Origin of the sequence: Ideonella sp. (genome assembly GCF_036277275.1) — a bacterium.
Lineage (GTDB): Bacteria > Pseudomonadota > Gammaproteobacteria > Burkholderiales > Burkholderiaceae_C > Ideonella.
The window spans coordinates 1-45,746 of the sequence record NZ_DASUNH010000126.1 but is presented as its reverse complement, the minus strand read 5'-3'; the positions used below and the strand labels follow the sequence as shown (position 1 = coordinate 45,746).

Here is a 45,746-nt window from a genome sequence, read left to right as displayed (position 1 = left end):
GGCGGTTGCGCTGCTGCCATCGGTGGCGATCACGCGAACGCTGATCGCGCCCACGTCGCCGTTGGCCGGCGTGCCGCTGAAGCTGCGCGTGGCCGCATCGAAGCTCAACCAGCTCGGCAGCGCCGAGCCGTCGGCCAGCGTCGCTTCGTAGCTGAGCGTGTCGCCCGCGTCGACGTCGCTGAAGGTGTTCGACGGCACCGTGAAGCTGAAGGCGCTGTCTTCGGTGGCCGACTGCGCGGTGATGCCGCTGCTGGCCGGCGCGTCGTTGGTGTTGACCACCGTCAGCGTGAAGTCGCTGGACACGCTCGCGCTGCTGCCATCGGTGGCCGTCACGCGCACACTGATCGCGCCCACGTCGCCGTTGGCCGGCGTGCCGCTGAAGCTGCGCGTTGCCGAGTCGAAGTTCAGCCAGCTCGGCAACGCCGAGCCGTCGGCCAGCGTCGCGCTGTAGCTGAGCGTGTCGCCTGCGTCGACATCGCTGAAGGTGTTCGACGGCACGGTGAAGTTGAAGGCGGCGTCTTCGCTGGCCGCCTGCGCCGTCAACGCGTTGGCCACGGTGGGGGCGGCGTTCAGCGCGGTCACCACCACGTCGTTGCCACCGCCGCCCGCGTAGCCCAGCTGCAGGTCGCGGCCATCGGCGGCGGTCAAGGTGTCGCCCTCGGCGAGGCCGTCGAAGGTCTGTTCGACCGCGTCGCTGCCGTCGTTGCTGACCAGTGTGTAGGCTTCGCCGGCGGTCGCGGCATAACTGCCCAGGTCGAGCGTCAAGGTGCCGCCGTTCAGGTTGACGGTGCCTTCGACCACGACCTGGTCGTAGCCGCTGCCCGCGGTGCTGCCGCGCACCTCGGCCAGCAGCTCGGCCCCTGCGCTGAGGGTCAGCCCGTTGTGAAGCGTGAGCGTGCCGGTGCTGCCGGCGCCCAGGCCGGGTGCCAGCGTGCCGCCGGACTGCACATACACCTCGCCGTTGGCGCCGGTGGTGCCGATGCTGCCGGTGCCGGCCAACGTGGCGCCGCTGGCCACCACCACGTCGGCCGTGCCGTTCAAGGCGCCGGTGACCTGGAGCGTGCCGGCCTGCACTTGCGTGCTGCCGGTGTAGGACCCGGTGCCCGTGAGCGTGAGCACGGCGCTGCCGGTCTTGGTCAAGGTGCCGTCGCCCGACAGATCACCTGACAGCGTGGCGGCGGCCGCATCGGCCACCACGGTGCCGCCGCTGCCCACCAGGACCAGCGCGTTGTCGATCGTGGTGGCGGCCGTCAGCGTCAGCGTGCCGCCGTTCAGCGTCACTGCGCCCGAACCGAGGTTGGCATCGCCGGCCACCTTGAGCACGCCGTCGCGCACGTTGGTGGTGCCGCTGAAGCCGGTCGAATTGCCGCTGTTGGACAGGGTCAGCGCCCCGCTGCCCTGCACGGTCAGCGCGGCGCTGCCGCTGAGTGCGCCGCTCAGCATCACTGCGGCACCCGCATCGATGGTGCCGCCGCTGCCGACGAGGGTGATGGCGTTGTCGATCGCGCCAGCGCCGGTCACGCTCAGCGTGCCGCCGTTCAGCGTGACCGTGCCGGCGCCCAGGTTGGCGTCGCCGGCCACGGCCAGCGTGCCGCCACGCACCTGCGTCGTGCCGGTGTGGGCGGTGGCGTTGCCACTGTTGCCGAGCACCAGCGTGCCGCCACCCTGCTTCATCAAGGAACCGCCGCCGCTGAGCGCGCCGCTCAGCGTGACCAGGCCGCCGGCCACGGTGATCGACGCGTCGTTCACCAGGGCCACGGCGTTGTTGATCGTCGTCGCGGCGGTGACCGAGAGGTGGCCGCCGTTCAGCGTCAACGTGCCCGCGCCGAGCTGGGCATCGTCGGCCACGGCCAGCGTGCCGCCGCGCACCGTGGTGGCGCCGCTGAAGCCGCTGGCATTGGTGGTGTTGGTCAGCGTGAGTGTGCCGCCGCCCCGCTTGTCGAGCAGGCCGGTGCCGGTGAGCGCGCCGCTCAGGGTCAGGGCATCGGCGTTGTTGAGCACCGCGCCACCGCTGCCGACCACGATGTTGTTGTCGATCGTGCCCGCCGCGCTGACCTCCAGCGTCCCGCCGTTCAGCGTCAGTGCGCCGCTGCCGAGGTTGGCATCCCCGGCGACAGCCAACGTGCCCGCACTGACCGCGGTGGTGCCGCTGAAGCCGCTGGCGTTGGCGCTGCTGCTCAGCGTCAGCGTGCCGCTGCCGGTCTTGCTCAGTGCGCCGCTGCCGGACAGCGCGCCGGACAGCGCAGCCGCCGCATCGGCCTGCACGGTGGCGCCGCTGGCGCCGATCGTGATGCTGTTGTCGATGGTCGTGGCGCCGGTCAGCACCAGCGTGCCGCCATTGAGCGTGAGCGCGCCGCTGCCGAGGTTGGCATCGGACGCCACGCTCAGTGCGCCTGCCGTCACGGCCAGGGTGCCGGTGTGGGTCTGCATGCCCGTCAGGGTCAGCGTGCCGCTGCCGAGCTTGGTCAGCCCGCCGCTGCCGGACAGCACGCCGGACAGCGTGACGGCCGCATCGGCCTGCACCGTCGCCGCGCCATTCACCGCAACGTTGTTGTCGATGGTGCCCGCGCCGGTGATGGCCAGCGTGCCGCCGTTGAGGCTCACGGTGCCGCTGCCGAGGTTGGCATCGCCCGCCACGCGCAGCGTGCCTGCAGCGAGCGTGGTGGTGCCGGTGTAGGTGTTGCTGCCGCCGAGCTCGAGGGCAGTGCCGCCGCCGGAGGCGTAGGCGTTCACCGTCAGGTTGCGCGCGCCGCCGCTTTCGCTGATCACGCCGCTGAAGGTGATGGTGCCGCTGCCCGAGGTCGGGGCGCCGGTGCGCAGCATGGCGTTGCCCAGCAGCACGATGTCGTTGGCGAAGGTGCGGCTGTCGCCGGCGACGGCGAGCGTGGCGCCGGCGGCCAGGTTGATCTGGCCGCTGCCCAGCGTGCCGCTACCGACGGCGGCCACCAGGCCGGAGCCGGTCGAGGACACGGTGAGATCGCCGGTGAGGCCGCTGGCCTGGCTCAGGTAGATCTGGCTGTCGCTGGCCTCGAGGCCGAGCGCGCCGCTGCCGCTCATCGCGCCGTTGAAGCTCAGCACCACCCCGGCGCTGCTGTTGGTGGCGTCGATGCTGGACGAACCGTTCACCTGGACCTGCTGCGCGAGCGTGAACGTGCTGCTGGCGCCGATGGCCAGCGTGCCGCCGGCAAGCTCGATCGTGCCGCCGCCGATCTGGCCGGCCGCGCTGACCGCCACCGTGCCGCCGGTCACGCCGAGGCTCCAGCTGCTGGCGCTGTTCCCGGTGTTGGCCAGGCTGAGCGTGCCGGCCCCGCTCTTGTTGAAGTCGCCGGTGCCGCTGATCAGGCCCGAAAGCGTGGCCGTCAGGCCGCTGCCGATGGCGACGGTGCCGCTGCCGGCGCCGACCACGAGGCCGTTGTCGATGGTGGTGGCACCGGTGAGGCTCAGCGTGCCGCCGTTCAGCGTGAGGGTGCCGCTGCCGAGCTGCGCATCGCCGGCCACCGCGAGCGTGCCGCCGCTCACCGTGGTACCGCCGCTGTGGGCACTGGTGCCCGACAAGGTCAGCTGGCCACTGCCGGTCTTGGTGAGTTCGCCGCTGCCCGACACGGTGCCAGCGGCCGTCCAGTCGGCCGAGCCGCCGAGCGCGCCGCCGGGGTTGCCCACCGCGATCGCGTTGTCGATCACGGTGGCACTGGTCACGTCGAGCGTGCCGCCGTCGAGCGTCAAGGTGCCGGTGCCCAGCATGCTGTCGCTGGCCACGGACAGCGTGCCGCCGCTGACTGTGGTGCCGCCGTTGTGCCAGTTGACGTTGTCGGTACTGTCCAGCACCAGGGTGCCTGCGCCGGCCTTGGTCAGCAGGCTGCCGCCGTTGAGCGTGGTCGTCAGCGTGGCGGTGTCACCGCTGTCGTTGGTGATGACGAAACTGCCGCCCAGGCGCAGTTGCTGGCCGGTCACGGTCAGGCCGTTGGCCTGGCCGAGATCCAGCGCGTCGCCGCTGCCGGCGTTGACACTGCTGCCCAGCGTGATGGTGCTGTCGTCGGCGAGCACCACGTAGATCGTGTCGGCACCGCCTTGTGCATTGCCGCGCGCCAGCGCTTCGCGCAGGCTGAAGCCGTCGGCCGCGTCGCCGCCCGCATCGTCGTTGCTCTGGTCGACGTAGATCGAGGCGCAGGTGAGCGTGACGTCGCTGTCGATGCTGGCCCCCATGCTGTCGCTCAGCGCGAGGCGCAAGGTGGCGTTGCCGTAGGGCGTGTCATTGCGGTAGCTGACGTGGCGCATCACGTCTTGCACCAGCGCGGTGGTGGCCGCGGTGCCGCTGCCGGTGAAGTTGATCGTCAGCACGCCGCCGGTGCTGGTGAAGGTGGCGAAGGTCAGCCCGCCCGACTGCAGGTTGCCGCCGCTGACGGTGAACCCGGCGCCGGTGAGGTCGAAGCCGAGCACGTCGTTGGCGCTCGGGTCCGCCGAGCCGGCGGTCACGCGCTGCACCGTCAGGCTGCCGCCGTCCCAGTCGGCCAGGTCGTCTTCGGCGTCGCTGACCACGGCGTCGCCGCCGGCGTCGAGCAGCACCGTGCTGCCAGGCGTGTACGCCGTGGTGTCGCCGTCGAGGCCGGTCACGACCGGCGCGCTGTTGCTCGGCGCAGTCAGCGTGAAGTCGTTGCCGTCGCCGCCCACGTAGCTGGCCGTCAGCACCGTGCCGTTGCCGGTGGCGGTGAGCGTGCCGCCCTCGGGCAGGCCGTCGAAGGTGTTGCCGATGGCGTCACCGCCGTCGTTGTCGATCAGCGTGTGGCTGTCGGCCAGGCCCGGCGTGTAGCCGTGGGTGACGGCCAGCAGCGGCAGGTTGCTGCCGGCGCCCAGCGTGACGCTGCCGTTGACCACCACCTGGTCGTAGTCGGTGCCGGCGGTGGTGCCATTGATGTCGGCCTGCAGGATGGCCCCGGTGTCCATGCTCAGGTTGGCGTTGAGGGTCAGCGTGCCGGCCCCGCCGCTGCCCGGCGCGAGGATGCCGCCGCTGGCGACCGTCACGCTGCTGGCGGTGATGGTGCCGGTGCCGGCCAGCGTGGCGCCGGCGCTGACAGCCACCGCGTTGGTGGCGGCCAGCGAGCCGGTCAGCACCAGCGTGCCGGCCTGGATGTTCGTGTCGCCGCTGTGGGCGCTGGTGCCCGACAGCGTCAGCGTGGCGCTGCCGGTCTTGACGAGATCGCCGCCGCCGCTGATGGAGCCTTCCAGCGTGGCCGCCGCGTTCGCCTGCACGGTGCCGTGGCTGACCCCCAGGCCGATGGCGTTGTCCACCGTGGTGGCGCCGGTCAGGGTCAGCGTGCCGCCATTGAGCGTGACGGTGCCGGTGGTCAGGTTGCCGTCGGACGCGATCGACAGCGCCCCGCCGCCATTTACCAGCAAGGCCGCGCTGCTGCCGCTGTTGTCGCCGCTCAGCGTCCAGGTGCCGGTGCCGGTCTTCTGCACGTCGCCGCTGCCGGTCAGCGCGCCGGAAAACGTGGTCGAGGAGTTGGCGGCGCCCACGCTGAGGATGTTGGCGCCAAAGGCCGCGGTGCCCGCGCCGCTCAACGAGCCGAGCGACAGATGCGCGACGCTCGAAGACAGCGTGGCGCCCGAGGCCACGGTGACCGCGCTGTTGCTGCCGACGGTGCCGCCGCCGCCGATGGCGAGCGTGCCGGCCGAGACGCTCGTCGAGCCGGTGTAGGTGTTGGCGCCGGAAAGGGTGAACGTGCCGCTGCCGGTCTTGGAGATGCCGCTCGAGCCGCTCGACGAGATGACGCCGGAAAACGTCGTACTGGTGTTGTCGCCACCCAGCGTCAGGCGGTACCCCAGCACCACGTTGCCACTGCCGGACAGCGAGCCGATGGTTTCATTGCCCCCCGCGAGCGTCAGCGTCGTGCCCGCACCGAGCACGAGGGCCGCGGTGTCGCCGATCGCGCTGCCGCCGGACACGGTCAAGCCACCGGCCGAGACGGTGATGGCGCCGCTGTAGGTGTTGCTGCCGCTCAAGGTGAGCGTGCTAGCGCCCGTCTTGGCGAGCGCGCCGGTGCCGCTGACGGTGCCGCTCAACGTGGCGTTGGCGCTCGCGCTCAAGGTGGACGAAGCCAGCACGCTGACGGCGTTGTCGATCGTCGTCACGCCGGCCAGGGCCAGCGTGCCGCCTGCCAGCGTCAGCGTGCCGGTGGAAAGGTTGTCGTCGGCGCTCACGCTCAGCGTGCCGGCGGTGACGGTCATGTCGCCGCTCAGGCCGGCCTCATTGCTGGTGTTCGACAGCGCCAGCGTGCCGGCGTCGGTCTTGTTCAGGGCGGCGCTGCCGTTCAGAGCGCCGCTGATCGTCAGCGTGGCGCCGCTGGCGGCGCTGATGTCGGCGTCGCCCGCGAGCGTGATGTTGCCGCTCAGCGTGCTGCTGCCGCTGACCAGGTGCAGCGCCCCGTATTCGACGGAGCTGACCGATTTGCCGGTGCCGGTGATGCTGAACGCCTCGTCGACGGCCAGGCCGCCGGCGATGCGCGCGGTGGCGCCGCTGGCCACCGTGGTGGCGCCGCCGGTCGTGCCCAACGCGTTGGCATGGGAGACCAGCAGCGTGCCGGCCGAGACGGTGGTGGCGCCGGTGTAGGCGTTGTTGCCGCTGAGTTCCAGGATGGCGGCGGTCGTCTTGGTCAGGCTGCCGCTGCCGGAGATCACGCCGGACAGCGTGACCTGCGTCGCGCCCCCGCCGCCGGAGATCTCGAAGGTGCCCCCGCTCGCGCCGAGCGTGATGGCGTTGTCGACGGTGAAGCTGCCGCTGCCGACGGCATTGGCGAGCTTGCCGCCGTCGAGCGTCAACGTGCCCGACGACAGGTGGTCGTCGCTGCCCACCCGCAGCGTGCCGCCGGTGACGGTGATGTCGCCCGACATGCCACCTTCGTTGCTGGTGCTCGACAGCGCCAGCGTGCCGGCGCCGGCCTTGCTCAACGAGCCGCTGCCGGCCAGCGCACTGGCCATGCTGACGGTACCGCTGGCATTGGTGAAGCCCAGCGTGGTGGCGGCGCCGAGCGTGATGGTGCTGCCGCTGAAGGTCAGGCCGTTGGCCGAATCGGCATTCAGCGTCAGGCTCTCGGCGATCGACAGGTTGCCGGCCAGCGTCATGCTGGTGTTGAACGCGCTGGAGAGGATCAGCGTCTGGCTGCCGGTGGCGTCGGCCGCGGCGATGCCCACCGCCTCGCTGAAGCTCACGCCGTCGGCGGCGTCGATGCTGGCGGTGTCGGTGGTGTTGGTGACGTAGATGGTGTCGCTGGTCACGGTCACGTCGGCGGTGGCGCTCGAATAGCCGTCGTCCAGCGTGAAGCGGATGCCGGCGTCGCCGGCCGGCGTGTCGCTGCGGTAGGTCACGCGCTGCATCACGTCCTGCACCAGCGCGGTGGTGGCCGCTGTGCCGCTGCTGGTGAAGGTGATGGTCAGCACGCCGCCAGTGTTGGTGTAGGTGGCGAAGGTCAGGCCGCCCGACTGCAGGTTGGCGCCGCTGACGGTGAAGAGCGCGCCCGAGGTGTTGAAGCCCAGGACATCGGCCGAGACCGCGGTACCGGGCCGGCTGACGGTCATCGTGGCGCTGGCCCAGTCGCCGTTGCCGCTGTTGAGCGCGCTGAATTCGCTGTCGGCGACCGTGCCGTTGTCGCCGAGGTCGAGCACCACGGTGCTGCCGACGCCGGCCCAGGCGACGCTGTCGCCCCCGACGTTGCCGATGGTCGGCGCGGCGTCGATCACGATGGCCTTGTTGGCGCCGAGCGAGCCGGCGGCGCCGGGGCTGGCCAGCGTCAACGTGGCATCGTTGCCCGAGCTGTCGCGGATGCTGCCGCCGTTGAGCGTCAGCGCGCTGGTGCTCAGGTAGTCGAGGTCGGCGCTGGTGTCACCGGCCTGCACGGTGTAGCTGAAGGTCAGCGTGTTGCTGCCCGAGCCGCTGCTGTAGTTGACCACCCGGTCGGTGCTGCCGGTTTCCAGCGTCAGCTGCGGCGTGCCGCTCACCGTGACGGTGTCGTCGAAGGTGACGGTGATGTCGATCGTCTGGCCGGCGACGTAGTGGTCGTTGGTATCGGGCGAGCTGACCGAGGTGACCGCGGGCGCCTGCGTGTCGATCGCGTAGTTGCTGGAGTCGGCGGTGCCGGTGCCGGCGTTCGACGTGGCCACGCTGGTCACGCCGCTCATGTCGACCGTGATGACGTTGGTGGCATCGGTGACGGACGCGTTCGGCGTGAAGGTAGCCGTCCAGGTGATGCCACCATCGCTGGAGCCGAGGCCGGTGATCGCGCCGTTGGGCACGGTCAGGTCAGCCGTGGTGAAGCCGGTGACGGCCTCGGAGAAGACGAAGGTGACCGGCGAGGTTTCGCCGACCTTGAGGTTGCTGTCGGTGAAGGTGGCCGAGCTCAGCGTGGGGGCCGCGCTGACCGGGTTGTCGAACACGAAATCGTTGAAGCCACCCCAGATGTGGCCACCGCTGGCGCCGCCGCTGGCGGTGATCCTGACTTCGTCGATGTTGCCGAAATCGGCCGACAGGTTGACGGTCTTCACGTAGTCGCCGGACTGCGAGACCGTGAACTGCTGGTCGCTCCCGACTTGCACACCGTTGTCGTAGGCCTTCACCGTCCATGTGGCGCCGACCGCGTTGAAATCGGCGAAGAAGAAGCTGGTGAACTTGAAGTTCTCGCCGGCGGAACTCTTGATGATGAGTTCATCCGCCGCGCCACTGAAGCTGCCTTCGGCCAGCACCGGGTACGCCGTGACGTTGGGCACGAAGTTGTACGCCACGACCGTCGATACCGCGTTGTGCGCCGCATCGGCGAAGTAGATGTCGTATTCGATGCCGGCGATGTCACTCGAGCCGCCTTCACCGTCGGTGAACACCGTGCCGTAGTCGGTGAAGTCCGATTGCCCGCTGGAACTGACCGTGCCGGCCACATTGACCAGGATGTCGCGGTAGGCTCCGGGCGCGAGGGTGTCGGTTTCGATCTGGCCGACCGCACTTTCCAGCACCCAGTCGCCGCCCTTGTCAGCAGCGCCGGTGAGGTTGGTCGACGCCGCGACATCGGCGCCGGTCTCGGCGGCCAGGTGGCGGATGAAGCTCACGCCTTCGGCGCCGGCCGTCACGTTGCAGCCGTACAGCAGCAGGTCGCCGCCGGCCGACAGCGCGCCGCCCAGGGTCGCGAGGTCAGCGGCACGTGCCGCCTGCGACGCGGCATCGAGCTTGAGCGAGCCCAACCACACTTCGCCGTCCGAGCCGTGGCTCATGATGTGAATCGCGTCGAGATCGCTGCGGCCTTGCAGCGCCGCCAGCATCTGGCTCAGGCCGTCCTGCCGGGGGTCGAGCAGCACCACTTCGGCGCCGGCCGTCACACCGTCACGCAGCGTCTGCCAGCCGATGATGGCGGTGTCGATGAAGACGATCTCCTGGCGGTCGGGCGGCGCCGGCGGGCAGGCCGCCGCGGCGGGTGCGATGTCCAGGCCCGTCCCGGCCGCCGTCACCGTCTTGTCGGGCCTGGCAACCGCCGCCGGGGCTGACCACCGGGCCGCGGCTTCCGCCAGCACTGCGCCGTGGCTGGTGTCGGCCCCTGCCGCCGTGTCGGCGTGCGCGGCGGCCGCCGCCTCCACCACAGTGGTCACGGCCGCCGCATCGAACATCAGCCGCGGTTCCAGCACCAGCGGTCGCAGCGACGAGCGTTGCGCACCGGCGGCCGGGGCCGGACCCCGCCCGGCCGCGCGGCGGCTGCCCGAGACCCGCTTGCCGCAGGACTGCGCCACTTCGGCGACGGCCACGAAGGTGCGGGTGACTTCGTTCCAGATGCTGCGGTAGACGTGGTTCATCTCAAGCGGCTCCCAACCGTAGCCTCGGGGCCCGGTGTCTTTTGTTGGCGCTGAAAAGCGCAAGACCGCGGCATGCCTGAAGCGCCGCGGTCCATGTTCACGAGGGTGGTGGTGTCAACGCGCCGGCGGTGCGACCAGCACCCGCCCGCTCATGCCGGCCACGAGATCGGGAAATCGGCCACGGATGGCGCCGACGAACTTGACGGACTGACTCACCGGATCGACCTTGGCCGCCGTGCGCACGATGGTCGCCGGGTAGCTGCGGCCGGTTTCGTCGATGCGGATCTCGAACGCCGAGTTGACCTTCAGGAACGCCATCCATCTCGACGGCGCGATGAACTCCAGCTCCAGCGTGCTGTCGTCGATGATCTCCAGCAGCGGCTGGCCGGGCTGCACGTACTGCTGTTCGCGCACGCGCTGCTCGGATACGCGGCCCGCGAACGGCGCGGCCACGTGGCACTTACCCAGCATCACGGTGTTGAACGACACGTCGGCGCGGGCCTTCGCGGCTTCCGTCTGGGCCAGTTCCAGCTCCAGCTTGCCGGCCGAGTTCAGCTCGGAAAGCCGGGTGGTGGACTTCAGCGTCGCGTCGGCCGCGTCCTGCATCGCCTTGGCCTTCTGCAGCTGGGACTGCTGCAGCGAGCAGTCGAACTGCACCAGCGTCTGGCCGGCCTTGAAGTAGCCGCCCTCCGGAACGGGCAGCGACCGGATCTTCGCGCCCACTTCGGCAGCCAGCGTGGTGTAGCGCTTCGGAGTCAGCTGCGCGCGGATCTCGCGCTCGGCCGCAACGCTCGCCCCAACGGGGTTGACCTGCATCGGGGCGACGGCCACCTGCACGGGCTTGGGCTCGGCCGCTGGCGCCACGGCGGGCAGCAGCAGGCTCAGCAACAGGCTGGCGGCAGCAACGATCGAGCGCGGCATCGCGCGGCATGGGGACATGAGGAACCTCTTGGTCGACGACGCGGCGCGTCGGTGGCGGCGGATGGCGGCGTTGGGGCTTCAGGCCGGCGGCCCGGTCCGCACGTCGGTGGCCCGCGGCGTCGTGGCCTTGGCGGTGGCCGGTGCCGGGGTCGCTTGCGCCCCCGCGTGCGGCGGCGTGGCCGGCCCGTCGGCATCGGGCGCCTTCGGCACCGTGCCAGCCTCCCAGGCCTGCAATGCCGCGGTGACGCGGGCGGCCAGTTCGTCGATCGGCAGGCTGTCGGCCCCCGCGAGCGCCGGCTCCAGCCCCAGCGAGGCCTGCAGCTTGGACGCCGCGGCCTGGGCGTTCGACAGCGTCTGGTAGCGGCGCAGCTGCGACAAGATGGCGGTGGTCTGCTGCGCCACGCGCTCGAGCTGGGTCTGGCGCGCGGCCGCTTCCTGGTTGGCCACGTGCTGCGCGATGCGGGCATCGACCTGCGCGATGCTGTCGGCGCGTTCGTACTGGCGCATGGCGTTGGCGTACTGCAACCGTGCCACGTGCAACTGCGACAACACCGCCATCTGCGTGCTCATGCGCTTCTGGTCGGCCAGCTTCACGCCGGCCTCGGCCATCTGCTTCTGCAACGGCACCTGCAGCAGGCCCAGCAGGTTCAGCGACAGCTGCAGACCGATCTCGTTCCAGGACTGGTTGATCAGGTAACGGTCGTCGGAGTTGCGCACTGCATAGTTGAACGACAGGCCGGGGAACATGCGCAGCATCGTGCGGCGCGTTTCCAGCCGCGCGATGCGGGCGTTGTAGACGCTCTCGCGCAGCTCGGCGTTCTGCGCCAGCGCCTGCTCCTCGAGTTGCTCGACCGGCATCTGCAACCAGGCCGTGTTCAGCGCGGTGCTCGGCTCCACCACGGTCAGCGCCACATCGCGCGGCGCGTTGATCAACTGCGCGAGCTCGATGCGCGCCGTCGACAGCTCCTGGTCGACGAGTTCCAGCAGGCGCAGGTTCTCGAGCAACTGGCGCTGGTAGCGCAGCGGCTCCAGCGGCGAGCGCAGGCCTTCGGCCTCGATCTTCCGCGCATCGGCGAGTGCGGCCTCACCCAGCTGCGTCGCCTGCTTCAGTTCGCCGGCCAGCTTCTGCGCCGCGGCGACGCGCCAGAAGGCGGTCCGCACGTCCTGCACCAGCAGGTGCAGCGCGCGCCGGCTGCGCTCGGTGGCGATCAGGTAGCGGTCGGCGCTCTGCTTGGCGGCGTAGTAGCTCTGCCCGAAGTCGAGCAGGCTCCAGGAGAACGTCAGGTCGGTGGTGGTGGCCTCGCGGCTGGACGAGATGGTCTGGCCACCGATCACGTTGCCCGTCGACAGATCCCGGCTCAGCGTGAGCAGGTCGTTGCTGCGGTCGCGGTAGCCGGCCGAGGCCACCAGCCGGGGCAGCATGTCGTAGCGCGCCGCGCCCATGCCGTCGAAGGCCAGCGCCTCTTCCATGCGGCGCACGCGGCGGTCGGCGTTGTACTTGATCGCCCGGGCGATCGCATCTTCCACCCGCAGCGGGCCGGTCAGCGGCACCACGTCGCGCTGCAGCGCGAGCCGGTCCGCGCTGGCGATCCCGGTCACCTCCTTGGGTGTCACCGGCTGCGGCTTGAGTGAAGAGCATGCCGCCACGGACAGGCTTGCGGCGACGAGGGCCAAGAGCTTGAAGCACGAACGCATTTGTTTGAATCCCTGTAAGTGGGGCCCGCACGAGGGACCTGCTACGCAGACCGCACCATCGACCTATGTTGATCGACATCCAAGCCCACGTTGAAGTAAACAACGGTACAAAGGCCGCCTTCGCGCTGCTTTCCGAATGCCTGCGGCGGCTTGCGTCCTGGCCCGCAGAAGGCGACGATCATTCCTCAGCGGCCCCAAACTGGCGATGACGTCTCCCATGCTCGCTCTTTTGCCTCAGCAGATTGCCCCCCCGACCCCGGCCCAGGCCGAACTGACCGAACGCTGGTTGACCCCGCTGGGCGACGCGCTGCAGGCCTACTGCCGCACGCTGCGTGCAGAAACCGACACGGTGCTCGCGCCACAGCTGCCCAGCGCCGCCGGCAAGCCCTATCCCTACGGCCGCTGCGAAGAGATCACCCAGCACCTGTATGGCCGCCTGCAGGAGCGGCTGCGCCAGCCAGCCCACCCGGTGGAACTGGCGCTGCAAGGGTTCGCGGCGGCGGGGGGCCTGCTGCGGTCGGTCTGGGGCGTGCTGCGCGAGCAGTACTTCCAGAACGCGCTGCAGATGGGCACGCTGTACGTGGACGTCTCCAACGACACCGTGGTCGTCACCAAGCCGCCGGTGGAGATCCTGCCGATGGAGGCGTCAGGGCTGGTGGCCGTGCGCGACCTGGCGCACTTTCGTCAGACCGCCGAGCGCTACTGGGCCGCGACGCTGTACGCCAACCACTTGGTGCCGTCGCTGGCGCCGCTGCTGCCGCTGGTGTCGGTCAGCCCGGGGCGGCTGCGGCCGGGGCTGCAGTCGGCCTGCGACTACATGATCGAGCTGATGCGGCGCGATGATTTCCAGCAGGCCGAGGCCTGGCTGCGCGACGGCCCGCCCCCGCCGCCTGACCTGCGCCTGGCGCGGCTGCCGGCCGACCTGCGACCGTGGACCACCGACCCGCGCCAGGAGGCGGTGCTGGCCTGCCAGCGCGCCCGCGCCGCCGGTGCCTCGATCGACCCGCACTGGCGCCATGCGCGCGTCAGCGACTACCTGCGCCTGCTGCGCGACCCCGCCGCCCAGACGCTCGGCTGATCCGCACGAACTCACCCTGAGGCCTCCGCCCTGACCGCGAACCCCGTACAGTTGCCAGCTCTCGTCAGACCCGGTTCTTTCGTTTGCAGGAGGCGTTCATGGGGTTCAAGGTGGGCATCGTCGGTGCGACCGGCATGGTGGGTGAAGCGGTCCGGCGCATCCTGGTCGAGCGCCGATTCCCCGCCGATGCAGTGCGCTTCTTTGCCTCGGCCCGATCGGCCGGCCACCAACTGCCGTGGAAGGGCGGCATGGTGACCGTGGAGGATGCGGCCACCGCCGACGCGCACGGGCTGGACGTCGTGATCTTCTCGGCCGGCGCCGCGACCTCGCGCGAGCTGGCACCGAAGTTCGCGGCGTCCGGCGCGGTGGTGATCGACAACTCGTCGGCCTGGCGCATGGACCCCGACGTGCCGCTGGTGGTGAGCGAAGTCAACCCGCAGGCGATCGGCACGCGGCCCAAGGGGATCATCGCCAATCCGAACTGCACGACGATGGCGGCGATGCCGGTGCTGAAGCCGCTCGATGTCGAGGCGGGCCTGGTGCGCCTGGTCGCGTCGACCTACCAGGCCGTGTCCGGCGGCGGGCAGCGCGGTGTGGATGCGCTGGCCGCCGAGGTCGACGCGGTGGCCGGGCGTTCGCAAGCGCTGGCTGTGGATGGCGCCGCGCTCGACTTCCCGGCGCCCCGCAAGTTCGCCCGCACCGTCGCCTTCAACGTGCTGCCGTTTGCCGGCGCCTACGACGGCGACGAGGGCTGGACCGATGAAGAACTCAAGTTCACCAACGAAAGCCGCAAGATCCTCGGGCTGCCGCAGTTGAAGGTGGCAGGCACGTGCGTGCGGGTGCCGGTGTACACCGGTCATTCGCTGTCGCTGAATGCCGAGTTCTCGCGCCCGTTGAGCGTGGAACGCGCCAAGCAACTGCTGGCCACGGCACCTGGCGTCGTGCTGGACGACATTCCGACCCCGCTGCAGGCCGCGGGCCGTGACGCGAGCTACGTCGGCCGCATCCGCCGCGACCCCACCGTGGCTCATGGCCTGGTGCTGTTCGTGTCCAACGACAACCTGCGCAAAGGTGCCGCGCTCAACGCGGTGCAGATCGCCGAGCTGGTGGCGCAGGAATTGCGCTGAGCGGAGGCACGCACCTTGTCGACGGTGATGATCGAGACCGATGGCTGGCTGCCGCCGTGGCAGCAGACCTGGGCGCTGCTAGATGCCGAACCGGCGGCGAGCGAACTGGGCGCGGTGCTGGCGGCCTGGAGCGAGCCGCAGCGCCACTACCACGACCTGCGCCACCTGCGCGATTGCCTGAATCGGTGGTCGGCTTGGCAACACCAGGCCAAGCACCCCGGCGAGGTGGCGCTGGCCGTCTGGTACCACGACGCGGTCTACCTGCCGCAGGCCACCGACAACGAGCGCCAGAGTGCCGACTGGGCGGTGCGGGCCATGGCCGAGGCCGGGCTCGGCGGCCCGGTGGCCGAACGGGTGCACACCTTGATCATGGCCACCTGCCACGACGCGCCCGCTGCCACGCCCGACGCGCGACTGCTGATCGACATCGACCTGGCGGTGCTCGGTGCGCCTGCACCGCGCTTCGCAGCCTACGACGCCGACGTGCGGCAGGAGTACGCCTGGGTGCCCGAGGCGCTGTACCGGCGCAAGCGCGCCGAGGTGTTGCAGCACTTCTTGCAGCGCCCGCGGCTCTACGTCACCGAGGCGGCCTTCAACGAACTGGAAGCACAGGCCCGGCGCAACCTGGCCGCGGCGCTGGCTGCGCTCGGCGGCTGAACTCGACTGCTGCAAGTCGGCGCCGATGCCTGATGCGGGCTACGACCGGTCCCAGGGATCCCCGACCCACAGCGCGATCGCGCTGAAGTTGTCCTGGTTCGGCACGTTCTGCGCCTCGATGCAACCGCGCATCAGTTGCAGCCAGTGCTGCGGCGTGTCGGCGTTGTTCAGGGTCTCGATGAGCTGCGCTTCGCTCAGGCTGTCCCACCAGCCGTCGCTGCACAGCAGGTAGGCATCCCCCTCTTCGACCGTCTCGGGGCCGCTCACGGTATGCGGCGCGAGTTCTTCGTCCAGGCCCAAGGCCGCGACGAGCTGGTTCTTGTGCGGGTGCTTGCGCGCCTGGGCCAGCGTCAGCAGGCCGGCGTCGAGCAGGTCTTGCACCACGCTGTCATCGCGCGTCACGAAGTCGACACGGCCGCCGCGCAGGCGATACAGGCGCGAGTCGCCCACGTGCGACCACAGCGCCTGCTGGCGCGTCGGGTCGACCCACAGCAGCACGGCGGTGGTCAGCATGCGCTCGGTGAGCGGCACGTCGCCCTGCCCTTGCCGGACTTCGGTGTTGGCGATGCGCAGCGCATCGGCCAACGCCTCGGGTGACCACAGGCTCACACGCTCGATCGATTGCGCCTCCAGCGCCTGCACGGCACGCGCCGAGGCCACGGCGCCGGCGCGATGCCCGCCGGCACCGTCGGCCAGCACGGCGTACCAAGCCAGGCCGGCGCGGCCGCAACGCACGTCGTCCTCGTTGGAGCGGCGGGCGCCGATCTCGCTGCAGCTGGCCAGGCTGATGCGAGGCAGCGCGACGGTGCGGGCATCAAGCAGCACTCTTTTCGCGCTCCAAACGTTCAAGCTGCTGCTCGTAGGCCGATAGGAAGGCCTTGCCGAACAGGTTGTGGAAGTCGTCCTGCGCCTCGTCGCGGATCGCCTCGAAGTGCTGCAGGTACAGCTCCCACAGCTTGGCTTTGCGGTTGATCGGCAGCACGCTGTCGAGCACCGAGCGCGCGACCAGCTTGTTCTCCAGCTCGGTCGGCGCAAAACGACGCAGCACGCCTTCAAGTGCGGCGCGCGTGCCGGCCATCGACCCGATCGCATGACCGATCAGGTCGTGCATCGCGTCGTCCATTGCCGCCGGGCCATCGAGAAACCCACGCACCGGCGGCTGCAGCAGCTGCTCCAGCGCCGCTTGCGCGTCGGGTGAGAACTTCAGCGGGTTGTTGTTGCGCGGCTGGATCACCGTCACCTCGGCGCGCAGTTCATGTTTGGTCGCCGCGCGCACGGCCATCAGCTGCAGGCTGCCGCCCACCGCCGTGCGCAGCAGGCCGCCGATCACGCGCATCAGGTCGGGGTTCAGCCCCTGCGGGGGGTCGAGCTTGATGCCCGCGCCATCGCAGAACGCTCGCCACAGTGCAGCGGTATCAGCGTCATGGGCGCCATGGGGGACGGGCGCCGCGACATGGCTCACGGGCGGCGGCGGCGGCGCAGCCACCGGCACGGGTGCCGGTGCCGGTACCGGCTCCAGCGCCGCCGGCACCGTCACCGGCTCGGCCGGGGACGGTCGTATCGCCGGTGGCCTGAAGGCTGCGTTCAACTCCGGGGTATGGTCTGGCCACGCGGCGGCACTGGCCGCCGGCGCAGGCGCTGCCGCAGCGGGCGCGGCACCGGCCATGAAGGCGGCCAGCGGATCGCCGCTGCTGCCGCCACGCAACCCGAACAGGTCATCGATCGACTCGCCACCGCTGCTGGGCACCAGGTCGCCAAACACGCTGCCGTCGGGGGGCGCGGCCCTCGGCGGGTCGGCCGGCCGCGGCGCCGTGGCAAAGGGATCGAAATCGTCCGGCAGCCGCGGGCTGAGCGAAGGGGCCACGCCGCCGGACAAGCCGGAATCGCCCAGCAGGTCGGCGAACGGGTTGGCGCCGAGCGGTGCCGGCGCCGGACGCCGGGTCGGCGTTTGCGGGTCGCGCCGCAGCAGCGTCGGGCCCTCGGTGACGGTGCGGGCGTCGTCGCCAGCCTCGAGCAGGTAGCCGCCGATCAACAACCGCTCGCCATGGCGCAGCGGGGCAGATTCACCCTGTGCCAACGATCGCCCGCCCACGCTGATCGGGTTGGCGCTGCCGACGTTGCGGATGACATAGCCCTGGCCGGTGGCCACGATCTGCGCATGCTGGCGCGAGATGTGACGCTCCGGGTCCGGCAGGGCCATGGTGTTGTGGTCGGCGCGGCCGATGGTGCCGCCCTGCGCGCCGAACTGCGCGGTGATGGGTTGGGTGAGAGGTTGCTCGTTCAGCGATAACACCCGCAATGTCAATGTCATGTCACTCACCCCCTCGTTGCCGCCACGACGGGCTGTACTGTGATGGTCATGGCCGGTCGCCTTCCTATCAATGACCAAAGGTCACGCCGCATGGCCCGCTGCCAACGGGCGCTGCCGCCGCCAGGCCGGCGCAGCGCGTCGCGCCCCAGGCGCCGTGCAGTGCCTTGCGACAGCGGCGCGTTGACCCGAAGGCCAGCGGCAAACCACGTGCCGCATCCGGCGAAGCGGCGCTCGGGGCCAGCAGGTGATCCAGCGCGCGCCCTTCTTTCGAGCCGGCGCACCCGGTGCCACCGCTCGTGCGGCGCACGCACCAACGCTGAACGCACATGCCGCGGCACCGCGCTCGCTTCGGCGTGTTGTTCAACATGGGTAATCGGAAGGCGCAGCAGCCCGCTGGGCGCGTGGCGCATGGGGACGGCAGAAGACACAAGACATGCTCGGCTGCCACCGAGGGCGCCGCAATGTCCGAAAGTCACCTGCCAACGGGCACGGCTTGTCGCAAACTCCACCGCGCCCAGGCCAGAATTCGGAGCGCCATGTCTTTCACGCCGACGTTGACCAAGCGCGCCTTGCTCCTCAGCACCGCGGCATGCTTGCTCGTGGCGTGTGAGACCCCGCCGCCATCGCCGACCACCAACGAGCCCGCACCGGCGCCGGTGGCGCCGCCAGCACCTCGCCCCGCCGACCCAGCACCGCCACCCGCCCCCACAGGCCCGGCCTCACCCGCCGCCCAGGCCCAGGCACAAAGAACGGCGATGGTGGCGGTGAACCTGTTGGAGACGGGCCACGAAGACCAGGCCCGCGTCGAGCTGCAGAACGCGCTGGCGCTGGACCCGCACAACAAACTGGCGCTGAACCTGACGCGCCAGTTGGCTGTCGACCCGGTGGCGATGCTGGGACGTGAATCCTTCGCCTACACCGTGCGGCCGAGCGACACGCTGTCGCAGATCGCCGGCCGCTTCCTCGGCGACATCTACGCCTTCTACATCCTGGCGCGCTACAACGACATCAAGGTGCCGCGCCAGGTGGCCGGCGGTCAGGTCATCCGCATCCCCGGCAAGGCGCCGCCGCCCGGCGCGCTGGAGCGTGAAGCCCGCCGCGCAGAAACGTCCGCGCCGGCATCTGCCCCCGTCGCGCCCCCCACTCCCCCCGCCCCGCCGCCGCAACCCGAGCCGACGGCGGGGATGCTGGCGTTGCGCGCGGCCGAGAATGCGGAGCGCGCAGGCGACCTGGAACGCGCGGCCAATGAATACAGACGCGCCGCCAGCCTGGACCAGCCCGCAGCCGCCGGCAAGGCCGAGGAGCTGCGCAAACGCCTGGTCTCGCGCTACACCGTCAATGCCCGCACGGCCTTCGTCAAGCAAGACCTGACCGGCTCGATCCGCGCCTGGGACAAGGTGCTGGAGCTGGATCCCAACAACGACACCGCCAAGCTCGAACGGCAGAAAGCCCTGATGCTGCAGAAGAAGGTCGAGGGGCTGAAGTGAAGCAGCGGGCCGGCTCGACCCTTGACGGCCGCGCACCCGATGCCGACTCGACGGCCACTGCCGGACCCCACCGACCCCGGTGATCTATGGTGGACTGGGCCGCTTGAGCGGCTTCAGCACTTCGGCGGCGCGACCACTGCCCTTGTCGGTCTCGGCGCCGTTGGCGCGGCCGGCTGCTGACGCGGCGCCCTTCGCCACGGGCGCGGCCTCGGTGCCGCCGCCTCCGCGTTTTCCCAGCGTCACCCGCGAGAATCGCCCCAGGTAGCTGCGCCGGTTGCGCTCGCGTTCGATCGCCCGCAATGCGTCGGCCGCCTGTGCATGGCCCGGCTGAAGCTGCAACACATGCAGGTACTGCGTTTGCGCACCATCCAGGTCGCCGCGGCGGCGCGCCTGTTCGGCCCGGCGAAGGTGATCACCAGCATCTGCCTCGGCCCGGGCCTGGGCTTGGTCCAGCCGGTCCTGGTAGGCCACGACACCGGGCCTCAGCAGCACGAGCACCTCCCACGCGTCCGCCGCCTCGGCGTGGCGCCCTTGCTGCGTGAACTGAAGCGCCCGCTCCTGCTGGGCACGCTCAAAGGCCGCCAACGGTGTGTCCGTGCTCGACATGGTCGGCAGCGACGTCGCCCCCGACGGCTCGCGTGGCGGCGTGCTGCTGCAGGCAGCCAGCCACAGACACAGCGCCACCCCACCAAGCCGGCAAGCAAACAACCGTTGCTTCATGGCTTGACGAACCGCTTGGAGGTTTCGAGCCTGGCCTTGAAAGCCTCCAGGTCGTGGTCGCCGAAGATCATCGTCCGGTGCAACATCAAGGGCTGCGCGAAGAAGGCATTGCCACCCGGGTTGACGGTGACGGCCAGCGTGTAGCTCTGCTTCGCCAGCGATGCGAGTACCGCCTCGTTCGCATCGCCAAACGGCAACGCGTAGTGCTTCACCGAGCCCGCAAGCTTGCGCTCGAGCAGCTCGCGTGGCGCACGCATCTCGACCTCCAGCGCCCGGCGGTAGAGCTCGTCGGTTTCATCGGGGCCGCGTTCGATCAGGTTGCGGTGCGATTTGGAGTGCGCCTGGATGTCGATCAGCCCAGACGCGCTCAACTCCTGCAGCTGCGCCCAGTTCAGCGCGTCGCCGGCGCCGATGAAATCGGTGTAGACGAAGACGGTCGCTGGAAAGCCGTGCTTGCGCAGCAGCGGGAATGCCACGCGGTGGACGGATTCATAGCCGTCGTCGATCGTGATGACCACCGAGCGGCGCTGCAGGGCCTGCTCGCCCTTCAGGTAGGCCACCAGGTCGGCCAGGCGGATCACGCGGTAGCCGTTGCGGCTCAACCATTCGAGCTGCGCCGCAAAACTGGCTGCCGACACCGTCATCTTGCCGCCGCCGGCACCGAAGCGGTGGTAGCAGAGGATGGGCACGGTCTGGTACTCGCCACCGCGCACCCCCATCGGGTTCGGGCTCTTCAGCGGCACCACCAGCGGCTGGCCGGGCTCGGCACGATCGACCTGGTTGTACTCGCCGATCACCCAGTCGCGCTCTTCGCTGCCCAGCAGGCTGGCGGCGATCGAACGCAGGTCCTCGCCCGGCGCCGGCAGGTAGACCACGAAGCGGTCGTTGCGCGCGATCACCTCGCCGCCCACGGTGGGCCTGGCGTGCGGCGGCACAGCCGGCGGGCTGGGCGGCGCAAGCGACTTGGTGGAGCATCCCGCCAGCGCGACCAGCATCAGCGCCCACACCCGGCCCAGCATGACGGGCGGTGTGCGTGGCCCGCGGCCGACGCGACGGTACGAACCGTCCCCGCTCATGGCCGCCTCACGCCGGGCCTTGCCCGCTGCGCGCCGAGGTGTGCGGCTCCACTTCGTCGGTCGCTGCAGCGCGTGCGGCGGTCGGCAAGGGGGCAGATCCGACACGCACCGGCGTCTCCGGCCCGGACATCCCGGTCGGTGTCGCCATCTCGCCGCCCGACAGCGACTGCAGCGCCTGGGCCATCCGATCGAACGCGACGTAGAGCAAGCCGAACTCGTCCTTGCGCTGCTCGCGGATGCGGTAGTCGAAGCGCCCCTTGGCGATCTCGTCCATCGAATCGCTGAGCAGCTGGATCGGCTTCGCAAACCAGTTGGCGACGAAGTACATCGCCACCGCCACCGCCAGCACGGTGACGACCACCAGCACGGCCATCAACACCATCGACAGCTGTGCCACACGCTCCAAGGGCTTCTCCGGCAGACCCAGCGCCACCCGACCGACCTGTTTGCCCTGGAAGGTGATGGGCGACTCGAACCCGAGCATCGGCTCGTCATGCGCCCGGTAGCGCGACACCACGACACCGCCGGACCGCGTGCCCAGCGACTCACCAGGCGGCGCCTGGAACGCCTGGCCGACCTGTGCCGGATCGCTCGCCGCGCGCACCACGCCTTGCCGATCGATCACCGCGACGCTGTCGAAATCCTTGGTCTTCATGATCTCTTGCAGCGCCACGTCGACCACGACCCAGTCTTCTGCAAGTGCCGACACCGCGTTCTGCGCGGCGATGAAGCGCGCCAGCGCCGCCCCGGAGTCACTGACCTGCCCCATCATCGCGGCGTACTGGCGCTGCGTGATCACCGACGCGGTCAGCCCCATCACCACCGCGACCACCAGCGCCATCGTCGCAGCCCACTTGACGCGCAACGGCACGATGCGCGGCTTGTTCTCGCCGCGCGCGGCCTCGTCGATGCCGACCAGCACGCGGCTCAAGGCATCGGCCAACTCGCGTCCGGTGGCAAAGCGGCGATCGGGCGCCTTGGCCAGGCAACGCTCGACCACGCGGCGCAGCGACGCTGGCAGCCCCGGCCGCAGTTTTTCCATCGGCGGCGGGTCTTCCTTCGCAATCTTCAGCGCCAGCGTCACCAAGCTGTCGCCCTGGAACGGCCGCTGCCCGGTCAGCAGTTGGTAGAGCACGATGCCGGCCGAGAACAGATCCGATCGGCCGTCGATCTTCTCGCCCTGCGTCTGCTCGGGCGACATGTACTGCGGCGTGCCGAGGATGTCGCCGACACGCGTGCGCTGCTCGCCACCCGTCACGGTCGCGTCCATGTGCGCGATGCCGAAATCGGTGACCTTGATCGTCTGCGTGCCCTTGAGCCGCATGATGTTGCCGGGCTTGATGTCGCGGTGGACGATGCCCCGCGCATGCGCGTAATCCAGCGCACGAGCTAGCTGGATGCCGATGATCACCACCTCGCGCAGCGGCAGCAGGTGCCCGCCCGGCATCAGGTCGCTCAACGAATCGCCGGCCAGCAACTCCATCGCCATGTACGGCCGGCCCTCGATCTCGCCCACATCGTGCACCGTGACGATGTTCGGGTGCGACAAGCCGCCGGCCGCGCGCGCCTCGCGCAAGAAGCGCGAGCGGTATTCGTCGTCTTCGCACAGCGACGCGTGCAGGAACTTGATCGCCACGTCGCGCCCGATCTGCGGATCGTGCGCCCTGAACACCGTGGCCATGCCCCCGCGCCCCAGGCGCTCGCGGATCTCGTAGCGGCCCACCTGCCGCATCGTCGGGTCCGCGGCCTGGGCGCCGCCGGGCAGCGTTTCGCCGGCATGAACGCGCGGGATTTCGCGTTGAACCGGCGGCTTGACGGCCGCGTGCCTGACCGGGGCGATGCGGGTGGCGTCGTCGTCGGGCTCAGGCGGCGAGGCACCATTCGTGCCAGGCGCAGCCGGCCCCGGACGGTCGGTCGGTTCGTCGGAACTGGCGGGAGCAGGCATGGCAGGGCATCAGGCAGAGTAGCTCGCCTATCCTGGCCGCCGGGGCACGCTGGCGCAATGACCAAAAGTCACTCCTCACCGGGTCAAGGTGGCACCGCTATCCCCGGCCTCGGCCTTGTCGCCCTCCCTTGCGCTCAGCGGGGTGATGCAGCCTCAAGGAGGCGCCGTTGCCGCCAGGCCGGCGCCGAAGTATTGAAAAGGACGCTGCCCGGTTGAAGCAGGCACAGCACTTGCGCGGCAATCCGCCGGTGTCGTTGCGAACCAATCTTGAGAATGGCGAAGCAACGCTCCACCGTCGGCACTTCGCCCCGCAAATAACGCCCCTGATCGGACAACCGTGAGCCCTGGCTATCCCACCAGGCTGCGATCTTGGCCGGGTCTAGCCATGGCAGGCTGGCATCCTCACGCATGGCGACCTCGACATCGGCCGAAGCATCACCAACGCAGTCGTCGGCGATCGGTCTATCATCGCGCGGCAGTTGCATCGCGCGGGTATCTGCCCCCGTCACGAGCTCAAACGCTTCACCCGCAACGCGCGCCAGGCACGCGTCGTTCATCCGCTCGATCAACCACCCGGCGTATCGCGGACAGCCCAGGATGCCGACGCTCTGGATGATCAACCGCTGATCAACGCACTCATCGTGCATCCGCCTCAAGAGGGCGTGTCCCTTCGACAAGTCCATCGCTTGAAGCGCAATCTCGATGGCCTGTCGGCGCATGTTCAGAGGCAAGCTCGTGTTCAGCCCCATTTGCGCCAGGAGGTCCACAGCGTGCATGCGGTCGCCTGTCAGTACGGCCGAGCGCGCCGCCCAGAACGTCCGATGGTCCTGAGGTGCGTGGAGCAGTTCCTCGCACCGCGCACGCAAACTCACGACCCCAAGCTCGCCGACCGCCCGCAACGCGACCATGCTCAGCCTCGGATCAGCGCTCCTGCACCAGGCGCCGAGCAACGGACCTGGATCGACGCGGTGTTCCAGACATGAACTCAGCCCTACCAGGCAATGGAATGGAGAGTCAGAGCCCAGCAGCGCCTTCACCGTTCCCTTCAGGTCTTGCGGGGAAGCCCAGTTGAACGCTCCCACCAGCCCCGACCACAGCGAAGGCTCCGCCTCCACGACGGCCAGCAGCGGCGAAAGTCGCTCGGCCGTATTTGCCTCCAGGGCAAGCGTCACCGCGGTGAAGATCTCCCCGCTGCCAGCGTTGCCCAGCGCCTCACGGCAGGCGAGCCAACCACGCTGCTGCGTCGTACGGATGCCGTCCAGGTGCGCCTCGATGCGCTCATCGAGGTCGTCGAGATCGTCGAGCGACACGTCCGCGCGCGCCAGATAGGACGTTCTCAGTGTCGCGAGGAACGAAGCCTCTTCGCAGTGCTGCTCGAGGATCGAAGGGATGACGCGCGGCTGATTCATGCGCGGACAGCGGCCGACCGCTCCCAGGCCGTCCGCGATCGAAATGGGGGTGACGGGGCCCCCGGCGCCGGCCCGACGATGCAGGCGGCTCTCAGGCCATTGTCGGAAGAGGCTTCGCAAACGCCCCAAGGGCCGCTGGCGTGGCCCCGGTGAATGGATGTCGCCGCGGCAATCAACCCCAGCGCCCCGGCCGCGACACCTACGTCACCAACGCTGCTGGCCGCGTAGTTCACTGACATGTGCTCACGACGGGTCCGGTAGAACCGAGTGCTCGCCAGCAGCGATTCCCAGGAGCGGTAGCGTTCCCCGTTCATGTCGGATACCCTGAAGGACAACAAGGGCTCGGCACAACCCGCATCCTTCGATGCGGCCTCGAGTGCTTCCACCAGCGCCAATCCGGTCGAGAAGCGCTCGCCGAGGATGGTGTCCTGCTCCTGCGCGACGCCCACGCCGACCACCTGCGCCAGCGCCGGAGTCGACCAGCCCTGCTGCGTGACCGCCACGAAGGCCGCCCCTTCCGCGGGGATCACGCCCTGCGGGTTGGACTCGTCATGAAGACGGTGGCCGGCGCGAAGCCGCTCCACATCCACCTGATTCACAAGAGAGTCCACACCGCCCACCACGCAAGCCTCGACGTCACTGAGCGAGAGGAGTTGGCGAGCGCGGGCAAGCCCTCTCAGGGCCGAAGCGTGCCCATCGTCCAGGACCTGCGACAGCGGATGCATCCGTAGCTGCAGCCGCCTTTGCACCGCTTGCAGGACGGCCTCCCCGCTGAGTCCATCCATGCCGGGATGCGCACGATGGGAGTCAGGCAAGGCCAGCAAGAGCGCCACCCGATGGCTGTGCACAGGCAGTGAATCCAGGCACTCGCGCAGCGCCAGGGCTGCCATGTTGACCAGCCACTCGGTCGGAGATCGCTTGAGGCGGCGCGCCGCCGGCACTTGGCCGACGCACACCGGCTCTGCCGGTGGCGGCAGCAGGCTGACACGCCCGAAGCCTGACAACCTGGCCCGCATGGCGGCACAGGTCTGCCCAGCAGTGAGCCCTACGGCGGTAACGGCCCCGCAGCCCGCGATCAGCAGCGCCGACGTCATGAATCAACTCCCGCGACGCGCCGCACCGAATGGGCCACGGCACGCATGACTGGATGGGCGCCGGAGCGTGACGGGCCGTCGCATCTCATTGCGTGAAGGCCGGCCGCGATGGCCATGCGCCGTCATGGCCGGACAGGTCCACGAAGCGCTTGCCCGATCGCCGGGCACGAACCCAGGCCGGCGTCATCTGGCCGACGACGATCTCACGCAGGGCGGGTCGATTCCGGCGCGTCGCAACGCAGGCGCGGCAGATCAGTGTGAGCTGCTTGAGATCCGGTTCGATCAGCACGGTGTCCATGCGAAGGGGCAGCTCTTCCATTCGATCGTTGAACAGCAGGCGCACCGGCACGTCAAGCCGTGGCAAGCTGAATTGCCAGAGGCCCTCCGGAGTCAGGTTGTGCAGTGTCACCGGCTCACCCCCGCGCAGGCTGGTGCTCTGCTGGTCGGGGGGCGCGGCCTGGTAGTGACGCGCATCGAAGTCCGTCGGCAGCAGCGGCCATTGCTGCGCCAACCACGCATCGTCGTAGGTTCCCGCCCACGCCAGGCGCGGTTGCCATCCTCTGGCCACCACGCCCAAACCAGCGGGCTTGGGGGTGTCAGATCGAGTGGCCTGCCGGTTGTTCGGGTACTCGATGTTGGGCAGCTCAGTGCGGATGTCCGGGTCATAGGACGGCACGCCGCGGAACCCAAGCCCCGACAGATTCCGGGGCTCCGCTGCGTGCTTGTGCGGATCGTCCGACCTCATGTCGATACCACCGAAAGCACGCTCATACACGATCGGCATGCGCTCAAAGGGCTCAGGGCTCGACGCGCCGCCGCCGAAGGTGCCCTTGCGCCAGCTCCTGTCGCCGCTCACCAGCAGTTCCTTGCGCACATCGCCAACCACCATGCCAACCGGCACCGATGTGGCCAGGCGCCCCGGCGGTGCATAGGCGTGGCCGTTGACAAGCACATCGACCGCAGGCTTGTACAAGGCAATGTCGCTCTCTCTTCGCACGCTGGCGATGTGCGGCGGGCCGTTGTGCACATCCGCGAACTCGAGCGCCGGCTGCTTTGCCGCCACCGACAGCCCCCCTGAAAGATCCTCATGCACGAACGTGGCCGAAACGACCAGCAGCACGACCTCTTGCCCCTGCTTGTCCGGCAGCACGAACTTGCCCACCGTGAACGGCGTGCGGTTGTCCAGGTAAGTCTGGAATGACATGTCAGATCCAGCGCCCCTCGGCGTCGATCCCCATCGGCCAGTACGGCATGCAGGCAAGCACGGCAACCATGTCGTCCGAAGCCGGTGCCGACTGGAGCCAACCCAGCAGGAATTGTTCAGGACGGACAGAGCGCTCCGCCGTCGTCGTCTTGTTCAGTGCATCGCACGCCAGCCAGTACCGACGAACCAGCGCAACGAAGAACGGCTGGGCGGCGGGCCCGGCGGGGTATGTATTCCACATCTCCTTCTCGGCGTCTTCCGCCGAGTTGCCCTGAGAGGCCCAGCCACCGAGTTCGCCAAGCCAGGTCTGCCAGGCCAGCGTCACCGCAGGGCGCAGTTCATCGCAGTAGCGCTCGAACAGCTCAGCATGCGCAGCCGACGCGCCAGCGATGTCGTTCGAAGCGATATGGGCGTCCCAGCGGTCGACATCCATCGGACCGTTCAATAGCCGGAACAGGCCTTTGCGGATACGTGTCTCAGCGATATTCACCATGCCCCACACCTTCCATCCTGACGCTTCAGATCGCCCGATCGTTCTCTTCGCCCATGGGCGAAAAGACCATCAAGTTCATCAACTCCGCGAGATCGTCGCGGCGGCCATAAAGCATTTCGACCAGAAACCTGGGCGGGTCGATCTCCCATTCCGGCCCCCAGTCATCGATGGTCTCGTTCGCCGCTGCCGTGTCGTCATCCTCGACGCCCCAACCGTCCTGCTGCGACGCGTCGGCCTGCTGCACCTTCTGCAGGTAGGCGGCCCGAACCTCCTCGTTCAGCTGCTCGCAGGCGATGTAGTACTTGCGATAGGCCGCCAGAACCAGCGGATGGCCGGATCGCCCTGCCGGCCATCTGCTTCGGACGCGCTCTTCGGCCTCATCCCCCGTCGCGCCACGGGCGCGTTCGGCATCGAGCAGGCGCTGCCACCATCGGGACGTCGCCACATCGGCGCTGCCGAGCTCGTCGACGTACTTGCCAAACAAGACCTGGTATCTATTCAAGATCACTCTCCAACGGTGCTCACGCCAATGCGGCCAACAAGGTACCGGCCGCCTTGGCGGCTTCCAGAGGTTTGAACGCGGACGACATATGCCCGCCCTGACTGCGCGAATGCTTGGTGCAATGCCCCCGTGGCACGGCCTGCTGGCTGCTGGCCCAGGCCGTGAAGTCGGCCGGCTTCATGTGGCAACCGCCCATGACCCAGGCCACGACCAGAGGGGGCTGGTGGTCGGCCACGGTCGCCAAACCCGTGCAGGGTGCGCGCCAGCACGCTTCACCCTTGGCGGCCTGGGCGGCGCTTTGGGCCGGAGTCGGTCCCCAGGCACTGGGCCGCGGGCTCGGATACGGGGGACAAGGCTTGCTCTGACCATGCGCTGCATTGAAGGCCGTGACGGCCGCCATGTCGACAATGCCGTAGGGCGTCGACGCTGCGGCCTGCCCCATCTGGTCGCCGTGCCGGCAGACACCTTTGCCCTCGATCTTGACGGTGTGCGACCAAACGGCGAAGTAGGCCTTGCCCTTGGTCTTGTGCGTGACCACGTTGCCGCCCTGCGTGCCGGCTTCGTCGCCCACGCTGGTCGTGACCTCGGACTGGTCCTCGAGCGCCGTTTCTTCGCCATCGATCTTGACCGACTTGCTCCCTTTCGCAAGGTCCGAGGCTGACACATTGTTGACGTACGGGACGGGCACCGGGCCCGTCGGTGGCGGCGGCGGCGTCAGGCAGACATCACCCGGCGCAACGGCCTTGCCGCCGCTGCCCTTGTGAAACAACCCCATGCCTTCAGCGTAGACGGTCAGGCCCATGGGCACTTGATCTCAGTTGAGGTCGACGCTGCCACCCTTGATGCGATTCGGGCCGCTCGAGTAGCTCACCAGATGGGTACCCTCGATCAGCACCTTGCCTGCCTTGGTCAGCGTGATGCTGGCCTTGCCGCAACGCAATACGAGTTGCTCTTTCGCGCCGATCTGCAGACGTTGCCCATCGAGATCGACTTCGACCTGCGCTGGCGCCTCCTCCAAAGGCCAGGTATCGCCGCCACGCAGCAGGCCCATCACGATGGGGCAATCGGCGCGGCCGTTCTCGAACATCAACACCACGGGCTGCCCGACATGGCGACCGTGGAGGTCGACGACGCTTCGTGCCGGCAGCGCCGCGGTACCGAGTTGGCCTTCGAATCGGATCAACGGCGTGCGCGACTCGCGGACGATGGCGATCAGTTCACCGACGACCACCTGCGGCAGCGGTTCGGGACGCGGCGACACGGTGCGTGCCGACAGCAGGGGCTGCAGCAGATCGGCCCCATCCAGCACGCCGCCCAGTTCTTCGCTCAAGTCATCGCCACGCATGGGACCTTGCTTGCCATCCATCAGTTCTGGTGGACGTTGGAGCCCTTGGTGACAATGTCGCCGCCCGCCTTGAGGTTGATTTTCCCCGAGGCGTCAAGCGTGATGTCCTTGCCCTTGATGATGACGGTGCCGTCCTTCTTCAGAGTGATGCTGGCATCGCCTGCGGTGAGCGCGATCGAGTCGCCGGCACTGACGGCCACCTTGCCGGTCACGTTGAACGTGTCGTCCCCACCGACGTCGGTGGCACGCTTTCCCGCGACGGAACGCGCCTCGTCCGCACCGACGACGGTCGACAGCTTGGCGCCTACCTTGACGTCGCGCCCGGTGCCCACCGTGACGCTCTGAGATCCGATCACCTTCACACTTTGCGAGGCGCCGACAAGCGTACTCTGGGCGGCCCCGACGGCGATGCTTTGAACGGCGCCGACGGTGATCGACTGAAGTCCGCCGATGGCCACTTCCTGGGCACCGCCGATGCCGATGGTTTCATTGACGCCGACGAGATGCGTGCGTTGCAAGGTGACGGACGCGGTCTCGCTCGCGCTGACAGTAATCGTTCGGTTGCCCGTCACGCTGATCGTCTCGTTGCCGCCGACGCTCTCGGTACGGTTCGCAGTGATCGTGATGGTCTCGTTGGCACCAACGTCCTCGGTGCGGTTCGCCCCGATGCTGATCTTTTCGTTGCTGCCGACCTTTTCGGTGCGGTCGACGCCGATCGTGATCGTCTCGTTGTTGTCTACCGTCTCCGTGCGGTCGTGCTTGACGTGCGTCGTCTCGTCGTTGTCGATCGTCTTCTTGCGGTCGTGTCCGACCCAGTGGGTCTCGTCGTTCTCGACTTCGATGTCCTGGTTCTTCTCGGCGTGGATCCAGAGCTGCTCGCTGCCCGCCTTGTCTTCGAAGCGGATCGCGTTGGCGTTGCCATAACCGCCGCCCTTGCTGGAGCGCGTCAGGAAGCCGCTTTGCGTCGCGTTGGCGGGCAGGTCCCAGGGCGGCAGGTTCTCGCCGTTGTAGGTGCGGCCGACGATCAGCGGTGCGTCGGGGTCGCCTTCGAGGAAGCTGACCACCACCTCTTGCCCGATGCGCGGGATGTGGATACCGCCGAAGTTCGAACCCGCCCACGGGTAGGCCACGCTGACCCAGCATGAGCTTTTCTCGTCCCGCTGCCCGCGCCGGTCCCAGTGGAACTGCACCTTCACCCGGCCGTACTTGTCGGTGAAGATCTCTTCACCTGCCGGGCCTGTGACGGTCGCCGTCTGCGGCCCGGCCACCTGCGGCTTGGGCGTGCGGCGCGGTGGGCGGTATTGCTGGCTCGAGATGATGGCGCCGAATCCGCACATCAGCCGCGCCTCGCCGCCCTCGCCTGCTTCGTTGGCGGGTTGGCGCACCTGCAGCTGGGTCGAGGTGATCAGGTACTCGGCGTTCTGGTCGTCGCGCGGGTGGCGCGTCAGCTTCAGCAGACTGCCGGTGCACACGCCTTGCGCGTTGGTGCCGGCGCTGAAGACTTCGTGTTGCGCCTGCATCTCGTCGAGCCGGTCTTCGGCGTATTGGCTGCCGTGCCCCGTCTGGATGTAGCCGCCGGGGTAGTCGAACACCTCGCCGTCGGACAGGTCGTAGCTGCGGCTGCGTGTCTGGTTCGTCTCCAGCGACGCCGAGGGCCGCTCGAAATCGTAGTCGGTGATGACGACCTTGCCGGGCTTGACGTGGCGCGCCATCGCCCATTGGTTCACGTGCTCCAGCAGCGGCGGCGCCTGGCTCACATTGCCATAGAACGGCAGTGACTCGCAGCCGGGCGCGGCGTCGTGGGCGCTGGCCGAATCACACAGCACCAGCTTGTGGTCACCTTCGCTGTGATCGAAGAACCAGTAGATGCCCTCATGCTCCAACAGCCGCGCGACGAAGTTGAAATCGGTCTCGCGGTACTGCACGCAGTACGTCCACGGGCGATAGCTGCGAAACAGCTTTTGTTCGAAGCGTGCCACCGGGTGGTCGTTGAAGACCGACTTGACGATGTCGGGCACCGTCATGTCTTGGAAGATGCGGCAATCGGTGGTGCGCGTGAGCAGCCACAGCCAGGGCCGCAGCGTCATCTCGTAAATGAAGTACTTGCCCTCGAAACCACCTTGCGCGAACCGTGCGACGTAGCCGTTCAGGTGCCGCTTGGCGTCGTCGCGGAAGGCCAGCGTCAGCGTGACGGGTTTGCCCAGCAGCTCATCGGGCGCGATGTCCTTCTTCTCGCTGAGCAAGACCAGCTGCATCTCGCCGAGCTCGCTGATGCCTTCGCGCGAGACGCACGATTGCACGCGCAGCAGATCAGGAGCGAGCGGGGTTTTGAGCTGACAGGGGCTGGGCATGGCTTGGCGAACACGTCGCAGCGTGTTGCCCGACGGTAGCCGCCCGCCACCCGGCGGGTAAAGCGACGAAAGTCACTGTCCCCGATGAGCGCCCACCCGAGGCCGTTCAGCACGCGCTGGTCAACGCCAGCTCGATCACGGTGCCCAGCGCGTCGCGGCGGGCCCTGGCCCGACAGTTGCACGTCTGGCCGTGCCACACGCTGTCCGTCGCACCGGGCTCGCTTTTTGCGGCCTCGATGTCCGGGTGCTCCCAGTCGATGCCGCAGCCTTGCTCGCCGAAGGCCTGCCGTTCGGCCCGGGTCAGCACGCGCAGCGGGTCCTCCGTCGAAGGCAGCGTCAGTTTCGCGCGCAGTTCAGTCGATTCGATGGTGGCATCGCGCTTGGCCGTGAACTGGCCACCACTGCGGAAGCGGTACAGCAGCTCGACCGAGTTTCCGGCGTGCCAAACGCTGCAGGCCTGGATGCCGGTGCCCGTCGCGGCGGCCGCGAACAAGGCACCGGACGTGACGCTGCGCTGCAGTTCCCCCGCCAACACCCGGTTGGCAGTGGTCACGTCACCGAGCGACTCGCATGCCGGCGCTTCGCCCGCTGCGGTGGCGGGCAGCATCGGCGTGCAGGCCACCAGGCCCGCCGCCAGGCCCAGCACCATGCAACGACGACGCCAGTCAGAACTGCGCGTGCCAGCGGACGAGGCCACCCTCGGTGTCGAGAAACTTGTCCAGGCCCGTGAGCCCCCGAATCGTCTTCTTGATTGCTTCGGCATCTTTGTCGACCGGCTGCACGTCGAAGGCTTCGCCCGACAAGTGTTTGCTGAACTTGCCGAGGTCGGCATCGCTCGCGCTATTGAACACCGACAACAGGCCTTCCGCGATCTCTGCCTGGGTTTTCTTGTCAGGATTTGCATCCACCCAGTCCTGGCACTGCTTGCGCAGGTCGCTCTTGGCGTAGGTCTCTTCGATCCACTTGCGGTTCTTGACCACGTTGCTGGCCATCGCCCGCGCCTGGTCCGCCTTGCCTCGCCGCCCGCTGGTGAAACTCACGGTCGGGTGGGCCTTCTTCAAGGCGTAGGCCGCCGTTCGCGCGGTGGCGGCCAGGTCCAGCGCTTCGATCTCGGTGTCGAGTTCGGCGCCGTCGGCCGCGCCGCTCGCCTGCGGCGCCGGCGTCTCGGCCCGCACGAGCGTGCCCGCATCGACCACTGGCTTGTTCTCGCCCAGGCCGAGAGGCCCCGGAATACTCGATGCAGCCATCGCACCCCCTCAAGTGGTTTGAGTGTCGTTCCTCAGGCGCCCTGCATGACACGAAGGATGTCGTCAGCAATGGCCTCACCGGTCATCTGGCTCAAGGTGTAGGTCTTGACGTAGGCGAAGTTCGTCTTGACAGAGACCTTGGGACACTCGGCGTTGTACTCGACCGAACCCTCGATCGCATAGTGCGCCCGCAATAACACGATGTGGGTGCAGCAGACCCCTTCGCCGCCGGTTCTGCACGCTGCCACCGACGCGATGACCGCATTGCGCCATGTCGCCTGCCATTGGCGTTCGCGGTCATACAGCGTGTAGCACGCTCCGCTGTTCTCGGGATTCTGGGAAGGCAGCGCGCCGCCTTCCCGATAGTTCGGCCACAGTGCCGCCTCCACATCCTTGCAGCCCCGCATGAACCAGCCGATTTCCTGCTGCTCCCCGCGCAGGTTGGAAGTACTTTGCCCCTGCTTCTCTCGCTCTGCCTCAGCCTTCATCTGCAGGCGCATCTTGGTGAAGTAGTCCATGGCCGTCTCCTTGCGAGTTCAGTTCTGCACCGGCAGTTGTGCGGCAGAGCGCCCGGCTTTGCTCCACGGCACCCCAAGCCGCGCTCATGCGCAAACGGGGGGTGCCGGCATCGTCAATCAAATCGATAGTCGAAGTCGCCTTCCTTCACCGCCAGCGCCACCCGGCCGATCGCCTTGCCTTCGGACAGCCGGGTCAGGTATTCGTGGCTGATGCGCGGCAGCACGGTGTTGGTGAGGATGGCGTCGATCACGCGGCCACCGCTTTCCACTTCCTGGCAGCGACTGACCACCAACTGCACCACGTCGTCGCCATAGCTGAACGGCACGCCGTGGTTGTCCTGGATGCGCCGGCCGATACGGCCCAGCTGCAGGCGCACGATCTGGCCCATCATCTGCTCGTTCAGCGGCACATACGGCACCGTGACCAGGCGGCCCAGCAGCGCCGCGGGGAAGACCTTCAGCAACGGCTCACGCAAGGCCTTGCCCATCGCCTCTGGCGCGGGCATCAGCTCCGGGTCCTTGCACAGTTTCATGATCAGTTCGCTGCCGGCATTGCTGGTCAGCAGGATGATCGTGTTCTTGAAGTCGATGTAGCGCCCTTCGCCGTCTTCCATCCAGCCCTTGTCGAAGACCTGGAAGAACAGCTCGTGCACATCGGGGTGGGCCTTCTCCACCTCGTCGAGCAGCACCACGCTGTAGGGCCGGCGGCGCACGGCCTCGGTCAGCACGCCGCCTTCGCCGTAGCCCACATAGCCCGGCGGCGCCCCCTTGAGCGTCGAGACGGTATGCGCCTCCTGGTACTCGCTCATGTTGATGGTGATGACGTTCTGCTCGCCGCCGTACAGCGCCTCGGCCAGTGCCAGCGCCGTCTCGGTCTTGCCGACACCCGAGGTGCCGCAGAGCATGAACACGCCGATCGGCTTGCTCGGGTTGTCCAGCCGCGCGCGCGAGGTCTGGATGCGTCGCGCGATCGTCTCCAGCGCATGCACCTGGCCAACGACGCGCTGGTTCAGCGTGTCGGCCAGCTTCAGCACCGCCTCGACCTCGTTCTTCACCATCCGGCCGACGGGAATGCCCGTCCAATCCTGCACCACGCTGGCCACCGCCTGCTCGTCGACGGTCGGCAGGATCAGCGGGGCATCGCCCTGCAGCGCCTGCAACTGGCTCTGCAGCCCCGCCAGTTCGGCCAACAGTTGGTCGCGCTCGGCTGGCAGCAGGGGCTCCACGCCCTCGTCACCACGCAGCTTCGCGCGGATGTCGAGCACCCGGTCTACCAGCGCCTTCTCTTTCGCGTAACGCTCCTGCAGCACAGTCAGGCGGGTCTGCTCGTCGTCCAGCGCCGCGGCCACCTTGCGCCGCCGCTGCGTCACGTCGATGCCGATGCTGCCCTCTCGGTCGACGATGCCCTGCTCTACCTGCAGCGCAGTGATGCGGTGCTGGCAATCCTCCAGCTCCGGCGGCGTCGCGTGCTGGCTGATCGCCACGCGAGCGCAAGCCGTGTCGAGCAGGCTCACCGCCTTGTCGGGCAGCTGGCGCGCCGGGATGTAGCGGTGGGACAGACGCACCGCCGCCTCGATGCCCTCGTCCAGCAGTGCCACGCGGTGGTGCTTTTCGAGGATGCTGGCCACGCCGCGCAGCATCAGCACCGCGCGTTCCTCGCTCGGCTCGCCGACCTGGACGACCTGAAAGCGCCGTGTCAGCGCGGGATCTTTCTCGATGTGCTTCTTGTACTCGGCCCAGGTGGTGGCCGCGATCGTGCGCAGCTTGCCGCGCGCCAGCGCGGGTTTCAGCAGGTTGGCCGCATCGCCAGTGCCCGCTGCGCCGCCGGCGCCGATCAAGGTGTGGGCCTCGTCGATGAACAGGATGATCGGCTTGGGCGACGCCTGCACCTCGTCGATCACCGCGCGCAACCGGCTTTCGAACTCGCCCTTCATGCTGGCACCGGCCTGCAACAGACCGATGTCCAGCGCGTAGAGCGACACATCCTTCAGCTGCGGCGGCACGTCGCCCTGTGCCAGGCGCAGCGCGAAGCCTTCGACCACCGCCGTCTTGCCGACACCGGCCTCGCCGGTCAGGATGGGGTTGTTCTGCCGCCGCCGCATCAGGATGTCGACGATCTGGCGGATCTCTTCGTCGCGCCCGGCGATCGGATCGATCTCGCCGTTGCGGGCACGCTCGGTCAGGTCCACCGCGTAGCGCTTGAGCGCCTCTTGCTTGCCCATCGCCGCCGGTGCGATCGCTCCGCTGGCTTCGCCGGGCTCGGCGGCGCCATCGGTGGCGCGCAGATTCTGCTCGGGCGAACCTTCGAGCACCCGGTGGAAGTTGTCGGCCAGGTCGTCGATCTTGATGCGCTCGAACTGCTTCGAGATCGACAGCAGCGCGCTGCGCATCGACGCCGTCTTCAACAGTCCGACGACGAGGTGGCCGGTGCGTACCTGGGTGTCGCCGAACATCAGCGAGCCGTAGACCCAGGCCCGCTCGACCGCGTTCTCGACCCAACTCGACAGGTCGGTGATCGAGGTGGCGCCGCGGGGCAGGCGGTCCAGCGCGGTGGTCAGGTCGCTCGCCAGCACCGAGGCGTCGAGCCCGTAGTGCTTGACGATGCGGTGCAGGTCGGAGTCTTGCGTGTTCAGGATCTGGTAGAGCCAGTGCTGCAGCTCGACAAACGGGTTGCCGCGCAGCTTGCAGAACACGGTGGCGCCCTCGATGGCCTTGTAGGCCAGCGGGTTGAGTTTGCCGAACAAGGCGGTGCGTGCGATCTCGGTCATGGCGAGGCCCCCTGGTGATGTGAACGCCCCCAGGGCTGGGCTGCACCCAGCCCGCCCCCCGCGGGGGTCAAGGAAACTTGGGGCGGCCCGGCGTTTCCTTGTGTCGGTGATGTCGAGCGCAGCGTCGCGCCGGGCCGCAGACGCAGGTCGCCGCGGTCTTGCGTGTGCGGGCGGTGACCGGTGTGACCGCCCCAGCTCGTCAGGCCCAGGCGCGCATGGCGGCCCAGTTGTGGCGGTGGCACTTCCTGGTGCGCGAGCAGCGGCTGCACATCCCACAGCAGCCCGGGCCCGGCGTACTGGCGAATCCAGTCGTTCAATGGCCGCCAGGCCGAGCCATCGGGCAGAAAGCTTTGGTACTGCGCCAGCGTCAGCGGGCCCAGCACGACGCGGAACTTGAACTGCCGGTCCCACAGCTTGCTGCCCGCGCTGGTGTTGTGGCCCAACCGGGACGGCGTAGCGCCGACGCGCTCGGGCCGATTCCGTGCGTGGCCCAGGCGGCTGCGGTCCTGCACATCGATCGGCAGCCAGTGCGGCACATGCTGTTCGATGCGCACCGGCACCCCGAAATGCAGCGAGAGGATCTTCGCCAGGCCTTCCGGATGCCGTCCACAGCCGCCCAGCAGGCCGGCGTGGAACAGACGCGCGCGTTGCGGCACCGTGTCTTGCGGGCGCAGCGTGCCACTCAGGCCGACGGCGGCCCCCAGCCAGGCGGCATAGCGGTCGTCCGCCGGCCGGTCGTGCTGCACCGTCGGTTGGGCTTGTGCCCAGGCCCGGTAGAAGAACAGCAGCAACCGATGGTGGAACACGTCGAGAAAGCGCGCCAGCGTGGGGTCGCTGCGCTGGTGCAGTCGCTCGCGTGTGTACTCGGTCAGGTGCAGCGGCATCGGGCCCTGCGGGCCGAGCAGGCCAAAGAAGCGCACGCCCAAACGGGGTGCCGCCCGGCCGAGCGAGAAGCTCGAGAGCGCGGCCGGCGCAAAGTCCAGCTCGGGCTCCTGGCCGAGGCGAACCGCCTCTTGCCCTGGCCGAAGCGCGCGGCCCAGGCGCGGCGCTTGCGGTGTCAGGCCTTCGATACGCCGCAGCAGCACAAAGAAGTCGTGCGCCCAAGGGGCGGCCGCCACCTGGTCGAACAAGGCCTGCAACGCGGCCGCACGTTCGGCCACAGGCTCACGCGCCGTCACGACACGCGCTCCTGCCCGGCGCCCGACCCCACCCGCGCCGGCCACCGCTTGAGCAGGCCCCGCTGGGTCGACACCAGGCTCAGCTGGGTGAAGGTGTTGAGCGTCGCATGGCGGGCGAAGTACCGCTCCAGCACGCTGGCGAACAAGAAGGCACTGCTGCCCTGGAAGGCCAGTTCGTCCAGCTCCAGCGTGATCTCGCTGCCGGTGCCGAACGTCAACGGCCCGCCGAATGGCAGACGCCGCACCACCGAGCGCGCAGTGACCGAGCGCACGCCGTCGATCTGGCGCTGCCAAGCGGTGTCCAACGGCGGGCCATACAGCGTCAGCAACCGGCGCAGCGTGGCAGCCGCTTGCGCCGGCGGCTCGTCAGCCCAAGGCAGCTGATTCATCGTCAACAGGCTGACCAGGCTCCAACCCAGCTCGCCCACCGGCAGGCGACTCACCGGCCGCGTCGGGCCACGCAGCGCGTCCACCCGCAACACCGGGCCGGGTGCGTCCAGCCGCCAGGCGGGTGCCGCGGCATCCTGGCCGTTGTGTGGCAGCAGCGCAGGCAGGTCGCGGTTGGTGACCCACGCCGAGACGGAGAGCTGGCGAATGTCTTCGCGGTACGGCGCGTGCTGCGGATCGACCAGCGACAGGAACACCTCATCGCCGATGTAGGACGAGCGTGGCCCGTGCTCCTTCTGCCGGGGCGACAGCAGCCGCGGCTCGCGCCGCGCTGTGAAGTAGCCCGGCACCTCGCGCGGGGCCTCGTGGTAGGTCGCATAAAGCGGCCAGAAAGTCTGCTGCCCCAGCTGGCCGCTGCCGAAGCCGACCACCGACTGCAGGCTGTGCACCTCATAGTCCATTGGCCGGGTGCGGTCGGGCACCACGTGGTACTCCCAGGTTCCGGGCCCGAGCTGGATGCGGTCCAGCCGCTTCGGAAACAGGTTGATGGCCGGCGTGCAGTGCAGCGACAGGCTGTTGGCATCCACCAGCGGCTCGAGCGCCGCGTCGCCACGGTTGAACAGCAGCACGATCTCGGCCTCGCTGCCGGCGACGCGCGACAGGCGTTCCGCCAAACCGTTGATCTCGAAGAACAGGAAGCGCTGCGGCATCACCGCTGCCTCCTGCAGCAAGCGGCAACCCGAGAAGCTGCGATGCGCTTCCGGCAGCAAGGCCTCGTCCGACGCATAACCCAGCGGCTGCACGCTCTCGGCGCCGCGCCACTGGAGCAGCGCCTGGGCCGGCTCGGTGCCGACCCAGCTGCCCAGCGTCGACCCGAGTACCAGCTCATGCAGGCGAAACGCGACGTCGTCGGGTGCGCTGATGTACAGCGCCAGGTTGTCCAGCCCCAGCTGGTTGAAGGCGATGCCGCCGCCGGCCCGCAACCGCAGCCGCAAGCCTCCCTTGGCGCCGAGCGCCGCGGGCAGCCGCGCCATCGGCAGATCGGGCGCGTGGGTAAAGTACTGGGCGCTGACCAGCTCGATCGGCCACAGAGTCACCGCATGCGCGGTGCGGAACTCGCAGCGTGTGTCCTGCCCGCGTGGCAGCTCTGAATGCAGCGCGCTGCCGCGCGGCACCGGGTAACCCTTGATCAGGTTGGGGTCGGTCGTGTCGACGCCGAAGCGCGCCACCATCATCGACGGCACCGGCGCCAGGAAGTTCGGGTAGATCGATTCGAGCAGGTGCGCGATCAGGCGCGGCTGCTCGGCGTCCAGCTTCAACTGCACGCGGGCGGCGAGGAACGCAAAGCCTTCGAGCAGCCGCTCGACATACGGATCGGCAACCTCGGCGCCCTCCATGCCCAGGCGCGACGCGATCTTCGGGAACTCGCGCGCAAACTCGGCGCCCACCTCTTGCAGATGGGTCAGCTCGTCGGTGTAGAGGCGGAGAAGGCGCGGGTCCATGTCGTCGGGCTCGCCTTCAGGTCAGGCTCCAGAACCAGACCTCTTTGCACTTGAAGTAGCAATGGGAGTGGCACAGGAGGTCAACCGTCGTCGATTCGAGCAGATCGATGTGGCCGCCGTCGTAGCCGACGATCTTCCAGAAGAAGACGACGCCCTTCTTGTTTTTCATGTCCTGCCTGGTCAGCGTGTCGAGATCGTGGCCGATCTCGGCATAGAGATCGGGCCCCGACACGTAGCTGGACTGCGCGTAGTCGGACGAGTAGTGGTTCTTCTTCAGCTCGGCGTACACGGGTGTCATGAGGGGCCTCCGCACGGAAACTCCTTCGCCAGCGTTGCCTCGATCAGACTGGCGGCGCGCTCGTCCAGCCGCTGGGACGGGAGCTTCCTGAAATGCTCATAGACGGCCTCCTTCAGCGTCACCATCTTCAGCCGCTTGTAGCTGCACCAGACCCGCCCCTCGGTCGAGTCCTGCACGCCGAGCAGATAGAGCTTGGCCTTCTCGCGCATCTGGCCGTCCGGGCTGGTGTAGGCCTTGAAGAAGTCGCGGCCGGCCAGGTTGACGCCGTCGGAATCAGGCGACTGCGCAGACACGCTCGCAGCAGCGCCGCCGAGCGCAGCAACGGCCAGTGAGAGAAGGAATCGAGCAATGACAGGGTTTCGTTTCATGGTGTTTCCGCTCCGCCCATGGAGCTTCGCGCCACTTCAGGGCCGGAAGACATCGCATCACGCAACCCCATCGACGCCGCTTTTTTCGCAGACTCGCGCATGAACTCCGCGCCCACCTCTTGCAGGCGGGGCAGCTCGTCGGTGTAGAGGCGAAGAAGACGCGGGGACATCTGCGCGCCTTCGCTACACGGCCATGGCCGTGGGCTGCTGGTCAAGCCATGGTTTTGCCTTGCCGCTGTAGGCCCAGGCGCGGCCGTCCCAATACTGCAGGTCCAGCGTTGCCAGGTTGAAACCACGGTCCTTCAACCGGGTGAGGAAGTCCGCCAGCTTGGCGGGCCCCGGGGCGTAATGGCCGCTGGCGTTGGACACACGACGAATGCGCCAGCTGGAGTCGACGTGAAGCATTCCGGCCATCTTGACGGGCCGGCCGCCGAAGAAGGATGAATGCTGGAACCGCCCCCTGACCTTGATGCCGACGTACATGTAGGTCGCCGCATCCATGACAAAGATCAGCTCGTGGTATCTGCCTGATTCGATCGCGTCACGCCAATCCTGCGGAAACCTGTCCGGCACCACGATGCGCTCGCCGTTGAACCGGATCTGGTGCGATGCCACCAATTTGTCGGATGGCACCTGAATCACCCCTTTGACGCTCGGCGGCAAAGGCTGCTTCTCGAGCCAATCGAGGAAGAGTTCCTTTCGATCGCCGGCGGCCCAGGCATCGAACTGGAGCTTGGCCTCCGGGCCGTAGCGATGCAGCGGATCGAGCGCCTCCAAGTAGTACGGGGGCTGGATCGGCAGGCAATCGTCGAACGAGCCTTCGACGATCTTGGAGACCTTCTCCACCAGACGACGCCAGTTCGCCTGCGCCTTCAGATGCGCGTTGATCGGCGGCCGAGGGTCCCAGCTGTCATACGGCCCCCAGAGGCTGCCATGCCCGAGTGGGCACACGAGTGCGCCGGCGCCGCTGGCGTCCGGATACCAACCGCCATAGTGATGGCCGGATTCACGACACTTCAGACACATCCAATAGTTCATGACTTGATCTCAGGGGGTTCTTCCGATTCACACAGCGCGGCCAGCGCCGAGCGCCACCGCATCCCGTACTTCCACCTGCCCCGCCTCCAGATCGAGCTGCGTGCGCAGCAAGATCTCCAGCGGCACCGGCTGCGACCACAGGTGGCCGCGGATTTCGAATTCGATGACGTTGTGGGTGTCGAGCACGCTGTTCGCCTCGATCGCATGGACCTCCAGCGTGTCGGCCAGGATGCGCGGCTCATAGCGGATCAGCGTCTGGCGGATCGCCTTCTCGAGCACGCTGACGTCGACTTTGGACGCCAGCTGGCCGGACAACGCCGGCAGGCCGAAGTTCAGCACGCTGCCCGCCAGCACCGGGTAGGCCTCGGCCAGCTTGCCCAGCGGCTGCACCGCATTGAGCAGCCAGCCCAGGTCGCGCAGCACCGCCTGGCGCAGCTGCGGCTTGGTCATCACGCGGCGGTCTTCGGCTTCTTCGCGCTGCTGCGGGTTGTCATCGGTCAGCCGATCAAGCAACGCCGGCTGCAGGCGGTCCTTCAGGTTCGCAGTCACGATGACTGCAATTCGATCGATCGGATGTCGAGCAACGCGTGCTCGCCCGCTTCGGTGGCGAACACGCGCTGGCCGAGGCCGGCGAACTGTTCGCCCCCCAGTGGCTGCCACTCGGTGCGTCGGGCCATCCAGATGCGCTCGTCTTCGAGCGCGGTGCTGCCCACATAACGCGTCGGGATCAGCGCGATCGCATCGCCGCCATTCGGGAACTCCAGGTGCGCCGGCGTCCAGACGAGGTCGCGCAGATCCTCTGGCGCCTCGATCTGCACCCGCCGCAACGCCGCGAACGGCACCCAGCAGTAACGGCCGTTGACGACCGCCTCCAGCACCGGGCCCAGCCGCGAATCAGCATCGCAGATCCACTCGAACGGATGGCCGTCGACCGTGCCAGCGATGGTGGGAGCCTGCTCCAGCGCCTGATCCCGCAAGGCTTGCGCCCCGGCCGAGTCACCCGACGCCTGAGCCTGCAGTGCCTGCACCAGCAAGGCCACCCATTCGGCCGGCTGCCCCAGCACCATCGGCGTGGTCTTGCCCTTGAACACCGCCTCTCGCGCCAGCTCGCATTGAAGCGCCTCGCGATAGGTGTGCACCATCGCCAGCGCGGCGTCGTCGAGCTCGCCGCAGAGTTCGAGCTGGGTCGCGGCACGCTCCCACTGACCGGCCACGACCATCAGCTGGAACAGCAACACACGAAGCTCGGCATCGTCGGGCCGGGCCCGAACCTGTGCCTGCGCTGCCGCCAGCGCCTGTGCGGGTTGACCACCCGACACCATTTCCCTGACCGGGTTCATGTCACTCCCCTTGTTCCGACGATGGCGCCGCCGCTCGGGCTGTCAGGCTCTCAGCTCAGGTCGTCCGTGAAGCTGTGGCTGGCACCCATCTGGCCGCTGGCGCTCTGCACCCGGTACTCGGCGGCGACCTTCTGAAAGCTCAGCGTCACTTTTTCGAACGGGTGGCCGTTGGCGTCGGTGTCGATGTCGTAGGCCACCACGCGCGCCTTCTCCAGCGTGAGGGAGAAAAAATCCTCCTGCGCGCCGCCGGCCTTGCGCAACGACAGCTTGGCGCTGCGCACCTCGTCGTTGGTGGCCACCGCGCTCATCAGGGCCGTGCTCGCCGTGTCCAGCCGTTTGCAGACCACCAGATGGCGGTAGCTGCGCCGACCGGTGGACAGCGCGGCAACGGCGTCTCCGGCCGCGCCAACGCCCCAGCTGAAGCCCAGCACGACGATGTCGTCCTGATGGCCCACGGCCACCGACTCGCCCTTGGCCTTGCCGGCCCGCTTGAGCGTCAGGTCGAGGTAAATGTCGGCGGCGGCCGAATCGACCAGCGCCGACATGCCAGGGCTTCCCGCCATTGCGCGCTCCAGCGGATCAGCGGGTTTCGGTGCTGGCGACGTTCCAGCCGAACTTGACCGCACCGCCCAGCGCGCCCTTGTCGTCCTGCGGCTTGTATTCGAACTCGATGTCGGCGTAGCTCAGCGCCACGCTTTCCGAGATCTCGCCACCACTGCTGGCCGACGGCGCCACCGAGGTGACCAGCACCTGCTTGAGCGTGACCTTCAGGAAGTCGAGCTGGCCTTCGCCGGCCTTGCGGCAGGTGATGATGGCCGAGTCGAAGTGCTTGCCGTTGGCGCAGTTCTTGGCCAGCACCGGCGAGGCCTTGTCATAGTAGTGCGCGAAGACGAGCTGGCCGGGGATGCCCTTGCCCTTGCCGGATCCGGTGCCCGCGGCGGCCGTGCTTTCCTGGCGCACGTCCCACGACCAGGCGAGCAGGTCGATCTCGCCCTTGTGGTCCTTGTGGGTGGATTCGCCTTCAACGCCAGCGAGCTTCAGGTGGGTGTCGATCGTCATGATGGGTCTCTCCTTGATGGATTCGTCGGGTACGTTGGAAAAGGCCCCTGGCTGTGTGAACGGGGCGGGAAACTAGCGGGTCTCGATGAAACGAAGGGGCGCTCGCTCACTTGCCTTCACGCCTGCTTCTGCGAAGGCAGCTTGGACACCAGGCGCAGCGACACCGTCAGCCCTTCGAGCTGGTAGTGCGGGCGCAGGAAGAACTTGGACGAGTAGTAGCCGGGGTTGCCGGGGATCTCTTCGACCGTGACTTCGGCGGCAGCCAGCGGCTTTTGCGACTTGGTGACCTCGGACGAGTTGGCCGGGTCGCCGTCGACGTAGTTCATGATCCATTTGTTCAGCCACTTCTCCATGTCGGCGCGCTCCTTGAACGAGCCGACCTTGTCGCGCACGATGCACTTCAGGTAGTGGGCGAAGCGGTTGCAGGCGAACAGGTACGGCAGCCGCGCGGCCAGGTTGGCGTTGGCGGTGGCGTCGGGGTCGTCGTACTCGAACGGCTTTTGCAGCGACTGCGCGCCGATGAAGGCCGCGAAGTCGGAGTTCTTGCGGTGCACCAGCGGCATGAAGCCGTTCTTGGCCAGCTCGGCCTCGCGCCGGTCGCTGATCGCGATCTCGGTCGGGCACTTCATCGCCACGCCGCCTTCGTCGGTCGGGAAGGTGTGGGCCGGCAGGCCCTCGACCGAACCACCCGACTCGATGCCGCGGATGCGCGTGCACCAGCCGTAGAGCTTGAACGAACGGTTGATGTTGACCGCCATCGCATAGGCCGAGTTGGCCCAGGTGTAGCTGGCGTGGTCGCCGCCGGCGGTTTCTTCCTCGAAGTTGAACTCTTCGACCGGGCTGGTCTTGGCGCCATAGGGCAGCCGGGCCAGGAAGCGCGGCATCGCCAGGCCCAGGTAGCGCGCGTCTTCGGACTCGCGCAGCGACTTCCAGGCCGCGTACTCGGGCGTGGTGAAGATCTTGGTCAGGTCGCGGGGGTTGGCCAGCTCCTGCCACGAGCCCATCTGCATCAGCGACGGGTTGGCCGCGGCAATGAACGGCGCGTGCGCCGACGCAGCGACCTTGCTCATCTCGCCCAGCAACTCGACATCCGGCGGGCTGTGGTCGAAGTAGTAGTCGCCGACCAGGCAGCCGAAGGGCTCGCCGCCGAACTGGCCGTACTCTTCCTCGTAGACCTTCTTGAACAGCGGGCTCTGGTCCCAGGCCGTGCCCTTGTAGCGCTTGAGCGTCTTGCCGACCTCGGCCTTGGTGATGCTCATCACGCGGATCTTCAGCATCTCGTCGGTTTCGGTGTTGTTGACGAGATGGTGCAGCCCGCGCCAGGCGCTTTCGATCTGCTGGAACTCGGGGTGGTGCAGGATCAGATTGATCTGCTGCGACAGCTTCTTGTCGAGCTCGGCGATCATGGCCTCGATCGACATGATGACGTCGCTGCCGATCAGCTGGGTCTGCGACAGCGCCTGCTGGGCGAGCGTCAGCACCGCCGTCTCGACGGCGCTCTTGGCGTCGTCGGTCTTCGGCTTGAACTCGCGGTTCAGCAACGAAGCGAACTCGCCGCCTTCGTACTCGATGCCGGTCAGTGCATTGGGCTGGACAAGGGTTTCTTCGGCCATGGTCGGTCTCCGCGGTGCTGGTCGATTACTGGGCGTCGGCGGCGAGCTTCGGTGCCGCGGCGGCCAATGACTTCAGCAAGGCCTCGTCCTTGATCACTTTCGCGATCAGTCCCTCGGCGCCGGTCTTGCCGTCCATGTAGGTGATCAGGTTGGCCAGTTGCTGGCGCGCTTCCAGCAACTGGCGCAGGCCGTCGACCTTGCGCGCCACTGCGGCGGGCGAGAAGTCGTCCATGCTCTCGAAGGTGATCTCGACGGCGAGGTTGCCCTCGCCGGTCAGCGTGTTGGTCACCGGGAAGGCCACGCGCGGCTTCATCGCCTTCATGCGGGCGTCGAAGTTGTCGACATCGATGTCGAGGAACTTGCGGTCGGCCACCGGCGGCAGCGGCTCGGTGGGCTTGCCCGACAGGTCGGACAACACCCCCATCACGAAGGGCAGTTGCACCTTCTTCTCGGCGCCGTAAAGCTCCACGTCGTACTCGATCTGCACGCGCGGCGCGCGGTTGCGGGCGATGAACTTCTGGCTGCTGGTTGCCATGTGCGTGCTCCTTCCGTGGGTGGCCTGTGACGTCGGGCCTATTCGTTGCCGATGCCGGCGAGCCGCTCAATCTGGCTGACCCCATCGGGTACCAGGTCGCGGACGATGTCGATGAAGTTCTTGCTCATCAGCCGCTGCGCGCGTCGGATCAGCAGCGGCGCGGGGTGGCTGGGTTCGTTGCGCTCGAACCATTCACACACGCGCGTCAGTGCACGCATGGCGTCTTCGCGCGAGTTGATGCCGGCCATCGGCGCCGCGGCCGATGCGCTGCCGTTGGGTGCAGCGGCTTGGCCATCCTGGCCAGCCGCCGCCAAGGCCTGCGTGGCCTGGCGGCCCGCGTCCGCCACATGCTGCATCAACCTGCGCAAGGGCGCGAAATCGGGGCCCTGCGCCGGTGCATGGCGGTCGATCACCGATTCGATGCCCTGCACGGCGGCCAGGCCGGCCTGCCAGGATTCCACCAGCGCGGGCGAGCGGGCGACAGCGGCGGCCAGGGCTTCATCCAGCGCTTGCGCCGTCGGCATCGCCTCGTCGGGCAGCAGCTCGGCGCGGCCCGAGGCCAACTCCACCTGGCGCACGGTCGGGCCACCTCGGGCGCCGGTCAGTTCGGCGGCGCGCAGATCGGCCAGGCCCTCGAGGTGCACGAGCGGCATCA

37 protein-coding genes are annotated in these 45,746 nt (G+C 68.4%); 4 read left to right on the top strand and 33 right to left on the bottom strand.

The genetic code is table 11. The annotated features are described in order from the left end of the window. The 3 genes from VFY73_RS21520 to VFY73_RS21510 all read right to left on the bottom strand — a co-directional run. Positions 1–9,825 (bottom strand): autotransporter-associated beta strand repeat-containing protein (locus tag VFY73_RS21520; protein ID WP_329722649.1); only part of this gene is annotated, 9,825 nt, incomplete at its 3' end. A 114-nt stretch (positions 9,826–9,939) separates the two neighbouring features. Further along, positions 9,940–10,764 (bottom strand): efflux RND transporter periplasmic adaptor subunit, encoded by an 825-nt coding sequence (locus VFY73_RS21515; protein ID WP_329722647.1) that lies wholly within the window; start codon positions 10,762–10,764, stop codon positions 9,940–9,942. 60 nt (positions 10,765–10,824) lie between these two features. Further along, positions 10,825–12,441, bottom strand: a complete 1,617-nt coding sequence (locus VFY73_RS21510; RefSeq protein ID WP_329722645.1) for a TolC family protein — start codon at positions 12,439–12,441, stop codon at positions 10,825–10,827. Positions 12,442–12,658: 217 nt separating this feature from the next. Between VFY73_RS21510 and VFY73_RS21505 the strand changes: the two genes are divergently transcribed. The 3 genes from VFY73_RS21505 (at position 12,659) to VFY73_RS21495 (ending at position 15,303) form a co-directional block, all read left to right on the top strand. Further along, positions 12,659–13,519: a hypothetical protein gene (locus VFY73_RS21505; RefSeq protein ID WP_329722643.1), complete on the top strand. Its 861-nt coding sequence runs from the start codon at positions 12,659–12,661 to the stop codon at positions 13,517–13,519. Positions 13,520–13,617: 98 nt separating this feature from the next. Further along, positions 13,618–14,646 carry an aspartate-semialdehyde dehydrogenase gene (locus tag VFY73_RS21500; protein ID WP_329722641.1) on the top strand — a complete coding sequence of 343 codons (1,029 nt, stop codon included), beginning with the start codon at positions 13,618–13,620 and terminating at the stop codon, positions 14,644–14,646. A gap of 24 nt (positions 14,647–14,670) precedes the next feature. Then, the gene (locus tag VFY73_RS21495) at positions 14,671–15,303 is read left to right on the top strand and encodes an N-methyl-D-aspartate receptor NMDAR2C subunit (protein ID WP_414654506.1); all 633 of its coding nucleotides are present in this window, start codon (positions 14,671–14,673) and stop codon (positions 15,301–15,303) included. Positions 15,304–15,342: 39 nt separating this feature from the next. Here the strand turns inward: VFY73_RS21495 and VFY73_RS21490 are convergent, their stop codons facing one another. Next, a complete protein-coding gene (locus tag VFY73_RS21490; RefSeq protein WP_329722638.1) occupies positions 15,343–16,128 on the bottom strand; it encodes a PP2C family protein-serine/threonine phosphatase in 786 nt (261 codons plus the stop codon). Beyond that, positions 16,118–17,614, bottom strand: coding sequence for a type VI secretion system-associated FHA domain protein TagH (gene tagH, locus VFY73_RS21485; RefSeq protein WP_329722636.1), 1,497 nt, complete (start codon positions 17,612–17,614; stop codon positions 16,118–16,120). Before tagH ends, VFY73_RS21490 begins: the two co-directional genes overlap by 11 nt. A 755-nt stretch (positions 17,615–18,369) precedes the next feature. Here tagH and VFY73_RS21480 point away from each other — a divergent pair. Next, the gene (locus VFY73_RS21480) at positions 18,370–19,101 is read left to right on the top strand and encodes a LysM domain-containing protein (protein ID WP_329722634.1); all 732 of its coding nucleotides are present in this window, start codon (positions 18,370–18,372) and stop codon (positions 19,099–19,101) included. 84 nt (positions 19,102–19,185) lie between these two features. Here the strand turns inward: VFY73_RS21480 and VFY73_RS21475 are convergent, their stop codons facing one another. The 28 genes from VFY73_RS21475 to VFY73_RS21340 all read right to left on the bottom strand — a co-directional run. Continuing rightward, entirely contained in the window at positions 19,186–19,707 is a 522-nt protein-coding gene (locus VFY73_RS21475; protein WP_329722632.1) for a hypothetical protein, read from the bottom strand. Positions 19,708–19,817: 110 nt separating this feature from the next. Beyond that, positions 19,818–20,897: a polysaccharide deacetylase family protein gene (locus VFY73_RS21470; protein WP_329722630.1), complete on the bottom strand. Its 1,080-nt coding sequence runs from the start codon at positions 20,895–20,897 to the stop codon at positions 19,818–19,820. 7 nt (positions 20,898–20,904) lie between these two features. After that, positions 20,905–22,842 (bottom strand): protein kinase domain-containing protein, encoded by a 1,938-nt coding sequence (locus VFY73_RS21465; protein ID WP_329722628.1) that lies wholly within the window; start codon positions 22,840–22,842, stop codon positions 20,905–20,907. 134 nt (positions 22,843–22,976) lie between these two features. Beyond that, positions 22,977–24,251: a TIGR02270 family protein gene (locus VFY73_RS21460; RefSeq protein WP_329722626.1), complete on the bottom strand. Its 1,275-nt coding sequence runs from the start codon at positions 24,249–24,251 to the stop codon at positions 22,977–22,979. Then, positions 24,248–25,345: a hypothetical protein gene (locus tag VFY73_RS21455; protein WP_329722624.1), complete on the bottom strand. Its 1,098-nt coding sequence runs from the start codon at positions 25,343–25,345 to the stop codon at positions 24,248–24,250. The genes VFY73_RS21460 and VFY73_RS21455 overlap by 4 nt, the downstream gene beginning before the upstream one ends. Positions 25,346–25,430: 85 nt before the next feature. Next, positions 25,431–26,507, bottom strand: coding sequence for a DUF2169 domain-containing protein (locus VFY73_RS21450; protein WP_329722622.1), 1,077 nt, complete (start codon positions 26,505–26,507; stop codon positions 25,431–25,433). A gap of 43 nt (positions 26,508–26,550) precedes the next feature. Next, positions 26,551–27,042, bottom strand: a complete 492-nt coding sequence (locus VFY73_RS21445; protein ID WP_329722620.1) for a hypothetical protein — start codon at positions 27,040–27,042, stop codon at positions 26,551–26,553. 25 nt (positions 27,043–27,067) lie between these two features. After that, positions 27,068–27,544 carry a hypothetical protein gene (locus tag VFY73_RS21440; RefSeq protein ID WP_329722618.1) on the bottom strand — a complete coding sequence of 159 codons (477 nt, stop codon included), beginning with the start codon at positions 27,542–27,544 and terminating at the stop codon, positions 27,068–27,070. A 19-nt stretch (positions 27,545–27,563) separates the two neighbouring features. Beyond that, on the bottom strand, positions 27,564–28,346 hold the full coding sequence (locus VFY73_RS21435; protein ID WP_329722616.1) for a DUF4150 domain-containing protein: 783 nt from the start codon (positions 28,344–28,346) through the stop codon (positions 27,564–27,566). A 12-nt stretch (positions 28,347–28,358) separates the two neighbouring features. Then, positions 28,359–28,889, bottom strand: a complete 531-nt coding sequence (locus VFY73_RS21430; protein WP_329722614.1) for a DUF6484 domain-containing protein — start codon at positions 28,887–28,889, stop codon at positions 28,359–28,361. A 20-nt stretch (positions 28,890–28,909) separates the two neighbouring features. Continuing rightward, positions 28,910–31,240: a type VI secretion system Vgr family protein gene (locus VFY73_RS21425; RefSeq protein ID WP_329722612.1), complete on the bottom strand. Its 2,331-nt coding sequence runs from the start codon at positions 31,238–31,240 to the stop codon at positions 28,910–28,912. Between the two features lie 106 nt (positions 31,241–31,346). Beyond that, the gene (locus VFY73_RS21420; protein WP_329722610.1) at positions 31,347–31,889 is read right to left on the bottom strand and encodes a hypothetical protein; all 543 of its coding nucleotides are present in this window, start codon (positions 31,887–31,889) and stop codon (positions 31,347–31,349) included. A gap of 16 nt (positions 31,890–31,905) precedes the next feature. Beyond that, complete coding sequence (locus VFY73_RS21415; RefSeq protein WP_329722608.1) at positions 31,906–32,487, bottom strand: hypothetical protein; 582 nt, start codon at positions 32,485–32,487, stop codon at positions 31,906–31,908. A gap of 32 nt (positions 32,488–32,519) precedes the next feature. Next, complete coding sequence (locus VFY73_RS21410; RefSeq protein WP_329722606.1) at positions 32,520–33,005, bottom strand: hypothetical protein; 486 nt, start codon at positions 33,003–33,005, stop codon at positions 32,520–32,522. A 113-nt stretch (positions 33,006–33,118) separates the two neighbouring features. After that, complete coding sequence (gene tssH, locus VFY73_RS21405; RefSeq protein ID WP_329722604.1) at positions 33,119–35,773, bottom strand: type VI secretion system ATPase TssH; 2,655 nt, start codon at positions 35,771–35,773, stop codon at positions 33,119–33,121. Beyond that, the gene (gene tssG, locus VFY73_RS21400) at positions 35,770–36,951 is read right to left on the bottom strand and encodes a type VI secretion system baseplate subunit TssG (RefSeq protein ID WP_329722602.1); all 1,182 of its coding nucleotides are present in this window, start codon (positions 36,949–36,951) and stop codon (positions 35,770–35,772) included. The genes tssH and tssG overlap by 4 nt, the downstream gene beginning before the upstream one ends. Further along, a complete protein-coding gene (gene tssF / locus VFY73_RS21395) occupies positions 36,948–38,840 on the bottom strand; it encodes a type VI secretion system baseplate subunit TssF (protein WP_329722600.1) in 1,893 nt (630 codons plus the stop codon). Before tssF ends, tssG begins: the two co-directional genes overlap by 4 nt. A gap of 16 nt (positions 38,841–38,856) precedes the next feature. Then, the gene (locus VFY73_RS21390; RefSeq protein ID WP_329722598.1) at positions 38,857–39,138 is read right to left on the bottom strand and encodes a T6SS effector amidase Tae4 family protein; all 282 of its coding nucleotides are present in this window, start codon (positions 39,136–39,138) and stop codon (positions 38,857–38,859) included. Next, positions 39,135–39,506: a Rap1a/Tai family immunity protein gene (locus tag VFY73_RS21385; protein WP_329722596.1), complete on the bottom strand. Its 372-nt coding sequence runs from the start codon at positions 39,504–39,506 to the stop codon at positions 39,135–39,137. The genes VFY73_RS21390 and VFY73_RS21385 overlap by 4 nt, the downstream gene beginning before the upstream one ends. Then, complete coding sequence (locus VFY73_RS21380; RefSeq protein ID WP_329722594.1) at positions 39,503–39,676, bottom strand: hypothetical protein; 174 nt, start codon at positions 39,674–39,676, stop codon at positions 39,503–39,505. Before VFY73_RS21380 ends, VFY73_RS21385 begins: the two co-directional genes overlap by 4 nt. Before the next feature lie 13 nt (positions 39,677–39,689). Continuing rightward, entirely contained in the window at positions 39,690–40,544 is an 855-nt protein-coding gene (locus VFY73_RS21375) for a hypothetical protein (protein ID WP_329722592.1), read from the bottom strand. Positions 40,545–40,571: 27 nt separating this feature from the next. Beyond that, positions 40,572–41,096 (bottom strand): type VI secretion system baseplate subunit TssE, encoded by a 525-nt coding sequence (gene tssE / locus VFY73_RS21370; protein ID WP_414654505.1) that lies wholly within the window; start codon positions 41,094–41,096, stop codon positions 40,572–40,574. After that, a complete protein-coding gene (locus VFY73_RS21365; RefSeq protein WP_329722588.1) occupies positions 41,090–41,884 on the bottom strand; it encodes a type VI secretion system accessory protein TagJ in 795 nt (264 codons plus the stop codon). The genes tssE and VFY73_RS21365 overlap by 7 nt, the downstream gene beginning before the upstream one ends. A 50-nt stretch (positions 41,885–41,934) precedes the next feature. After that, on the bottom strand, positions 41,935–42,447 hold the full coding sequence (locus VFY73_RS21360) for a type VI secretion system tube protein Hcp (protein WP_329722586.1): 513 nt from the start codon (positions 42,445–42,447) through the stop codon (positions 41,935–41,937). A 16-nt stretch (positions 42,448–42,463) separates the two neighbouring features. Next, positions 42,464–42,943 carry a type VI secretion system tube protein Hcp gene (locus VFY73_RS21355; protein WP_329722584.1) on the bottom strand — a complete coding sequence of 160 codons (480 nt, stop codon included), beginning with the start codon at positions 42,941–42,943 and terminating at the stop codon, positions 42,464–42,466. 116 nt (positions 42,944–43,059) lie between these two features. Beyond that, positions 43,060–44,556: a type VI secretion system contractile sheath large subunit gene (gene tssC / locus VFY73_RS21350; protein WP_329722582.1), complete on the bottom strand. Its 1,497-nt coding sequence runs from the start codon at positions 44,554–44,556 to the stop codon at positions 43,060–43,062. 25 nt (positions 44,557–44,581) lie between these two features. Next, positions 44,582–45,091, bottom strand: coding sequence for a type VI secretion system contractile sheath small subunit (gene tssB, locus VFY73_RS21345; protein ID WP_329722580.1), 510 nt, complete (start codon positions 45,089–45,091; stop codon positions 44,582–44,584). 38 nt (positions 45,092–45,129) lie between these two features. Continuing rightward, on the bottom strand, positions 45,130–45,746 hold a 617-nt coding region (locus VFY73_RS21340), incomplete at its 5' end, for an ImpA family type VI secretion system protein (protein ID WP_414654504.1).

Excerpts from the sequence above, each read along its gene's own strand:
- VFY73_RS21515 (WP_329722647.1), bottom strand. The coding sequence starts at position 10,764 with ATGTCCCCATGCCGCGCGATGCCGCGCTCGATCGTTGCTGCCGCCAGC.
- VFY73_RS21510 (WP_329722645.1), bottom strand. The coding sequence starts at position 12,441 with ATGCGTTCGTGCTTCAAGCTCTTGGCCCTCGTCGCCGCAAGCCTGTCC.
- VFY73_RS21505 (WP_329722643.1), top strand. The coding sequence starts at position 12,659 with ATGCTCGCTCTTTTGCCTCAGCAGATTGCCCCCCCGACCCCGGCCCAG.
- VFY73_RS21500 (WP_329722641.1), top strand. The coding sequence starts at position 13,618 with ATGGGGTTCAAGGTGGGCATCGTCGGTGCGACCGGCATGGTGGGTGAA.
- tagH (WP_329722636.1), bottom strand. The coding sequence starts at position 17,614 with ATGACATTGACATTGCGGGTGTTATCGCTGAACGAGCAACCTCTCACC.
- VFY73_RS21480 (WP_329722634.1), top strand. The coding sequence starts at position 18,370 with ATGGTGGCGGTGAACCTGTTGGAGACGGGCCACGAAGACCAGGCCCGC.
- VFY73_RS21475 (WP_329722632.1), bottom strand. The coding sequence starts at position 19,707 with ATGTCGAGCACGGACACACCGTTGGCGGCCTTTGAGCGTGCCCAGCAG.
- VFY73_RS21470 (WP_329722630.1), bottom strand. The coding sequence starts at position 20,897 with ATGAGCGGGGACGGTTCGTACCGTCGCGTCGGCCGCGGGCCACGCACA.
- VFY73_RS21465 (WP_329722628.1), bottom strand. The coding sequence starts at position 22,842 with ATGCCTGCTCCCGCCAGTTCCGACGAACCGACCGACCGTCCGGGGCCG.
- VFY73_RS21460 (WP_329722626.1), bottom strand. The coding sequence starts at position 24,251 with ATGAATCAGCCGCGCGTCATCCCTTCGATCCTCGAGCAGCACTGCGAA.
- VFY73_RS21455 (WP_329722624.1), bottom strand. The coding sequence starts at position 25,345 with ATGACGTCGGCGCTGCTGATCGCGGGCTGCGGGGCCGTTACCGCCGTA.
- VFY73_RS21445 (WP_329722620.1), bottom strand. The coding sequence starts at position 27,042 with ATGGTGAATATCGCTGAGACACGTATCCGCAAAGGCCTGTTCCGGCTA.
- VFY73_RS21435 (WP_329722616.1), bottom strand. The coding sequence starts at position 28,346 with ATGGGCCTGACCGTCTACGCTGAAGGCATGGGGTTGTTTCACAAGGGC.
- VFY73_RS21430 (WP_329722614.1), bottom strand. The coding sequence starts at position 28,889 with ATGCGTGGCGATGACTTGAGCGAAGAACTGGGCGGCGTGCTGGATGGG.
- VFY73_RS21425 (WP_329722612.1), bottom strand. The coding sequence starts at position 31,240 with ATGCCCAGCCCCTGTCAGCTCAAAACCCCGCTCGCTCCTGATCTGCTG.
- VFY73_RS21420 (WP_329722610.1), bottom strand. The coding sequence starts at position 31,889 with ATGGTGCTGGGCCTGGCGGCGGGCCTGGTGGCCTGCACGCCGATGCTG.
- VFY73_RS21415 (WP_329722608.1), bottom strand. The coding sequence starts at position 32,487 with ATGGCTGCATCGAGTATTCCGGGGCCTCTCGGCCTGGGCGAGAACAAG.
- VFY73_RS21410 (WP_329722606.1), bottom strand. The coding sequence starts at position 33,005 with ATGGACTACTTCACCAAGATGCGCCTGCAGATGAAGGCTGAGGCAGAG.
- tssH (WP_329722604.1), bottom strand. The coding sequence starts at position 35,773 with ATGACCGAGATCGCACGCACCGCCTTGTTCGGCAAACTCAACCCGCTG.
- tssF (WP_329722600.1), bottom strand. The coding sequence starts at position 38,840 with ATGGACCCGCGCCTTCTCCGCCTCTACACCGACGAGCTGACCCATCTG.
- VFY73_RS21390 (WP_329722598.1), bottom strand. The coding sequence starts at position 39,138 with ATGACACCCGTGTACGCCGAGCTGAAGAAGAACCACTACTCGTCCGAC.
- VFY73_RS21385 (WP_329722596.1), bottom strand. The coding sequence starts at position 39,506 with ATGAAACGAAACCCTGTCATTGCTCGATTCCTTCTCTCACTGGCCGTT.
- VFY73_RS21380 (WP_329722594.1), bottom strand. The coding sequence starts at position 39,676 with ATGTCCCCGCGTCTTCTTCGCCTCTACACCGACGAGCTGCCCCGCCTG.
- VFY73_RS21375 (WP_329722592.1), bottom strand. The coding sequence starts at position 40,544 with ATGAACTATTGGATGTGTCTGAAGTGTCGTGAATCCGGCCATCACTAT.
- VFY73_RS21365 (WP_329722588.1), bottom strand. The coding sequence starts at position 41,884 with ATGAACCCGGTCAGGGAAATGGTGTCGGGTGGTCAACCCGCACAGGCG.
- VFY73_RS21360 (WP_329722586.1), bottom strand. The coding sequence starts at position 42,447 with ATGGCGGGAAGCCCTGGCATGTCGGCGCTGGTCGATTCGGCCGCCGCC.
- VFY73_RS21355 (WP_329722584.1), bottom strand. The coding sequence starts at position 42,943 with ATGACGATCGACACCCACCTGAAGCTCGCTGGCGTTGAAGGCGAATCC.
- tssC (WP_329722582.1), bottom strand. The coding sequence starts at position 44,556 with ATGGCCGAAGAAACCCTTGTCCAGCCCAATGCACTGACCGGCATCGAG.
- tssB (WP_329722580.1), bottom strand. The coding sequence starts at position 45,091 with ATGGCAACCAGCAGCCAGAAGTTCATCGCCCGCAACCGCGCGCCGCGC.